46 protein-coding genes and 1 tRNA gene (1 of these 47 cut by a window edge) are annotated in these 57,671 nt (G+C 66.2%); 15 read left to right on the plus strand and 32 right to left on the minus strand.

The features are described from left to right. On the plus strand, window positions 1-1,102 hold a 1,102-nt coding region (locus ACXR2W_RS06360; RefSeq protein WP_489948833.1), incomplete at its 5' end, for an ABC transporter ATP-binding protein. A 143-nt stretch (window positions 1,103-1,245) separates the two neighbouring features. On the opposite strand, the gene ACXR2W_RS06365 is transcribed toward ACXR2W_RS06360, so the two are convergent. The 8 genes from ACXR2W_RS06365 to ACXR2W_RS06400 all read right to left on the minus strand — a co-directional run bounded on the left by ACXR2W_RS06365 (window position 1,246) and on the right by ACXR2W_RS06400 (window position 10,527). Continuing rightward, a complete protein-coding gene (locus ACXR2W_RS06365; protein WP_458813324.1) occupies window positions 1,246-2,025 on the minus strand; it encodes a hypothetical protein in 780 nt (259 codons plus the stop codon). Then, window positions 2,022-3,806 (minus strand): polysaccharide deacetylase family protein, encoded by a 1,785-nt coding sequence (locus ACXR2W_RS06370; protein WP_458813326.1) that lies wholly within the window; start codon window positions 3,804-3,806, stop codon window positions 2,022-2,024. Before ACXR2W_RS06370 ends, ACXR2W_RS06365 begins: the two co-directional genes overlap by 4 nt. 141 nt (window positions 3,807-3,947) lie before the next feature. Continuing rightward, window positions 3,948-5,198, minus strand: a complete 1,251-nt coding sequence (locus tag ACXR2W_RS06375) for a metal-dependent hydrolase family protein (protein WP_458813328.1) — start codon at window positions 5,196-5,198, stop codon at window positions 3,948-3,950. A gap of 112 nt (window positions 5,199-5,310) precedes the next feature. Further along, window positions 5,311-6,462, minus strand: a complete 1,152-nt coding sequence (locus tag ACXR2W_RS06380; protein ID WP_458813330.1) for an acyltransferase family protein — start codon at window positions 6,460-6,462, stop codon at window positions 5,311-5,313. 95 nt (window positions 6,463-6,557) lie between these two features. Further along, a tRNA-Thr gene (locus ACXR2W_RS06385) sits at window positions 6,558-6,630 on the minus strand. A gap of 136 nt (window positions 6,631-6,766) precedes the next feature. Continuing rightward, window positions 6,767-8,392, minus strand: a complete 1,626-nt coding sequence (locus ACXR2W_RS06390; protein ID WP_458813332.1) for an alpha/beta hydrolase — start codon at window positions 8,390-8,392, stop codon at window positions 6,767-6,769. A 35-nt stretch (window positions 8,393-8,427) separates the two neighbouring features. Continuing rightward, on the minus strand, window positions 8,428-9,630 hold the full coding sequence (locus ACXR2W_RS06395) for a DNA polymerase III subunit delta' (RefSeq protein WP_458813334.1): 1,203 nt from the start codon (window positions 9,628-9,630) through the stop codon (window positions 8,428-8,430). Between the two features lie 264 nt (window positions 9,631-9,894). Further along, window positions 9,895-10,527: an IMPACT family protein gene (locus tag ACXR2W_RS06400; protein ID WP_458813336.1), complete on the minus strand. Its 633-nt coding sequence runs from the start codon at window positions 10,525-10,527 to the stop codon at window positions 9,895-9,897. Between the two features lie 60 nt (window positions 10,528-10,587). Here ACXR2W_RS06400 and ACXR2W_RS06405 point away from each other — a divergent pair, with 60 nt between their 5' ends. Both ACXR2W_RS06405 and ACXR2W_RS06410 read left to right on the plus strand, forming a co-directional pair. Beyond that, entirely contained in the window at window positions 10,588-10,962 is a 375-nt protein-coding gene (locus tag ACXR2W_RS06405; RefSeq protein WP_458813338.1) for an RNA-binding S4 domain-containing protein, read from the plus strand. A 72-nt stretch (window positions 10,963-11,034) separates the two neighbouring features. Beyond that, window positions 11,035-11,976: a 3-methyladenine DNA glycosylase gene (locus tag ACXR2W_RS06410; RefSeq protein WP_458813340.1), complete on the plus strand. Its 942-nt coding sequence runs from the start codon at window positions 11,035-11,037 to the stop codon at window positions 11,974-11,976. Between the two features lie 177 nt (window positions 11,977-12,153). Here the strand turns inward: ACXR2W_RS06410 and ACXR2W_RS06415 are convergent, their stop codons facing one another. The 7 genes from ACXR2W_RS06415 to ACXR2W_RS06445 all read right to left on the minus strand — a co-directional run bounded on the left by ACXR2W_RS06415 (window position 12,154) and on the right by ACXR2W_RS06445 (window position 25,768). Further along, complete coding sequence (locus ACXR2W_RS06415; protein WP_458813342.1) at window positions 12,154-18,657, minus strand: DUF5979 domain-containing protein; 6,504 nt, start codon at window positions 18,655-18,657, stop codon at window positions 12,154-12,156. Between the two features lie 180 nt (window positions 18,658-18,837). Then, window positions 18,838-19,134 (minus strand): chorismate mutase, encoded by a 297-nt coding sequence (locus tag ACXR2W_RS06420; protein ID WP_458813344.1) that lies wholly within the window; start codon window positions 19,132-19,134, stop codon window positions 18,838-18,840. Window positions 19,135-19,144: 10 nt separating this feature from the next. Next, complete coding sequence (locus tag ACXR2W_RS06425; RefSeq protein ID WP_458813346.1) at window positions 19,145-20,431, minus strand: adenylosuccinate synthase; 1,287 nt, start codon at window positions 20,429-20,431, stop codon at window positions 19,145-19,147. Window positions 20,432-20,562: 131 nt separating this feature from the next. Further along, window positions 20,563-20,982 (minus strand): DUF3151 domain-containing protein, encoded by a 420-nt coding sequence (locus tag ACXR2W_RS06430; RefSeq protein WP_458813348.1) that lies wholly within the window; start codon window positions 20,980-20,982, stop codon window positions 20,563-20,565. A gap of 88 nt (window positions 20,983-21,070) precedes the next feature. Further along, window positions 21,071-23,971 carry a tetratricopeptide repeat protein gene (locus ACXR2W_RS06435; RefSeq protein WP_458813350.1) on the minus strand — a complete coding sequence of 967 codons (2,901 nt, stop codon included), beginning with the start codon at window positions 23,969-23,971 and terminating at the stop codon, window positions 21,071-21,073. 165 nt (window positions 23,972-24,136) lie between these two features. After that, the gene (locus ACXR2W_RS06440; protein WP_458813352.1) at window positions 24,137-24,625 is read right to left on the minus strand and encodes a YajQ family cyclic di-GMP-binding protein; all 489 of its coding nucleotides are present in this window, start codon (window positions 24,623-24,625) and stop codon (window positions 24,137-24,139) included. Window positions 24,626-24,829: 204 nt separating this feature from the next. After that, the gene (locus ACXR2W_RS06445; RefSeq protein ID WP_458813354.1) at window positions 24,830-25,768 is read right to left on the minus strand and encodes an endonuclease domain-containing protein; all 939 of its coding nucleotides are present in this window, start codon (window positions 25,766-25,768) and stop codon (window positions 24,830-24,832) included. A gap of 614 nt (window positions 25,769-26,382) precedes the next feature. Between ACXR2W_RS06445 and ACXR2W_RS06450 the strand changes: the two genes are divergently transcribed. Further along, window positions 26,383-27,831 (plus strand): dicarboxylate/amino acid:cation symporter, encoded by a 1,449-nt coding sequence (locus ACXR2W_RS06450; RefSeq protein WP_458813484.1) that lies wholly within the window; start codon window positions 26,383-26,385, stop codon window positions 27,829-27,831. Between the two features lie 127 nt (window positions 27,832-27,958). On the opposite strand, the gene ACXR2W_RS06455 is transcribed toward ACXR2W_RS06450, so the two are convergent. The 3 genes from ACXR2W_RS06455 to ACXR2W_RS06465 are packed head-to-tail and all read right to left on the minus strand — an operon-like array spanning window position 27,959 to window position 30,269. Beyond that, entirely contained in the window at window positions 27,959-28,669 is a 711-nt protein-coding gene (locus ACXR2W_RS06455) for a hypothetical protein (RefSeq protein ID WP_458813356.1), read from the minus strand. Further along, a complete protein-coding gene (locus tag ACXR2W_RS06460; RefSeq protein WP_458813358.1) occupies window positions 28,666-29,721 on the minus strand; it encodes an ABC transporter ATP-binding protein in 1,056 nt (351 codons plus the stop codon). The genes ACXR2W_RS06455 and ACXR2W_RS06460 overlap by 4 nt, the downstream gene beginning before the upstream one ends. Next, entirely contained in the window at window positions 29,718-30,269 is a 552-nt protein-coding gene (locus ACXR2W_RS06465; protein ID WP_458813360.1) for a GntR family transcriptional regulator, read from the minus strand. Before ACXR2W_RS06465 ends, ACXR2W_RS06460 begins: the two co-directional genes overlap by 4 nt. Before the next feature lie 258 nt (window positions 30,270-30,527). On the opposite strand from ACXR2W_RS06465, the gene ACXR2W_RS06470 reads away from it, so the two are divergent. Continuing rightward, the gene (locus tag ACXR2W_RS06470) at window positions 30,528-31,019 is read left to right on the plus strand and encodes a YbaK/EbsC family protein (RefSeq protein WP_458813362.1); all 492 of its coding nucleotides are present in this window, start codon (window positions 30,528-30,530) and stop codon (window positions 31,017-31,019) included. Between the two features lie 226 nt (window positions 31,020-31,245). On the opposite strand, the gene ACXR2W_RS06475 is transcribed toward ACXR2W_RS06470, so the two are convergent. The 4 genes from ACXR2W_RS06475 to ACXR2W_RS06490 form a co-directional block, all read right to left on the minus strand. Then, window positions 31,246-31,914, minus strand: a complete 669-nt coding sequence (locus ACXR2W_RS06475; RefSeq protein ID WP_458813364.1) for a response regulator — start codon at window positions 31,912-31,914, stop codon at window positions 31,246-31,248. After that, window positions 31,911-33,152: a sensor histidine kinase gene (locus ACXR2W_RS06480; RefSeq protein ID WP_458813366.1), complete on the minus strand. Its 1,242-nt coding sequence runs from the start codon at window positions 33,150-33,152 to the stop codon at window positions 31,911-31,913. The genes ACXR2W_RS06475 and ACXR2W_RS06480 overlap by 4 nt, the downstream gene beginning before the upstream one ends. Before the next feature lie 43 nt (window positions 33,153-33,195). After that, window positions 33,196-33,975 carry an ABC transporter permease gene (locus ACXR2W_RS06485; protein ID WP_458813486.1) on the minus strand — a complete coding sequence of 260 codons (780 nt, stop codon included), beginning with the start codon at window positions 33,973-33,975 and terminating at the stop codon, window positions 33,196-33,198. Between the two features lie 140 nt (window positions 33,976-34,115). Then, window positions 34,116-35,126: an ABC transporter ATP-binding protein gene (locus ACXR2W_RS06490; RefSeq protein ID WP_458813368.1), complete on the minus strand. Its 1,011-nt coding sequence runs from the start codon at window positions 35,124-35,126 to the stop codon at window positions 34,116-34,118. Between the two features lie 659 nt (window positions 35,127-35,785). Between ACXR2W_RS06490 and ACXR2W_RS06495 the strand changes: the two genes are divergently transcribed. Further along, window positions 35,786-36,832 carry a threonine aldolase family protein gene (locus ACXR2W_RS06495; protein ID WP_458813488.1) on the plus strand — a complete coding sequence of 349 codons (1,047 nt, stop codon included), beginning with the start codon at window positions 35,786-35,788 and terminating at the stop codon, window positions 36,830-36,832. Window positions 36,833-36,892: 60 nt separating this feature from the next. Here ACXR2W_RS06495 and ACXR2W_RS06500 read toward each other — a convergent pair whose 3' ends face one another. Next, complete coding sequence (locus ACXR2W_RS06500) at window positions 36,893-37,381, minus strand: nucleoside deaminase (protein ID WP_458813370.1); 489 nt, start codon at window positions 37,379-37,381, stop codon at window positions 36,893-36,895. Between the two features lie 151 nt (window positions 37,382-37,532). Between ACXR2W_RS06500 and ACXR2W_RS06505 the strand changes: the two genes are divergently transcribed. Next, a complete protein-coding gene (locus ACXR2W_RS06505; protein WP_458813372.1) occupies window positions 37,533-37,742 on the plus strand; it encodes a ribonuclease PH in 210 nt (69 codons plus the stop codon). Further along, window positions 37,739-38,116, plus strand: a complete 378-nt coding sequence (locus tag ACXR2W_RS06510) for a hypothetical protein (protein ID WP_458813374.1) — start codon at window positions 37,739-37,741, stop codon at window positions 38,114-38,116. The genes ACXR2W_RS06505 and ACXR2W_RS06510 overlap by 4 nt, the downstream gene beginning before the upstream one ends. 80 nt (window positions 38,117-38,196) lie before the next feature. Here the strand turns inward: ACXR2W_RS06510 and ACXR2W_RS06515 are convergent, their stop codons facing one another. The 6 genes from ACXR2W_RS06515 to ACXR2W_RS06540 all read right to left on the minus strand — a co-directional run bounded on the left by ACXR2W_RS06515 (window position 38,197) and on the right by ACXR2W_RS06540 (window position 43,251). After that, complete coding sequence (locus ACXR2W_RS06515) at window positions 38,197-38,340, minus strand: antitoxin VbhA family protein (protein WP_458813376.1); 144 nt, start codon at window positions 38,338-38,340, stop codon at window positions 38,197-38,199. Between the two features lie 362 nt (window positions 38,341-38,702). Further along, the gene (locus ACXR2W_RS06520; protein WP_458813377.1) at window positions 38,703-38,999 is read right to left on the minus strand and encodes a helix-turn-helix domain-containing protein; all 297 of its coding nucleotides are present in this window, start codon (window positions 38,997-38,999) and stop codon (window positions 38,703-38,705) included. A 111-nt stretch (window positions 39,000-39,110) separates the two neighbouring features. Continuing rightward, complete coding sequence (locus ACXR2W_RS06525; RefSeq protein WP_458813379.1) at window positions 39,111-39,452, minus strand: YciI family protein; 342 nt, start codon at window positions 39,450-39,452, stop codon at window positions 39,111-39,113. 440 nt (window positions 39,453-39,892) lie between these two features. Next, window positions 39,893-41,188: an alpha/beta hydrolase gene (locus ACXR2W_RS06530; protein WP_458813490.1), complete on the minus strand. Its 1,296-nt coding sequence runs from the start codon at window positions 41,186-41,188 to the stop codon at window positions 39,893-39,895. A gap of 190 nt (window positions 41,189-41,378) precedes the next feature. Then, window positions 41,379-42,578, minus strand: coding sequence for a benzoate/H(+) symporter BenE family transporter (locus tag ACXR2W_RS06535; RefSeq protein WP_458813381.1), 1,200 nt, complete (start codon window positions 42,576-42,578; stop codon window positions 41,379-41,381). Next, window positions 42,571-43,251 (minus strand): TetR/AcrR family transcriptional regulator, encoded by a 681-nt coding sequence (locus ACXR2W_RS06540; RefSeq protein WP_458813383.1) that lies wholly within the window; start codon window positions 43,249-43,251, stop codon window positions 42,571-42,573. Before ACXR2W_RS06540 ends, ACXR2W_RS06535 begins: the two co-directional genes overlap by 8 nt. 142 nt (window positions 43,252-43,393) lie before the next feature. Between ACXR2W_RS06540 and ACXR2W_RS06545 the strand changes: the two genes are divergently transcribed. Then, on the plus strand, window positions 43,394-44,641 hold the full coding sequence (locus ACXR2W_RS06545) for an MFS transporter (RefSeq protein ID WP_458813385.1): 1,248 nt from the start codon (window positions 43,394-43,396) through the stop codon (window positions 44,639-44,641). An 80-nt stretch (window positions 44,642-44,721) separates the two neighbouring features. Next, on the plus strand, window positions 44,722-46,386 hold the full coding sequence (locus tag ACXR2W_RS06550) for an amidohydrolase (RefSeq protein ID WP_458813387.1): 1,665 nt from the start codon (window positions 44,722-44,724) through the stop codon (window positions 46,384-46,386). A gap of 113 nt (window positions 46,387-46,499) precedes the next feature. On the opposite strand, the gene ACXR2W_RS06555 is transcribed toward ACXR2W_RS06550, so the two are convergent. From ACXR2W_RS06555 to ACXR2W_RS06565, 3 genes are all read right to left on the minus strand, one after another. Continuing rightward, entirely contained in the window at window positions 46,500-47,603 is a 1,104-nt protein-coding gene (locus ACXR2W_RS06555) for a type I restriction endonuclease (protein WP_458813389.1), read from the minus strand. Between the two features lie 94 nt (window positions 47,604-47,697). After that, a complete protein-coding gene (locus tag ACXR2W_RS06560; protein ID WP_458813391.1) occupies window positions 47,698-50,607 on the minus strand; it encodes a DEAD/DEAH box helicase in 2,910 nt (969 codons plus the stop codon). Next, window positions 50,604-51,029 (minus strand): (deoxy)nucleoside triphosphate pyrophosphohydrolase, encoded by a 426-nt coding sequence (locus ACXR2W_RS06565; RefSeq protein ID WP_458813393.1) that lies wholly within the window; start codon window positions 51,027-51,029, stop codon window positions 50,604-50,606. The genes ACXR2W_RS06560 and ACXR2W_RS06565 overlap by 4 nt, the downstream gene beginning before the upstream one ends. A 143-nt stretch (window positions 51,030-51,172) precedes the next feature. Between ACXR2W_RS06565 and ACXR2W_RS06570 the strand changes: the two genes are divergently transcribed. The 5 genes from ACXR2W_RS06570 to lplAB form a co-directional block, all read left to right on the plus strand. Further along, complete coding sequence (locus tag ACXR2W_RS06570) at window positions 51,173-53,269, plus strand: hypothetical protein (RefSeq protein WP_458813395.1); 2,097 nt, start codon at window positions 51,173-51,175, stop codon at window positions 53,267-53,269. 68 nt (window positions 53,270-53,337) lie between these two features. Beyond that, complete coding sequence (locus ACXR2W_RS06575; RefSeq protein ID WP_458813397.1) at window positions 53,338-54,252, plus strand: alpha/beta fold hydrolase; 915 nt, start codon at window positions 53,338-53,340, stop codon at window positions 54,250-54,252. 118 nt (window positions 54,253-54,370) lie between these two features. Continuing rightward, the gene (locus ACXR2W_RS06580) at window positions 54,371-54,763 is read left to right on the plus strand and encodes a DUF2510 domain-containing protein (protein WP_458813399.1); all 393 of its coding nucleotides are present in this window, start codon (window positions 54,371-54,373) and stop codon (window positions 54,761-54,763) included. Between the two features lie 402 nt (window positions 54,764-55,165). Beyond that, window positions 55,166-57,094 (plus strand): HNH endonuclease signature motif containing protein, encoded by a 1,929-nt coding sequence (locus ACXR2W_RS06585; RefSeq protein ID WP_458813401.1) that lies wholly within the window; start codon window positions 55,166-55,168, stop codon window positions 57,092-57,094. A 176-nt stretch (window positions 57,095-57,270) separates the two neighbouring features. After that, window positions 57,271-57,671 carry the 5' end (the start) of a lipoate-protein ligase LplAB gene (lplAB, locus tag ACXR2W_RS06590; RefSeq protein WP_458813403.1) on the plus strand. 655 nt of this gene lie beyond the right edge of the window, so 401 of the gene's 1,056 nt are visible here — the first part of the coding sequence; it begins with the start codon at window positions 57,271-57,273; its stop codon lies beyond the right edge, outside the window.

Genomic DNA, 57,671 nt, shown 5'->3' on the forward strand with positions numbered 1-57,671 from the left:
ACGGGGCACGGGCACGGGCACGGGCACGGGCACGGGCACGGGCACGGGCACGGGCACGGGCACGGGCACGGGCACGGGCACTATCCCGGCCCTCGAGTTCACCGACGTGCACTTCACCTATCGTTCTGCGGCCCCCGCCCGCACCGACGCCCGCGACCTCGTACGCAGTGGCGGCCGCGGGTCGCGCCGCGACGCCGAAGCCGCCCCCGCCGAGATTCTCGAGACGCCCGTGCTGCACGGCGTCAGCTTCACCGTGCCGCGTGGCGCCCGCGTCGCCCTCGTGGGCCCCTCGGGCGCGGGCAAGTCGACGATTCTCGCGCTGATCGAGCGGTTCTACGACCCCGAGTCGGGCTCGGTGTCGATCTTCGGCCAAGACCTGCGCACCCTCGACCGGCGCGAGCTGCGCGCCCAGTTCGGCTACGTCGAACAAGACGCCGCGGTGCTCGCCGGCACCCTGCGCGACAACCTCACGCTCGGCGCGCCAGACGCGAGCGATGCCGCCTGCGAACGCGTGCTGCGCGCGGTGAACCTCGGCTCGCTGCTCGATCGCTCCGGATCAGCCAGCTCTAGTGCCACTACTGCGCATTCGGCAGCTATCAGCGGCAACCGTGGCACCAACGGCACCGACGGCAGCGACCACGCCGACGGCAGCGATGGCAGCGGCGGCACCAACGGCACCAACGGCAGTGCAACTGAAACGGCGCGCGCACACACGGCAGGTAATGCCGCGACCGACTGGCTGTCGAAGGCGCTTGACCTGCAGGTCGGCGAGAACGGCGTCATGCTCTCGGGCGGCGAGAAGCAGCGCCTAGCAATCGCCCGAGCGCTGCTCACCGCGCCGCCGTTTCTGTTGCTCGACGAGTCGACCGCGAGCCTCGACGGCGTCAACGAGCGCCTCATGCGCGAGGCCCTCGACTCGGTGGCAACCGGGCGCACGCTCGTCGTTATCGCGCACCGCCTGTCCACCGTCGTCGACTCAGACAAGATCGTGGTGCTCGAAGAGGGCCGCGTCATCGGTGAGGGCACACACGCAGAGCTCGTCGAGTCGACGCCGCTCTACCGCGAGCTCGCACAACACCAATTGCTCGTGGCGCAAGACTAGCCCGTCAGAGCGCTGGCTCACTCCACGGATGCTCGATGAGTGGGTTAAGCCAAAATATGCGCGACAAATTCCGCTTATGACTGACCCAGAAGCGGAATTTGTCGCGCATATTTTATTGTCAAGATGTGGCCGAGCCCAACCACTCAGCCCACGCGCAACGACTCGAGTAGCTCCGACAGTGCCGGCCGGTAGTCGGCGATCTTGTCACTCGCGGCCCCCGGCTGCCCCGTGATGCGCGCGAGCACCCGCACCCGCTGCCCGTCGACCGTGACGACCGCTCGCACCTCACCGGTCGCATCGACGTGCTGCAGCTGCGCGCCCGACGCGAGGGTCTCATTCAGCACGGCAGCGGTGTCGGGCGCGGCGCTATCACTCGCGCCTTCGCCCAGCCACGTGGCCGCAGCACCACCAGCACCACCAGCACCACCGGCACCACCACCACCACCAGCACCACCACCAGGCGCAGCCGCGAGCTCGACGCTCAACCCACGATCGGGGCTCAGCAGTTCAACCCCGGTATCGGCGCCGGTGAGCACACGCCAGTCGCGCACCGCCGGCAGCGGCGGCCACGCCACCAAATTGGTAACGCGCGGCTGCGCGATCCACCCCTCACCCGGCACGACCTGCGCCACGCCACTCACTTCAACCACCGAGTCGCCACTCAAGCGCTCGGCTTGAGCCGCCGCGTAGTGATCCGGAGCCAGCGTGACCAGGTACGCGGCCGCCGCTACCAAGAGCAGCGCGGCACTCGCGGTCACAGCGATGACGCGGCGCGACCGCGGCGACCGCGGCGACCGCGGCGACCGCGGCGAGCGTGCGACACCCGCCGCGGCAGGCGGCTCATCGAGCAGCGAGCCACCGGGTAGTTCTTCACCCAGCGCTTCTTCGCCCAGCGGCGTCTCTGTGTTGGTGTGCCGGATCATCGGGCAGACACCCTTCCTTGCGGCACACTGCCGCCAAACAGTTGAGTCACCGTGACGGGCGTGAACCCGCGGTCTTTCAGCCCCGCGAGCACGTCGTCGGCCGCGTTGACCGAGTCGGCGTGTGTGTCGTGAAACAAGATGATGTCGCCGGGAACGGCCACGTCAACGGTGCGGTTCACGAGTTCGGTTTCGCCGGGGCCCTGCCAGTCGAGCGTGTCGATCGACCACAAGATGGCGGGCAGCCCCACCGCCTCAAGCACGCTGTCGTTGACCGCGCCATAGGGTGGCCGGTACATGGTGACCGGCTGGCCGGTGATCTCGGTGATCGCCTTGCCCGCGCCGACGACCTCGCTGCGGGCAGCGCTCGGGCTAATGCTTGTGAGGTCGGGGTGCGTAGTCGAGTGGCTCGCGAGCTCGTGCCCCTCGCCCGCGGCACGCGCGACCACATCGGCGCTACCCGCCACCACATTGCCCATCATGAAGAACGTCGCGGGCGACTCCTGCGCCTGCAGCGTATCGAGCAGCTCGGCGGTGAACGCCGAGGGGCCGTCGTCGTAGGTCACCGCGACGCAGGCAACCAGGTCACAGTCGACGTTGTGGTCGCCGCTCCACGCGGGCACACCCACGAACGGGGCGTCGCGCTGCGCGAACAGCTCTTGCCCGTCGGGTGTCAGCCAGCCGTCGGGCAGCTCATTGACCGTGAGAGTGAGGGGCGCGGTCGTCGCAGTGACGCCGAGCGCCGCGAGTTCGTCGGCTGCGAGTCCCGCAGGCAACGTGAACTCGAAGCCGGCGCTGCCAGCGCTGCCAGCGTTGTCAGCACCGCCGCCGTCGCCGCCTCCGTCACCAGCGCCGTCATCAGCGCCGTCATCAGCGCCGCCGTCAGCGCCGCCGTCGCCGCCGTCAGCGCCGCCGTCACCAGCGCCAGAGCCCCCGCCGCTCGCGGGCCGCACAGCGCCGAGCGCCCCGCGTGCAAGCTCGAGCTGTTCTTCGCTCGGGGCCGCGAGCGGCGCGGCGCTCAACGCGCCAGCGTCGCGGCGCACCCCTTCGACAGCGAGCTCCCACAGGCCCGCGGCCGCTTCGGGCGCCCATAGTGCCCCAGCGTCGACCGCTTCGCGCGTCTCAACGTTGACGAAGAACAGCTCAGACTCGTCGCCCGTCACCTCGGTTGCTGCACCAGTGACGGTGCGAAACATGACCCCGAGCATCGGGCCAAACGCCGCCGTCAGCTCGCATACGACTGCCGTGCCCGCGCCGCCCACCGGCCCGACTGTCGGATCGGCGAGCAGCTCGGCCGCGGGCCGCTGGGCGGAGCCAGCCACACAACCGCGGTCACCGAGCCCGGCCTGCCCATCAAACACCTCGGGCACAAACCCCGCCGCCCCCGAGCGCCCTACCGCACCATCGATCGCTGCATCGAGCACGCCCCGCACCAGCTCAGTGAACTGGGGAGCCCCTGGCATCTCGACGTACCGCGCCTGCAGCGCCACGGCGTCGTTGCGAATGCGCCCGTCGACGAGGCCTGCTGTGTCGCTCGCGGGTGACACGGCGGCTACGCTCTGGGCATCTGCTTCTTCGGCGCCGCTTTCGGGGGCGGCCGGTTTTGATCCGGATCCTGCGTCATCTCCCACAAGCATCGTGACCGCCGTGGAGCCCGCGGGCCAAGCGGGCGGCACCCATGAGGCGTCGGCGGGAGGGCCAGCGCAGCCGGCCAGCAGCGCCGCGGACAGACCCGCTGCTACGGCCGTAGCGATCCGACCTGCACGACGGCCATCGGTCTTCATGCTGGCTCTCACGATTGCCCCCTGCTCGTTTGTGTGGTTTCGACGCTACCGCGAAAAGCAATCTCAACCTGGCGACGCGGCGGAGCCACAGATCCCACATTGTTAGACCACATGAAACGCCTGCGCGCGATGACTAGAACGCTAGAAGGTGAAGCCACCCCTGTTGACGGCCGGGTGACCATCTTTCATCACCAACAAGATTTTGCTACTGTCAGTGACCAGCGAGATATCTTGCAGCGGGTCACCGTCGATGACCACGATGTCTGCGAGCTTGCCAGCCTCTACCGTGCCGAGGATATCGTCAACCCTGCAGCACTCGGCAGAGGTTTTTGTGCCCGCCACGATCGCTTCCATCGGGGTCATTCCGCCGTACTCGACGAGCAGCGGGAGCTCACCCAGGTTGTCCCCGTGATCGGGCACCAGGCCCGCGTCGGTGCCCACGGCGACCTTAATGCCCGCGGCGATCGAGGCGCGCACCGACTCGTGCGCGATCGCGTGCCATTTCTCGCTCTTCGCCCGCGCCTGCGGGGTCGCGGTGTCTGGGCGGATCGTTTCGAGCAGCGTTGGCACGAGAAACTGACCATTTTGTACCATCTGCTGGCGCAGATCGTCGTCGATCTCGTAACCGTGCTCGACACTGTGCACGCCGCCCTCCACCGCCGCCTTAATGCCCCCGTAACCGATGGCATGCGCTGCGACGGGAATGTTGCCGTAGTTCTTGCCTTCCTCGACAATGGCTGCCACCATTTCTGTGCGCATGCCCACCCACGTGGGGTCGTCGTTCATGGAGGTGACGCCTCCACTCGACGCGATCTTGATCACGTCAACATGGTCGCGCAGCAGCTCCCGTGCAGCCTTACGGGCTTCATCGACCGAATCGACGAGCTTGCCACCGACCACCGAGGTACCGTCGACCCCCGAGCCCATGTGCCAGTCAGCGTGACCGCCCGTCTGGCTGAGCATCTTGTCGGCGACGAGCAGGCGCGAACCCTTGATGAGCCCGTACTGCGCCGCCAGCCGCACCCCCGTGTCAGTGCCCATCAGATCACGCACAGTCGTCACTCCGGCCGCCAGCGTCTTCTCGAGCCGCGCGGCGATTTCGAAATAGCGAAACGAGGGCGGCACGATCGCTTCTTGCATGAGGGCTTGGCTACCACCGCTGGGACCGGGAAGTGACAGATGCACGTGCACATCAAAGAAGCCCGGCGTGATCGTGTTGCCGCAAAGATCTACCTTGACCGGGTTCTTAGAAGCGTCAACCTCGGGGGCGTCGGTCGCGGACCCCGCCCAAACGATTTTGGCAGCTTCGATGATCACCACGGCATCGGCGATCACGTCGCGCCCGGTCCCATCAATCAGCTGGGCATTGTGCAAAACTATGGTTGACGTCATTGGTATCCCCCCCTGTAGCACCGAAGCTGGCTCATCGGCGAGCGGCAGCTGAAGCGTCTTACGGCAACGCTACTCGGAGTCTACAGGTGACGTATTGCGCGGTGCACTAAATCTACTTGCGCGACTTCTCGCCGGGATCACGGGTGAAGAGCCAATCGATCCGGGGCTCGATGAGAGGGCGCGTGGCGCGCGAGACGAGCGTCGTCGAAAGCAGCACAGTGAGCGCGACCCCGAGGACGATGAGCAGTGTGATGCCCCCGAGACCGAGGCCGTAGATGGCGTCGATCGCGCCGGTCTTGCGCAGCGTCCAGACGATGGGCGCGTGCAGCAGATAAACGTAGAGCGTGCGGGTGCCCCACACCGTGATGATCGAGTGGCCGCGCGGTACGACGATGAGCACCGCGAGCGTCATTCCCGCCGCGAGCACCAGCAGCATCGCCGTGATCGAGAAGCCCGAGAGTGTGCCGAGCAGCTCCGTGGGCGCCCGCCACTCGTCGATAGGCGCCTCAGAGAGCAGCTGTGCGTCGCTGTCGCGCCAGGTGAGCCAGGTGTCGATGCGCCAAATCTCGCGCAGGTTTGGAATGAACGCGATCGCCAGGCCAACCGCGGCGAGCAGCCCCCAGCCCGCTCCGCGCAGTGCCAGCGAGGGGCGGGCAAACCAGTCACCCGTGAACCAGCCGCGCGTGCGCGCGAGCCACCCGAGCATAAAGAACGGCAAGAACGAAAGCGTGCGAGACGCCGAGAATTCGGTGCCAGCGGCGGGCAGCAGCCCGCTCAGCAGCGCGACCACGACCGAGAAGATGAACGGGTGACGCATCTTTGCGAGGTACGGCAGCAAGATGCGCATTGTGGCGAGGCTCACCAAAAACCAGAGGGTCCATGCGGGTGAGATCAAGAACCTGGGCCCGGGCTCCTCGCCCTCGACCGTAAAATGGATGATCGCCCAAATGCCCTCCCACATGAGCCACACCGCGATGAGCTGAACCGTCGACTTGATCGCTTTGGGTGAGACCTCGGCGTGCGCGAAGTACCCCGACAGCAGAATCATGGCGGGCATGTGAAACAGGTAAATGTAGGCGTAGAGCCCAAAGGTGAGCGCAGAGTCGGTGCGCACCGTCGAGATCACGTGCCCCACAACCACGAGCGCGATGATCAAGAAGCGTGCGTTGTCCCAGAGCGCGATGCGCTTGCGCGTGGGCCGCGGGGCGGGCGGGCCCTGCTGGCGCTGCTGGCCTTGCGGGCCCTGCTGGGGTGTGGGTGACACGCTCAAAGTGAACCTCCGTGGCTCGAATGCATCAAGGATACTTGCCGCGAGACGAGAGAAGCCCTCGCAGCATATGCTGTGAGGGCTTCTGGCTGAGCCGCCTGCCGGAATCGAACCGGCGACCTATTCATTACGAGTGAATCGCTCTACCGACTGAGCTAAGGCGGCCTGGCGCGCAATCTCTCGCACACCAGGGAACACTTTAGCACGCGGTGAGCGCTACTCGTGACACGGGTCGCGGCCCTCGCGTGTCACGAGCGCTTGAGGTGCTCGCGGCACCCGCGAGTCGCGGGCGCCGCGAGCACTATTTACTGCAGGTCACAGCTGCACTGGGAGCCTCCCCCGTGAGCAGGTACGTGTTGATCACCTCGTCGACGCAGTTACTCTCGCCGTAGGCCGTGTGGCCCTCGCCCTCATAGGTGAGCAGCACGCCGCTCTCGAGCTGGTCGGCAAGCGACTCGGCCCAGCGGTACGGCGTGGCGGGGTCACCCGTGGTGCCAACCACGAGAATCGGGTCTGCACCCGCTGCAGTCACACCATTTCGTTCGCCCTTACCGTCGACCGGCCAGACGGCGCACGAGATGTCACCGAAGCCCTGAAATCGGCCGATTGTCGGCGCGATCTCGGCGAGATCCTTGGCTTCTGCACGCATGCGCGGCACGTTGATCTCGCGCTCGGGGTAATCGAGGCAGTTGATTGCAGAGAACGCTTCGGTCGAGTTCGACAGATACTTACCGTTCTCGCGCTCATAGTAGAAGTCGGCGAGCTGCAGTGCGACGTCTGCATCGTCTTGATGCACCGTCAACAGCAGCTGATCGAGGTAGCCCCAGTTGCTCTGCGCGTAGAGCGGGGTGATGATCGCCGTGAGCAGCGTATTGGCGGTCACGAGCCTGCCGTCGCTGCCGGTGAGGGGCGAGCTGTCGACTTTGTCGAGCAGCCCCGAGATCTGGGCCATTGACTCGTCAACGCTGCCGCTCAGCGGGCAGTCACTGCGAGTGAGACAGTCGGTGACATACGCACGCAGCGCGAGCTCAAATCCGAGGGTCTGTTCACGTACCACCTCACGCATGGTCGTTTTGGGATCCATCGCGCCGTCGAGCACGAGCCTGCCCACCGTCTCGGGGTAAGCGTCGGCGTAGCGGGCACCGATGTACGTGCCGTAAGAGAACCCGAGATAGTTGAGCTTGTCGTCACCCGCAATGGCGCGCAGCATGTCGAGGTCTTGCACCGTGTCGCTCGTGGCGACATGGCCAAGTAGCTCACCCGTCTGCTCGGCGCACGCATCACCAAAGGCGCGCGACTCGGTCTCGGCAAGTTCTAGCCACTCGTCGCTGCCACGCTCAAGGCCTGCGTCGGCGGCCTCACCGGCACCCTCACCAAACAGGTATTCGTCCATGCCTGCTGCGTCGAGGCAGGCGATGGGAGACGAGGCTCCCACACCCCGCGGATCCCAACCGATCACGTCGTAGTCGCGCTGAATCTCGCTGGGCACCGAGTAATCGAGGCTGTCGGTGACATAGCTTGCGCCCGAGGCGCCCGGGCCGCCCGGGTTGACGAACAGTGTGCCCTGCGGGTTCTTGCCTGTCGCCTCGTGCTTCACGAGCCGCAGCGTAATCAGGTCACCGCCCGGGTCAGCCCAGTCGAGCGGGGCGTACACATCGGCGCACTGCATACCCGCGGCACAATCGCGCCAGTTGGGTTGCTGCGCCCCGAAGCCCTCGACCGTGCCCTCAGGTTTTTCGGGCAGATCGACCGGATCGGCGCCGCCAGGTGTCGCGCCCCCCTGCGCCGCCGCCCCTGTCACCTCGGCCAGTAGCCCGGCGAGGGAGCTGCACCCCGTCAGCGCAAGCGCCAGCGTTGCCGTCAGCGCGACGGCCCCCGCGGCCGCACGAGCGCGCCAGCGCTCGGCGCCGCTCTTGATCCGGATCATTGTTGCCCTTCCCTGTTTGACACCCTGCTGGCCGATCACCGTTCGCTGCCCGCGCCCACGGCTGTCGCGAAGAGCGCTTCGAGCACGAGCCCCGGCGTAATCTGGCGGCCGAGACGCTCGCGCGCTGACTCAACCGCGTCGACGGCGCGCAGCGCGCCCTTCGCGCGCCAGCGTTCGGCTAGCTCGGTGATTTGCCGCGCATACTCTGCGTTCACAAGCGCGGGACTCGCAGCGCGCACAGCACCCGCAGCGCCCTCACCCACAGCGCCAGCACCCGAGGCACCCTCGTGCATCAGCGCGGTCACAACAACGTCGCGGTACAGCGACAGCACATCGGTCAAGATGCGGTCGACGCCGTCGCGCACGCCGCGCTTGGCACGCTGTTTCTGGTCTTCTTCGAGCGCGCGTATTTGCGAGCGCATCTGCGGCGGAATCGCAGCGCCCTGCGCTAGCCCGAGGCTGCGCATCGCGTCTTCACGCTCAGCGGTCTCCCGTCGCTCGGTCGTGGCCGCTGCGTCTGCTTCGGCCACCTTCATGAGCGACCCAGCCACAGCCATCGCATCTCCCAGCGTTTGCACCGAAAGCGCCCCACGAATGACCCGTTCACGTCGCTCGAGCGCGTTGGGATCACGCGCGAGGCTGCGCGCCATGCCGATGTGGCTCTGCGCGAGCCTCGCCGCCCGCTCAGCATCGGCGAGGTCGATACCGTCGCGCGCATGCAAAAGGGCGGCCACGTCAGTCACCGCGGGCGTCACGAGCCGCAGCGATCGCGTGCGCGATCTGATCGTGGGCAGCAGGTCGGCCTCACTCGGTGCGCACAATACCCACACCGTGCGCTCGGGCGGCTCTTCGAGCGCCTTCAGTAACACGTTCGAGGTGTGCTCGGTCATGCGGTCGGCGTCTTCGATGACAAACACGCGATACCGCCCCTCGCTCGGGGCGTAGTACGAGCTCGCTACGACCTCGCGGGCCGCATCGATCTTAATCACCGTGGTCTGCGTCGTGAGCACCCCCAAGTCTGGGTGCGTGCGCGCGAGCACCTGCGCGTACACGCGCTCACGATCAGCCTCGCTACGCGCGATGAGCGCCGCGGCAAAACGGTACGCAATGTTCGACCGGCCCGACCCCGGAGGCCCCGTGATCAGCCAGGCGTGCGCGGGAGTGGCACCCTCAGCGGCCGCCCGCTCAAGGGTCTGCGCAGCGGCCTGTTGACCGGCGATATCTGACCAGAAGTCCATGCCGTTTAGCGTAGCGTGTGCCTCTGACACGGGCCCGCGGGCTGCGAGCGCCACCGGCCCGTCATCGCCATCGCCACCGGCCCGTCATCGCCACTGCCACCGCCACCGCCACCGATCTCGCGTAAACCATCAAGAACTCACAAAATTTGATGGTCTACGCGAGATTGATGTAGTTGTCGTTGCGCGCGACCGCCCAAGCACCCCAGCGCCCAGCACCCAGCACCCCAGCGCCAAGCGCCCCAGCACCCCAGCGCCCACCTCGCCTTACAGGTCGACGTAGCGCGGTTCGCCCGTTTCAAACAGGGCCACACCGGCGCTCAGCTCTTGCGCGGCGGCCGTGAGCTGCTCGATGTAAGGCTCGGCCACCCAAAAGTCTTGCGCCACCCGATCTGTGTAGGCCGCCTCGCCGACGACGAATCCGCGGCGGCGCGCCTCTGCCTCAATCTGAGCGGCGACGTCGTACGCCGAGGTGACCGTTACTGGAAACCGCAGCCCGCGCCGCACCCGCGGGGCTACCAGTACCGCCTCAGCGACCGCTGCACGGTAGGTGCGTGTGAGCCCGCCCGCGCCAAGCAGCACCCCGCCAAAGTACCGAGTCACCACAGCGACCACATCGCTGAGCCCCGCCGACACGAGCGCGTCGAGCATGGGTGCGCCCGCCGTGCCGCTCGGCTCGCCGTCGTCGCTCGACCGCTGCACGCGGCCGTCTGGTCCGAGCACAAACGCGGTGCAGTGGTGCCTCGCGCGCGGTTCTTCTGCTTTCACTTCGGCGATAATGTCACGCGCCGCGCGCTCGTCACTCACCTGCTCGAGCCGGGTGATAAACCGCGACCGCGACACCTCAATCTCGATGTCGGTGCGCCCTGCCACCGTTTCGTACTCCGTGGGATGTGCCATCTGCCCATTGTCTCAGCTGCGGGTGCACCACCTCAGCTGCGGGCGCGCTACGATCGGGGCATGAGTAGCGTGCGCGTCGACAGTTGGGTGTGGGGTGTGCGGCTGGCCAAGACCCGCAGCCAGGCGACAGCCGCCTGCAGGGCCGGCCACGTGCGCATCAACGACCAGACAGCGAAGGCCGCGCAACCCGTCAAACTCGGCGACGTCGTGAAAGTGCGCTTACACGGGTTCGACAAGATCTACCGTGTCACCGGCCTGCCCACGAAGCGCGGCAGCGCCCCCGAAGCTGCGAAGCACTACGAAGACCTCACCCCGCCACCGCTGCCCCGCGAGGAGCGGCCAGCCGCCATCGTGCGCGACCGTGGCGCTGGTCGCCCCACGAAGCGGGAGCGCCGCGACATCGACCGCCTGCGCGGCCGCGACGCCGAGGTCTAGCGGGCTGCTGGCCTCGGGAGGCGCATCCACACCACCAGCAACCGTCAGGCCGTGATCGCCTAGGCTGGTTGAGTGAATCCGTACCCCGCCCAGCTCGGCGAGCCCGAGTGGCGCACACTCGAGGCCGCCCACGCCGCGCGCGCCGACGCGCTCACCGAAGCGCACCGCGCTCGCAAGCTGCGCGGCGAGACGCACCCCATCGAGGACTTTCTCTGGACCTACTATTCGGTCAAACCTCGCGAGCTGCGGCGCTGGCATGCCGGGGCTGGCGTGCTGCTCGAGAACGCTGCTCCGGATCGCGCCTCATGGAAGCACTACCGCGCGACCGGCGGCCCGCTCGCGACCGCCCACGAAACGACGGATCGTGAACCCCAGCACGCCGAGGTCGACGCTGCCGGGTACCTGGAGCGCCGCGCTCAGACCGTTAGTTACGTTGAAAAGCTATTGACGGCCACGCTCGCGCACGCGCCGCGCTACGGCTGCTTCGGTCTGCACGAGTGGGCGATGGTGTACCGCATGACGCCCGAACAGCTGCGGCATTCTGCCCTGCCGCTGCGCATTGGCCACGAGGCGACCAACGCCGTCGTCGAATCGCACACGATCGGCTGCACCCATTTCGACGCGTTTCGTTTCTTCACGCCCGCTGCCGCGCCGCTCAACACGATCGAGGTGAGCCGTGAGGCTCAGCACGAGACTGAACAGTCGGGCTGCCTGCACGCGGGCATGGACGTCTACAAGTGGGCCTTAAAGCTCGGCCCCATCGTGCCGGGCGAACTACTGCTCGACGCCTTCGTGCTCGCCCGCGACATACGCGAGCTCGACATGCGCGCCTCCCCCTACGATGTGACCGGATATTTCGGCGCCACCGGTGACCCGCTCACCCCCGTGCCCATCGAAACCCCCGACGGCAAGCGCGAGTACGCGCGCCAGCAGCGCGGGTTTGCGGCGCGCGGCGACGCGATCCGGAACAGACTGCTTGACGCGATCGCGAGGACTAGAACCGTCCGCCCGTAACGCACCGGTCACCACACGGCATCGAAATGACGAATCGGCCCGATAAATGCGCTTTTTCGATACCGTCTCGTCATTTCGATGCCGACTGTAATGCTGCTGCGCAACCGGGGCGACAGGAAAAGGGGGCGCCTCCTTTCGGGTGCGCCCCCTCATCTCGTGGGTGCTACGTGCCTGTTGCTAGTTTGCCCGCTTGCGCCTGCGGGTCAGCATGAGCGCGCCCGCGCCCAGCCCAAGCAGCACGACGGCGGCGGCGATCATGCCGGTGATGTCGCCACCCGTGACGCCCAGCCCGCCAGCACCCTGACCCGTCGTGCCCTCACCGTTGTTACCCGTGCCCTGGTCGGCGGGCTTCTTGCCCAAGAACCCGTTCGAAACGAGCACGTGCTGCGCAGAAGCACCGACTGTGACGCCGGTGACGGTCGCGCCTGCCTCGTCGGTCGCGCCGCCGTTGCCCGTGGACGACGTGCCAGCCACCGTGATTTCGACGGAGTTCGCGCCGCCCGTGGCGACCTCTGTCAGGTCACAGACCGCGCCCTGCGGCAGGTCGCTCAGCGCGTACTGCTCACCGGTCTTGAGTGAGAACTTGCGCTCGATGGGCTGCTTGGCGCCCTGGGCGACGCACGAGAGCTCGAAATCGAAACTCTTGGCAAGCGTCTTCTCGTCGAGATCATACTCGTTATCGCTGCGCACACTCTTCTCGACGATCAGCCCACCCTGACCATAGGTGTTGGTGAGCGCCACGAGGGTCGCCTCACCTTGCGCGCGCGGTTCACGAATCTCGATCTGCGCGGTCTGCCCGTCGACCGACGGGTTGACGCCGTCGCTCACCTGGAAGGTGCGCGCGATTTCGCCGTGGTCGCCGAGCTCACCCGACTCGCTGATTTCACAGTTCGTGCCGATCGGCAGGCCGTCGACGCGCACCGGGGTGCCATCGGCGGGCAGCGTCAGGGTAGCTTCGTCGCCGAGGTCAAGCGCGACCCGCTCGGGGTCCGCGAGGCCACTCGGCACGGTGCACGCGAGCTCAACGTCGAATGCCTCGGGAGTGTCAGTCACACCGTTTGCTGCCACGGTTTTCGAGACTTCGAGCGCCCCCGTCTTCACTGTGACGCCCGCGGGCTGCGGGGCTTTCACCAGGTTGATGGGGGTGCCCGCGGTGTCCCACGCAAACACACCGTGCTGGTTCCAAGCGAACTGCGGCTGCTCGAACTGGGCGAGCGTAGGCTGCAGACCGCCAGCGGCCTGACCCGCGACACGGTTGACCGTGTCGTAGTTCATGTTGACCCACTTGCCGGGCGCGAGGGGCGTCGCGGTCATATCAACCATGACGCGGAAGCCCGCAACGTCTGCTGCGTCGCCCGTGAAGCTCTCGAGCGGAGTCCAGTCGGCATTTGCCGGGTTAATCGTGGTGTCTTCACAGAACGGATCGTCCGCCGTCCACAACGACGGGCCCGAGCCGTCACCGATGCACGCCTGCGCGTTCGTGGTGACGTCGATAGCGGTCTCGGCGCCCGCGGGCAGCTCATCGAACTCGAGCGAGTCGAGATCGATGACGGGGCGGAACGTGCTGTTGCGCGGTGCCGGCCCCTGCACGAGCAGCATGTCGCCCGGGGTGGGCAGCAGATCAACGATAGTCATGCGGTTAAGGTTCGTAGTGCCCGCGTTGACCTGCTGGAGGCGCCAGTTGTCGGTGGCGCCGACCGTGGTGTAGTCAGCGCACTCGGTGCGCGTGTAGTCGTCGGGAGCGCCGGGAGTCACGCAGTCTGCTGCTTCAGGCTTCTTGGTGCTCATCGACCCAGTGACGAGGTTCTCGCTCAGGGTGTCGATGTACTCACCGTTGACGAACTTCTGAGCGCCCACGAGAGTGCCCGTGCGCGGGGTCACGAAGTTGGCGTTCGCGCAGTCAGTCGTTCCCAGAGTAGGCGCGTGTGCCGACTGCTGGCCGTTGTTGCTCGGCTGCGTGCAGCTTGCGAGCTCAACGCCCGTTTCGACGACCACTGAGTTCCATGCCTGCTGCGAGGCGGTGAGACCGGGCTGCAGTGTGATGCCCAGCTCGATCGTGATCGTCTCGCCCGGATCCATGCGGGTGCCCTCGGGCCAGGTGAACTGCAGCGAGCGGCTGTCTGCTGACAGCTCCACCTCGATCTGTTCGGGGTCGATCGTCGCCCCCGTGCCGCCCGTCTGCGAGAAGGTCGGCTGCGCGCCGTTCCAGTCAAGCGTCGCCGGCAGGTGGTCGGTGACCGTCTCGAGCGGCAGGTAGCCCGTGCCGTTGTTCGTGAAGATCAGCTGCCACGGCATGCTGGTGAGCGGCTCGACCTGGTGCGTCGTCGAGTCGAGCGGAGCGCGCTTTTGCACGGTGAGCTTGTGCGTGCCCTCGTTGAAATCGAGCTCGGCGGGTGCGTTAGCTGAGACGGTCATGCCCGGGCTGCCGTTGGCCGTCGTCTTCGCGACGTTCTCGACGCTCACGCCCTTCTTCCAGTCGATCGACTCTGGGTTGCGCAGCTTCACTTCGATGGGCAGCTCGGCGCTGCCCCAGCTCGAGGTCCACGAGGTGGCACCAAGCGGAAAGTACTTACCGTCGACCCGGTCGAATGTGATGCGTACACCCGCGACATCACCGAGCTCGCCGGTGAACGCGCTCTGCGCGACCCACGCTCCGTCGACGTAATAGTCGTAGCGGTACTGATCGCTGTTGGTCGGTTTCGAAGCCGGCTCAGGCAGCGAGACGAGCTCGAAGGTGCTCCAGAACGCAGGCGTAGTGTCTTCGATCGTGAGCTCCGACAGCGGCACCTTTGATGCGCCGGGTGTGGCCTTGATCGCCACGTCGACCGGGGTCTCTGCCTCGGCTTCGATGAGCGTCGTCGCACCGCCGCGCACTGCGATCTGCTTTTCGAGCAGCACGTCGATGCTCGCGTCGGTGAGCAGCACCTCGGCGTCGTCGTTGTTTGCGGGCATATCGGTCGGGTCGATCACACTGTCTTGACCAACGGCCTGGGCCGAGTTGAAGACGGGAATCGCGGCGCCAGATTCACCGCCGGTGATCGGGGTGCCCGGCGTTGTGGCCGTCTCGCCCGCGCGGTGCGTCGCGCGCATCTGCACGTCGAGCCGCACGGTGAGCTGGTCGCCCGCGACGATCGCGTTGCCGTTGGCCTCTGGATCGGTGCTCTGGTAGGTCACCGAGACACCAATCGCGTCGGCAAACTCGGCGGCGGGCACGAGACCCGCCTCGACATCGGCGATCGAGTAGCTCACGGTGCTCTCTGCACCCTCGTTGTACAGCCACAGCTCGACCGTGCTCGCGCTCTTGTCGATGTAGCTCGGCAAGGCTGCGAAGGTCAGCCCGGTGAGGTTGAATTCGTCGAAGGTGTTGCCGTCGTTGCTTGCCGCTTCGGCGTCAAAATCGCGGCCCGCGAACGGGCTCACGCCCATGTCGCTGTTACCCACGCTGCTGCTCGCGACATCGGTGACCCGGATCTTGCCGAGCTTCATGATGCCGTTGGCGTTGTTGGGGGTCAAGAGGTCGTTACCCGACGCGTTCGTCGCGGTGAGTGTGAACCAGGTGGCCGGGTAGAACGCCGGGTCGACGTCACCGTACTTGGGTACGACGAGCGATACCGTTACGTCTTCGTCAAGGCCACCGACGGTCTTCACGAGGCCCACGTTGGGGGTGCCGTCGATCAGGCTGATCTCGTCTGAATCAGCCCCCACCGTATAGCCGCTCGATGTATAGCCCCTGAATTCAAAGGAGTTGAGCACGCATCCCTGCTTGAGCGCAGGGGTGCCCGTCGTACAGTTGAACGCCTCGTCCGACGTCACCCAGTCACCGCTGCGGGCTTTGTCGCGCAGCTGCCAAGTGAGCTCGTAGCTGCGGTCGGCGCCAGACGCAGAAATACCACTTCCGGCTGCCGGCACACCGATATCGCCCGCATCGATCGCGGTCTGACGTGCAGTGTCATTGGGGGCGTAGCTGATGCGCATACCGAGCGTGGACTGCTGCTCGGCCGCGGTGAGGGTAACCCCAACGAAGCCGGTGGCGTTCATCCAGTTGCCGTCTGCCGGGGCATTGGTCGCGGCGACCCACGACAAACCGTCATAGAGCTCGACGTTGGAGACGATGTCCCACGCGAGCTGCGGGTCGTCAGCGAGCGTTATCGGCTTCACGCCCGTCAGGTTGAAGGCGTCAAAGACGGAGCTATCTACCGACGCGGTCGGCGACAACGGGTCAGTGAAGAGGACCTTCGTGTAGCCGGTCTTTGACACGTGCCAGGTATGCACGGTCGAAGTCTCGGCGTCAGACTGCGTGACAAGGTGGGAATCAGTCCACTTCTTCGTCGCGTAAATTCCGTGACCTGGGCCATCCCACTCGGGGGCCCGCAAGTTTACGTTTTCGGTGGCAGATGCATCGTCCGTCACCGGGCGCGTGTCGAGGATTCCCTCGGCTTCGGCCGTCACCGTGTTTTCGTACGGGGTCGGATCAAACGGCGCGGTGTCGTTGGGCGTCGTCGTGCCGCCGCTGCGCAGCTCAGTGCGCGCTTTGAACTTGAGGTTCGGCTTCACGAGCGTCGTCTCACCAAAGCCAGCCGCATTGGTGTAATTGAAGCGAATACCGGTCGTACCTGTCGCGCCTGGCACCGGGATATCGCCCGAGGTCTGCGTCGCCGTGAGCGTGGAGACCGGTTCCCATGCGCCGGTGCCCGAATCGAAGCGCTCAATCTTGAGCGTGCCGCCGGTGGGCACCTCGATCGGCGCCAGCACATGAGTCACATTATGGGCGTCCCAGAACGTGTCGTCTCCGTTCGTGCCATCGCCCGTGAGCTCGTCGGTCACGACGATCTCGGTCGGCTTGGTCTTATCGCCCGTCGCGGTGGCGGTGGTCGGCAGCTGCACGATCACATCGTCGCCCGGCAGCACAATGCTGGGGCTGATCTTCTTTTCGGTGACCACCTCGATCTTCGGCGAGACGACCTTGAGGTCTGCAGAGTCGCTGTCGGTGGCAGGCTCCGTGATGCCGGCGCGTGTACCCATCACATCGATCACGTTCGTGAACGGGCCCGCCTCAGCGGCGTTCGTCGCGAGGTTCTCGCTGGTATTGATCTTGTACTTGACTTGGCTCACCGCGCCGGGCACGATCGCACCTGTGAAATTGATCCAGAACCCCACCACGTCTTCGTTCGTGTGCCCCGCTGGGGGAGCCGCCGGAAGCGCTGCCCCCGGGGTGTTAAGCGGCACGCCCTGGGTCCTACCGTCCGCGTACTTCCAGGTGAGCGTCGCGCGCTTCGCGCCCTCAGGCCACACATCCGTAAACGCCGGGTCGAAGCCCGCGAACTGCAAGGCGTCAGAGAAGTATTCCGCGTCGGCACCTACGCCCGGCTCTGCAATGGTCAACATATTGAGCGTCGCGCTCTGCGGCGAGTCCTGGTTCTTCGCAGTCAAGAGCACCTCGACGGTGTTGCCTGCGACCGTGGTGAGCGGGTCGACCTCGGTGCCGGTCTTGTCGATGAACGTCTTGCCCGCCTCAACGGCGATGGTGAGCGGGGTTACGGCAAACGGGGCGTCAGCCTGTTTCGTGACGGGCGCTTCCCCCGGCACGGTGACGGTAGCCGAGACCTTGTTGCTTGCGTCGTAGCCCTTCGAAAGGTCGACCGTTCCGAGCCGGTCTTCTTCACGCTGCGTCACATCAAACGGTTGGGTCGCGACCGCGCCGGGCTCAATGTCGCCCGTGTATCCGAGGCGCACACCCGCGATATCTGCGTTGTCGATCGACGAGGCGTAGGTGGTCCAGTTCCACGTTCCGCCGACGAACGCGTAGACCTCCACGCTTACCGCGGTGGCGCCAGTGGGCCAGTTCGCCTGCGTGTTTGGGTCGGTAGTAAAGCCCGCGAAGTCGACGTAGCGAAAGGGGTTCTCGGCGTCGAGGGCGGTGGCGCCGTCTGCGGCGCCGGGGTGATCCTGCAGCACGAGCGAGGCGGCCTCAACGTTGGACGCCTGCGTGGCACCGATCGTGATCGTCGACGCTGCGCCGGGCTCAAAGCCCTGGCTCGCGGGGTCCCATGCCTTTGCGGGGGTCACGTCGACCGTGAGAGGCACATCAACCGAGATTACCGCGGTGTCGTTCTTTGAGATCACGCCGTTTGTCGTCCCACCGAGACCGCTAATCTCGGCGGTGTTGACGAGATCCTTACTATTGCCATCCCAGCGCGGGGAAAGCGTATCGGGCACCGTGATGACGTATTCGAGCCAGCCCTGCGCCCCGGTGGGGAGACCGGTGAGCCCGTCATCGGTGGGGGCCTTGATATCGACCGTGATGCTGCGGTCAGCATCATCCGTGCCAATCGTGCCCGCGTCGGAGGGCGAGACGCCCGGCACGTTTACTGATACGGCCGAGTTGTGCCCGGCGAGGCCAACGTTTACACCGCTAATCGCCCAGCCCGCAAACTCTGCAGGCAGCGTGTCAACGAGCTTCACGGCACCGTTGTCAGCTGCCGCGCCGTCGACGTCGTAGTTCTCTGCACTGAACTCAACGCGGTACGTGACGCTCTGACCGGGAGTGAGCTCGCGGTGCGCGTCTTTCCCGTCAACCTTCTTGACGATCTGCAGCGCACCGTTCGGCGCGGCCGTGGCGGGCACGATGCCTGCACCGCTCGCGACCGCGGTCGAGCCCAGCAGCAGCGCGGTTACGCCCACCGCCAGCCATCGCCTGATCGTTTGCACACGTGAGTTGCGAGGTTGACGCACTATTGAGCTCCCCTTAAAGCTGGACGGCATACACATGTAAAGCTATCAGCAAGCTGTGTCCTGAATGACCAAAGGCCGCCGCCCCAACGGGACGACGGCCTCTACGCAAGCAGCAAGCGCGAGCGGCTACTACCGCTCGGCAGCAATATCGGTGTGGTGCTGAATCACCTCGGCGACCACAAAGTTGAACCACTTCTCTGCGAACTCGGGGTCGAGGTGCGCAGCCTCAGCGAGGCTGCGCAGGCGCGCGATCTGTCGCGCTTCTCGATCCGGATCAGAAGCGGGCATCTCGTGCTCAGCCTTCAAGATGCCGACTTCTTGGGTGCAGCGAAACCGCTCAGCGAGCATGTGAATGAGCGCGGCGTCGATGTTATCGATGCTCGCGCGAATGCGCTCGAGCCGCTGCTGCGGCGAAAGCTCGCTCACGACCGGGCCTCTAGTCGAGCAGGTCGTGCAACACCACGACCTGTTCGCGCTCGGGGCCCACACCGACGGCCGAGATGCGCGATCCGCTCATCTTCTCGAGCGCGACGATGTAATCCTGGGCGTTCTTCGGCAGGTCTTCGAACTTGCGCGCGCCCGTGATGTCTTCGCTCCAGCCAGGAAACTCTTCGTAGATCGGCACCGCGTGGTGGTAGTCGCTCTGGTTGACGGGCATCTCGTCGTGGCGCACACCGTTCACGTCGTAGGCGACGCAGACGGGAATCGTCTCGAGGCCCGAGAGCACGTCGAGCTTGGTGAGCACGAAGTCGGTGACCCCGTTGATGCGGGCCGAGAAGCGCGCCATGGGGGCGTCGTACCAGCCGCAGCGGCGGGGGCGGCCCGTCGTCGTGCCAAATTCGAAGCCCTGCTTGCGCAGGTAGTCGCCCGAGGCGTCGAACAGCTCGGTGGGGAAGGGACCCGCGCCCACGCGCGTCGTGTACGCCTTGATCACCGAGATCACGCGAGTGAGGGCGTGCGGGGGCAGGCCCGATCCCGTGCTCGCGCCGCCAGCGGTCGCGTTCGACGACGTCACGAACGGGTAGGTGCCGTGGTCGATGTCGAGCATCGTCGCCTGGCCCGCCTCGAAGAGGATCGTCTTGTCGTCTTCCATCGCGTTGTGTAGCAGCAGCCCGGTGTCGCACACCATCGGCTCGAGCATTTCGCGGTAGCTGAGCAGGTCTTCGACGACCTCGTCGGCCGAGATGGCGCGGCGGTTGTAGATCTTGACGAGCACCTGGTTCTTAAACTCGAGGGCCGCCTCAACCTTCTGACGCAGGATCCCCTCGTCGAAGATGTCTTGAATGCGAATGCCCACGCGGTTGATCTTGTCGGCGTAGGCGGGGCCAATGCCGCGGCCTGTCGTGCCGATCTGGCGCTTACCGAGGAACCGCTCGGTGACCTTATCGAGCGTGCGGTGGTACGCCGTGATGACGTGCGCGTTGGCGCTCACCTTGAGGCGCGACACGTCGACACCGCGACCGCCCAGCGCTTCGAGCTCGCCCTTCAGCACCTCGAGGTCGACGACCACGCCGTTCGAGATCACGGGCGTCACCCCCGGCGTCAGAATGCCCGATGGCAGCAGGTGCAGCGCGTACTTTTCTTCACCGACAACCACGGTGTGGCCGGCGTTGTTGCCGCCGTTGAACTTGACGACGTAGTCGACGCGGCTACCGAGCAGGTCGGTTGCGCGTCCCTTACCCTCGTCGCCCCACTGGGCACCGGTGATGAGAACTGCGGGCATTTCAGCCCCTTCCTTTGCAAGCACGTACCGCACCAGTCTACCGACGATCAGATCGGCGCGGGCCGAGACTCGGCCCGGGCCGATTGATCCGGCGCTATTTCGTGCCGGATCAGTGCGTGCTCAGCGCCGCGCTACAGCGCCTGTTCGGTCTCGATCGCTTGAATCGCCCGCGGGTCAGCGCCGTCGAGAAACTCGGTGAGACGTTCGATCTCACCCGATTCGCCGATCGCGATGGCACCGCGGCGCAGCGCATAGAGGGCGCGCAGCACGCCGCGGTTGGGCTCGTGCGACCAGGGTACGGGGCCCGCGCCACGCCATCCGGCACGACGCAGGGCGTCAAGACCGCGGTGGTAGCCGACGCGCGCGAAGGCGTACGCCTCAATGTCGCGGCCGTGCTTGTTCGCCTCGTCGGCGAGAGCCGCCCACGCCAGCGGAGACTCGGGGTGGTCGCGCACGACCTGCTCGAGCTCAGTGCCCGCGGCGAGCGCGGCTGCAGCGGGGTCGATGCCGAGCAGGGTGGGCTCGGGGGCCAGAAGGTTTTCGCCGATCATGCCGCCAGTCTACGAGGGGTTCTGGGCTGTGAGCCGAGGCTTGCCGAGCTTGCGCCCAACGGGCGAGCTGGGGCGAGCACGGCAGGCCCTACGGTGCGCCGCGCTCCCAGTACCTGGCCGCCGCCGCGATCTGCGCGATGTCGGCCGCCCGCGCACCGAGCCTGCGCGCCATGTCGCGCTCAAGCGCACGCAGCACTACGGCGGCGGCACGCGCGTCGCCCGAGCGGCCGAGCGCCTCGGCCAACTGCGCGCGGCCACGCAGCACACTGGGGTGGCCGGGCGGCAGCGTGCGCTGCATGAGCGCGAGTGTCTCGCGAAACTCGCGCACCGCGTCGTTCGCCCTACCCGCTTCGAGCAGCGCCAGCCCTAGGTTCATGCGGGTATCGAGCGTGTCGGGATTTGTCTCACCGAGCGCCTCGGCACGCTCGCGGGCAAGCTGCGCGAACTGGCCTGCGGCCTGCTCGGCGTCGCCGCCGTCAAGCAGCATCACCGCGAGATTGTTACGGGTGGTGAACACCTGCGGGTCGCTGGCGCCGAGCGCGAGTTCTTGGTCTTCGAGCAGCATGCGGGTTTGCTCGGCGGCGGCGTGCGGCTGGCCGCTCTGGCTCAGAAACGCGGCGAGCGCACCTCTTACGAGGAACGTATTGGCGTTCGTCTCGCCGTACGCCTCCATGAACGCGGGGAGCAGCGCACGCAGCTCGGCGACGGCGGCGTCGTACTGCCCCGAAAGCCCGAGCGCCTCGGCCAGCCCGGTGCGGGCGTCGAGGGTCTCGGTCGCGCCCGCGCCCACCACCGTGGTGAGGTCGGCGATGACGGTGCGAAACTGGCCAATTGCCTCGTCGGTGACGCCAGCGTCGCGCAGTTCAATCGCGAGATCTCGGCGCACGGTGAGCGTGGCAAGATGGCGGGTGCCCGCATGCCGTTCCATTTCGGTGAGCAGGTCGCGCAGGGCATGTATAGCTTCGCTCTGCTGCCCGAGCTCGCCAAGCCACCCCGCGATGACGAGCCGCATCGCCCACTCGGGTGCGACTCTGGGCTGGTCGTCGAGGGTTCGTGGGGCGTGCTGCTGGACCTGCTGCTGTTGCAGCTCTCGCTGATTGCGCAGATACTCGGCCGGGTGGTCCTTGCCTAGTACACGTTGAAGTTCGGTGACGGCTTGCCGCGCACGATCGACGGCTTCGTCATAGTTGAAGCGCGCAGCAGCGTCGCAGGCGATGCGCCACAGCGCCGCCGGGTGTAAGCGGCCGAGCGGCGCAGGCGGCGCGGGTTTCGCAGGCGGCCCCGGCACCAACGTCTCGGCGAAGGCGACGTTCCAGCGGGCGATCAGGCTGGCCTCGTCTGTGTCTGGCAGCGTGTACTCATCGTGGGTGTCGTCGATCCACCGCGCGATGCGGGCGCGTGTGACGGAGCGCAGCACCGCGCGGTGCAAGCCCAGGCTGCGCAGCTCGAAGACGGCAGCGGCGTAGACGGTTTGTGCGAGTAGCCCGTCTTTAAAGCACTGCACCCCTTCTTCTAAGCGGCACCAACCATTCGGCGCCACGGAGCTCGCCCAAGCGTCGCGCAGCTGCGCAGGCGTAAACACGTGCCCCAAGAACTCGTCACACACGTCGGTCAACACGTCTACGGCGAAGGGCGCCACCCCCGCGGCGCGACGCGGATGCGCAAACACCGCGCACGCAAGCACCGCCCGCACGGCCGCCGGTAGTTCGCTCCACCGCTCGCGCAGCACGTCGGCACCGCGCTCGGGAAGCAGCACGCCTCCTTCGCGGTCACCCGCGGCCGCCGTTTCAGACGCCTCGAGCTCCGAGTGATCGGCGAGCCCTAAATGATCGGCGAGCACAATCACGCCGTCGTGCGCGGCAATGTGCCTGCGCACCGCGGCAGACGTCAACCAGAGTTCGAGGTGCAGCGGGCCACCCAGCCGCGCCACGACGCGCATCGCGGTCGCATCATCGGTGCCCGGGGCGTGCTCACGCAACAGGGCGATCAGGTCGGGGGCAGGCAACTGCGCGACGTCGATCACTTGCACGCCAGCGCCGGAATGCGCTAGCCACTCGATGAACGCGGGGTGCCGTGCAGACTCTGACGTTACGGTGCCGATGATGAGCACGGGCCGATCCGGATCAGAGATGCCCACCTCGTCGACCAGCGCCGCGAGCTCCTCGCCCATGAGCTGCATGTCTTCGATGATGATCACGCCGGGCAACTGTGGGTGGGCGAGGGAGCGCAGCGTGCGGCCGAGCGCGATGCCCTGCTCGGCCAGCGACTCGGGCAGTTGCTCGCCGCCAGCGCCGGCCTCGTGCTCACCCCACGCCGCGAACACGGCCGCGTAAGGCGCCGCAGCGCTGGGCGCAGCAGTGGGCTCAGCAGCGGACGCAGCAGCGAGCTCAGCAGCGGGCTCACCGGGCTTGGCCTTGGCAGCGATCTCACCCACCGCTTGGTTTCGGGCGAGCGCGAGTGGCGCCCCGTGCGCTTCCCACTGCGGGTGCGCGGCGCTTACGGCGCTGCGTGATGCCCCCGAGCTGAGGCTTTCACAGTCGAACACCCACCAGCCAAACTGGGGCACTGCACCGATGGTGCGCTCAAACTCGGCAGGGTATGGCGCCACTTCCTTGCGCGTCGTGATTGGGTCTGGTGACTGCCCCGTGGGCGAGGGCGAGCCAGCAGCGTGCTCACCGGGCTCAGCAAGCGCAGCAGGCACAGCGGGGGGCTCAGCAAGCGCAGCAGGCACACCGGGGGGCTCAGCACCTGCAAGCTCGGGCCAGTACTGCTGCGATGATGATGATGCCGCTGATGATGACGCTGACGCCGGCGCCGCCATCCGCAGCCGCGCATACACCTCTCTGATGATGCGAGTCTTACCCTCGCCCGCCCCGGCACGCAGCAGCACGACGCGAGGCGCCCCGCGGTCACCGCGCTGCAGTGCGCGCAGCCGTGACAACAGCTCTTCGACGATGCGCCTGTGCTCGCCCAACAACATGCCTGCCATGCGCTCACACTATCGCCGCCGGCGCTCTGCTCACCAGGGGCGACTGCCCGAGCTCGCCTGACACACGTGCGGCGTCGGGTGACGCACAGACGCACAGACTCGTGCACACTCCCGCAGACTCGCACAGACGCACACGATCACCCGGTGCGCCTGTGCTCAGGTGGTTTAGCGGTAGTTCACAAACTGCAGCGCTGTGTCGATGTCGGCACCTTTGAGCAGCGCCATCGTCGTCTGCAGATCGTCGCGGCTCTTCGAGCTGACGCGCAGCTCGTCGCCCTGGATCTGGCTCTTGACGCCTTTGGGACCCTCATCACGAATCAGCTTGTTCAGCTTCTTCGCGGTGGCCTGGTCGATGCCCTCCTTGAGGCTCGACTCAATGCGGGTCTCCTTGCCGCTCGGGTAGGGCTCGCCCGTGTCGAGCACCTTGAGTGACATGCCGCGCTTGATGAACTTCGACTGCAGCACGTCGAGCACTGCGAGCGCGCGTTCCTCGGTGTTCGCCTTGATCATGATCTTTTCGCCCGACAGCGAAACGTCGGCCCCCACGTCCTTGAAGTCGTAGCGCTGCTCGACCTCCTTGCGGGCCTGGTTAACCGCGTTTTCGACCTCCATAGAGTCGACTTTGCTCACAACATCAAATGAAGAATCAGCCATGTGCTCAAGCGTAGACGAAACGGGCTGAGCGCGCCTGGCTATCGCTGCAGGCTATCGCTGCACCCCCGGGCGGCCCCCGCCCATTGATCCGGAGCAGACACGGTGACCAACCTCACCCTGTGGCAAAAATATGCGCGACAAGTTCCGCTTAAGCGGCCCCCATAGACGGAAGAAGTCGCGCATATTTTCAAGTGTGGGGCGGGGCTAGCGGGCGAGCGCACGCGCCTCCGTAATCGCCTCAGATATGCGCCGCAGCGTCTCCACGGGGTCACGCATGTCGATCGAGGTGAACGTGAGCACGCGCCAGCCAGCGGCGCGCATACGCTCACGGCGAGCAGTGTCGAACTTGGCCTGCGCCGCGCCGTTCTCGAAGTGATACGCGCCGTCGTATTCGATCGCGATGCGCCACTGTGGATACCCAAGATCGGCGTGCAGGGTTCGCTCTGGCGTTAGCACCGGGCAGTTCGTCACCGGCTCAGGCAGCCCGGCACGCATCACGAGCAGCCGCAACTCAGTCTCGGGCGGCGACGCCACCCCCGGCCGAATCTGCGGCAGCGCTTCGCGCATGCGAGCGGCTCCCGGGCATCCCTTGAACCGAGCCACCGCTCCAGTAAGCTCCTCGAATGTGCACGATGGCGACGGGTCTTTGCGCACTGTCGAGATGAGATGGTCGCCGGCAATGATCAGGTCATCGAGGCCCACCACCGCCGCAAGGAGCGCCCAAGCATCGGCGGGGTGCGGGAGCCAATCGGGTGCACTCGGCAGCCCACTCAAAACGCCCGGCTGCACCTGGTGCCCCATGACTTCACGCATCTCAGGTGGCCTCCTGGGCCGCACCGCCCCCACTTCGAACCGGATCAGTGCGCTCGGGTTCACCGGTTCCCACGGCAGCGGAATCTTGAGGAGCCGGGCTGCCGTGCGACGGGAAAGAAACTGGCCTTCTGTGAGAAGCAGTTGCAGCCCGGTCACGCGCGCTTCCCACGTGGTCCCGTCGGTGCCCGGCCTCGCTCTCGTGCCGCGTATGGGCACAACCATGTCTGAGCCGTAGCGGCGCCAACGCTTCACGCCGGCCGCGCTGAGGTCGCTCACGCGCACCACGGGTGCGGTGAGGCCGGGGGCCTGAATCGGAGCAAGTCGCCTCATGTGGCCGAGGCTAGGCGGGTTTCGCTCTTATGAATGGGTTATCCACAGCCAACCCGACACCTGGTCAACTTTGACTACTTTTGTGTGCCTGTGGACGAAGATAGTTCACGCAGCGGCCGAGCAGCGGCGGGTGGGCGCCGCACACGGGTCGCGTGGAGCCGTGCCCGCGCCGCGTCGTGAAAATATGCGCGACAAGTTCCGCTTAAGTGGCCCCCATAGACGGAAGAAGTCGCGCATATTTTCAAGGGGCGGGGTCGCAGCCCCGCGCCTGCAACATAAAGTCATGTTTTATGATGCGTGCCATAACTGGAACGAATATGTGCGTATACTCGTCTCGGCCCGATTTACCAGATCGAGCCGCTCGAGCCCGGCACTACCGGGCCCGACCACCCGGCTCACTGACCCAGGCCAGCTCGCACACCAAAAGGAACCCACCAGTGCCACTCGACTCCCCCGCGGCAACCCCGGCCACACCGGTAACCCCGGCGACACCAGCAACACCAACAACACCGACCAGGCCCACCCAGAAGCGTCGCCTCCCCAAGTGGACCACGTCGTTCGGCTGGCAGATCCTCGCGGGCCTCGTGCTCGGCCTGGTGCTCGGCGGCATCGCCATGACGCTCGGCCCCGACGCAGAAGACAACAAGAACGGCCTACACGCAACGCTCAGCGTCATCGGATCGAGCTACGTGTCGCTGCTCAAGGCAGCGGTGGTGCCACTCGTGTTCACGGCGATCGTGTCGAGCATCGTGGGTCTGCGCAAGGTGACGAACGCGGCCCGCCTCGCCGGCCAGACCCTCTTGTGGTTTGCGATCACCGCGCTCATCGCGGTCACGGTGGGCATCGCGCTCGGCCTCGTGCTGCGCCCCGGCGCCGCCGCTTCACAGTCAGAGCTCACACCCGGCGACCCCTACGCGGTCGGCACCTGGTGGAACTTTCTCATCGGCCTCGTCCCCCAAAACTTCCTCGGTCTCGGCGTGGGCGGCAGCGTCAACGCCGACACCGGAGCCCTCAGCGCCAACGCCAGCTTCAACGTGCTGCAGGTCATCGTGATCTCGGTCGCCGTCGGCATCGCCGCCCTCAAGATCGGCGAGAAGGCCGAACCGTTTATCAAGCTCACTGAGTCAGCGCTCGCGATCATCCAGAAGATCCTGTGGTGGATCATTCGCATCGCCCCGCTTGGCACGCTCGGCCTGATCGGCAACGCGGTCGCCGAGTACGGCTGGGACAAGATGGGCTCGCTCACCTGGTTTGTGGGCACCCTCTACCTGGGCCTCGCGATCGTACTCTTCGTCGTCTACCCCACACTCGTCAAGGCGCATGGCCTCTCGATCAAGCAGTATTTCTCGGGGGTCTGGCCGGCGGTGCAGCTCGGCTTTGTGAGCCGCTCGTCGATCGGCACGATGCCGCTGACCGAGCGCGTCACCGAGCGCAACCTCGGTGTGCCGCGCGGCTACGCCTCGTTTGCCGTGCCGCTCGGTGCGACCACCAAGATGGACGGTTGCGCCGCCCTCTACCCCGCGATCTCTGCGATCTTCATCGCCCAGTTCTTTGGCATCGAGCTCACGATCGTGCAGTACCTGCTCATCGCGCTCGTCTCGGTCGTCGGCTCGGCTGCGACCGCTGGCACCACCGGCGCGACCGTGATGCTCACGCTCACCCTCTCCACGCTCGGCCTGCCCCTTGAGGGCGTCGGCCTGCTGCTCGCGGTCGATCCGATCGTCGACATGGGCCGCACCGCGATCAACGTCGCGGGCCAGGCGCTCGTGCCCACGATCGTCGCCAAGCGCGAGGGAATTCTCGACGAGCAGCTCTACAACGCGCCCCGCAAGGGCCTCGCGTTCGACAACACCGATGTCGAACACACCACTGTCGAGAGCACCGCTGTCGAGAGCACCACTGTTGGTCACACCGCGGCTGGGCGCCCCGCCGTCGATCCCGCTCAGGCCGCAGCTGCCGCCTCCGCACCGGCTGCGGCCGCTGTTTCGGCCACGACCGCGGCAGGCACCCTAGCGCCGGATCCGGATCAAGCAACCGTGCGCGAACCCGAGCCCGCCGCGTAACCAGTCAGCGCTCCTCTGACCCGTCCCGGCCCGAGCCGCAGCGCACCAAAATATGCGCGACTAGTTCTGCTTTAGCCGCAGCCATAAGCGGAACTAGTCGCGCATATTTCTTTCGAGCAGGGCGCCCCTACCTGACCGAGGCGCGGCGCATCGCGAACCAGGTGGCGATGAGCGAGACCGCCATGATGATCACGGCGGCGAGCGCGAGGCCCGCGCCGGTGATCGATGCCACGACCTCGCCGAGCACCGGGGCCAGGATCAGCAGGGTGAGCGCGGCCGCCAGCCCCAGGGCGAGGCCGACGATCGCGGGCCCCTTCGGGCCAAACCGCACCCAGATCGCGCCGAACACGCCGCCGATCGTGAGGCAGCCGAGCACGCCGAGAAAGCCGGTCGCGAGCAGAATCCACGGGTTACCGGCACCCATCGCGTAGGTGTCGAGCACGTAGGTGTTCGAGAACCAGTGCCCGGTCGCGAGCTCGAGGCCCAGCAGCGCGAGCAGCAAGACCGCGACGTAGGCCGCCTGCAGCGCGTTGGCCAGAAACGTGCCGAGAATGAAGTTGCGGCGGGTGGTGCCGAGGGCGAGCGCGAACGGGTACGTCGTCGAGACGGCCTGCACGCCGTAGTAGATCAAGAATCCGGGCATCGACCACACGATCGCCGAGTTATATCGCGCACCCTCGACGTAGTCGGGGCTGAGGGTGCTGACGCCCGCCCGCTGAATCGCGAGTGCGATCACAATCGACACGACCATGACGATCGCAAGAATCACGAGCGGCGTGACGGCGAACGTAGCCTGCTTGATGAGGTGCAGGCGGGTCACCTTGAGTGTGCGGTTCATGCTGCGCTCCGTTCTGTGCGGCCGCGGCGCGTGCCGGGCTGGTCTACTGCGGGTGACGTGCCGCCCGGGGTGCTCGGGTCGTTCGGGTCGTTTGGGTCGTTCGGGTCGCTTGTTCCGGATCCGCCCGTGCCGGTTGCCCCAGCGCCGCCCGCGGCTGCCCCGTCTCCCGCCGCTACTTCGTTGTCGACGAAACCGTAGGCGGCGACGAGGTCTTGCAGTGAGACCGCGCCGAGCTCTAGGCCCTGCTCGGCCGCTACGGCTCGGTCATCGGCGGCGAGGTGGCCCTCAACGACCGCGGTGGCGAGGCCGCCGATGCTGCGGTGCGAGAGCTCCCGTTTGCCCGCGGTGAAAGCGGTGACCGCGGCGGCGCGGCCTGCGACCTGGAAGGCACTCGCACGCAGGTCGTCGACGTCTTCGTGCTTTACGACCCGGCCCTGGTCGAGCACGATGACGCGTTCGAGCAGTCGATCCATCTCGTCGATCAGGTGCGTCGACAAGATGATGGTGCGGGGGTGCTCGCTGTAGTCGCGCAGCAGCTCGTCGTAGAAGATGGCGCGGGCGGTGGCGTCGAGCCCCAGGTAGGGCTCATCGAAGAAGGTGATGGGGGCCCGGGCTGCGAGACCGATCACAATACCGAGGGCTGAGAGCTGGCCGCGCGAGAACTTCTTCACCTGGGTTTTGGCGGGAATGCGAAACAGCTCGACGAGCCTGTCGGCGAGTGCCTGTGACCACTCAGGGTAGGCGATGCGGGCCGCCTTTAGCGCGTGCCTCAGCTTGTAGTCGTCGGGGTAGCGCTGGTTGTCACGAATGAAGCACATCCGCTCGCAGACGGCTGCGTTTTCAAAGGGTTCATGGCCGCCCACGAGCACCGTGCCGGCGGTGGGCTGATCCTGCGCGGTGACGAGTGCCATGAGCGTGGTCTTGCCCGCACCATTGCGGCCGAGCAGCCCGGTGATCACGTTTTCGTGAATGCCGAGGGTGACGTCGTCGAGAGCGGTCGCGCCGCGGTAGCGGCGGGTGAGCCCGCGCGTTTCGATGGCGATGGTAGTCATTGTGCCGCCTCCTGTGCGGTGGGGTCTTGCGATGGAGTATCGGTGGGCGTGGCAGCCGGCGTGGCAGCCGCGGCGGGTTCAGCGGCGCCGGTGGCAGTACCGACAGCGTTGGTAGTGTCGGCAGAGTTAGTGGTGTCGGGATCAGCCGTGCTGCCTGGGCGCAGTGGGACTATCCCGTGATCCCCCGCCTGCCAGGCCGTCGCGGTTTCGACCAGCCGCAGCACGTCAGCCCGCCCCAGGCCGAGGTTGCGCGCCTCGACGACGAGAGGTTCGACGTAGCGCTCGGCAAAGTCGTGCTGGCGGGCTGCCGCGATGAGCGCTTTGGCGCCAGCGGCCACAAACATGCCGATGCCGCGGCGCTTGTACAGCACGCCTGCGTCGACGAGACGATTGAGCGCCTTGCCCGCCGTCGCGGGGTTGATGCGCAAAAACGCTGCGAGTTCATTGGTGGAGGGCACCTGCGACTCCTCAGCGTAGACGCCGCGCAACACGTCGTCTTCGATCTGCTCGGCCAGCTGCACAAAGATGGGGCGCGCGTCGTCGAACATGTGCCACGTCCCTTCGGAGTTCGCGGGGGCGGCTGGTCGGTTCTTGCGTGGCCACCACCCCATTGGTTAGTTACTTCACTAATGAACTTAGGAGGCTGTGGGGCTCGTGTCAACCCCGGGGCCCCAAAATATGCGCGACAAGTTCTGCTTAAGCCGCAGCCTTAGACGGAACTTGTCGCGCATATTTCAAGGGTTGGGGTTGGGCGGCGGGGCAGCCACCGCGCGCTACCCTGGAACGCAGCCTACGAAAGGAACGACATGGGAGTCACACGGGTACGCGCACACCTCACCGAGCAGGGTTGGTCGGGCGAGATTTTAGAGTTCGCCGAGTCGAGCGCCACCGTCGAGCTCGCCGCCGAAAAGGTGGGCACCACCCCCGGTCGCATCGCCAAAACGCTGGGCTTCTACGACCCCGATGCGCCCGAGCGGGCCGTGCTCATCGTGGCGGCGGGTGACGTCAAGGTCAACGGTGGCATGTTCAAACGCCAGTTTGGCGGCAAGCCACGCATGCTCAAGGGCGAAGACGTCGCCCCACTCACCGGATACCCCGTCGGCGGCGTCTGCCCCTTCGCCAACCCCGCAGGCGCCCGCGTCTACCTCGACGAGTCGCTGCGCCGGTTCGACACGGTCTACCCCGCCGCCGGCACCGCCACCTCGGCCGTCGAGATCGACATCAAGGCGCTCCAGTCACTCAGCAGCGCCGTCACCTGGGTCGACGTCACCACCGGCTGGCGCGAAGAGTCCGCCTAGATCCGGCCCCACATCCGCTGCACCAAAGATCGATGCCTCCGGCGAATAGGTGTGTTGCAGCCTGGCAAAGGGGGCGTGCGGCCAAAAGTGGGTGTTATCGGCCCTGATAACACCCACTTTTGGCCGCACGATGTCTTGGCGCACGCAGCGCTCAGCACACGCACCGCTCAGCGCTCAGCACACGCACCGCTCAGCGGTCAGCACACGCAGAGACCGCCTAGCGTGCTCAGTCACCGCGCGGGTCGGGCAGCAGCCGGAGTTCGAGCGCGCGCATCACGGCGCGAGTGCGATCCTGCACACCCAGCTTCTCGAACACGTGCAGCAAGTGCGTCTTCACGGTTGACTCGCCAATCACGAGCCGCCGCGCGATCGCCGGGTTGCTGAGCCCCTCGGCCACGAGCCCCAAGATCTGGGTCTCGCGCGGTGTCAGGCTGGGGGCGGTGTCCGCTCCGGCTCCCAGCCCCCACCCACCCGCGCCCGTAGCTCGGGCCACCAGTTGTGCGGCGACCCGGGGCGCAAGCACCGTCTGCCCCGCCGCTACCGCGCGCACGCCCGCCGCCAACTCTTCGGCGGGGCCCGCCTTCACCAGGTATCCGCTCGCGCCCGCCTCGATGGCCGCGAGAATCTGGTCGTCATCTTCGTACGTGGTGAACACGAGCACGCGCGGCGGCCGCGCCTGCCCCTCGGTGATGCGTCGAGTCGCTTCAACGCCGCCCATGCCGGGCATGCGCAGGTCCATCAGCACCACGTCGGGCCGCGCCACCGCCGCGAGCTCGAGCGCCTCCTCCCCTGAGGCTGCCTCTCCCACGACTTCAAAATCGGGTTCGGTTTCGAGCAACCCCGACACCCCCGCGCGCACCACGGGGTGGTCGTCGACCACCATGATCCGGATCATGCCGCGCCTTCTCCGCGTCGCAGCAGCACTTCGAGCCGCGCGCCGCCGCGGTCTCCCGGGCCAAACGACACCTCACCGCCGGCCTCGCGCACGCGCTGGGCGAGGCCGCTGAGCCCGAAACCTGCGGGGGCGAGGGCGGCCTGCGCCGGGCCTACGCCGTTATCGGTGATGAGCAAGCGGGTGTCTCCGTTCGGTGAGTGGGTGAGCGTGACCTCGACGCGGGTGGCGCGGGCGTGTTTGCGGGCGTTCGCGAGCCCCTCCTGGGTGGCGCGCAGCAGCACGACCTGCAGCTCGCGGCTGAGCATCGCCGAGCCGGCGAGCGTGCACACGATGTCGAGCCCCGTGTCGGCGGCCATGCGCAGGGCAACCCGCTCGATGGCGGCTTCGAGCCCGCCGTCGCCGAGCGGCTGCGTGGTCGCTACGATGGCGCGCGCCTCAATCACGGCCTCCCGGGCGGCCAACTCGACCCGCTCGAGGCGATCGCGGGTGCGGTCGGTGTCACCCGAGTCGAGCGCGCGGGTGGCCTGCTCGCTGAGCATGACGAGGCCTGCGAGGGTCTGCGTGAGCGTGTCGTGCAGCTCGCGCGACAGCCGTTCGCGCTCCTGTGCCGCGCCCGCCTCAGTCGACAGCCGGGCCACGTCGCGCTGTGATGCGCGCAGCTCTGCCGCGATGGCCCGGTAGCGCTCTGACTGGTCGAAGATGCGCGAGATCCAGGTGCCAAGAATCACCGCAAATCCAAACGAGAGGCCTGCAATCACGAGTGCAGTCCACACGGGATACTCAATGCCCGCCCGCGCATATGCGACGCTCGAGCCCGCGCCAATGGCGGCGGCGAGCGCCGCGCTCCAGGCGACGGCCGTGCGGTACCGGGGCACGATCACCCAGGCCATGGGGTGGGCGAGCGCCTGCAGCGTGGCGTAGCTCGGTTCGACGAGCGTGGCGACCCCGAGCGTTACGACGAGCAGCACGAGAAAGACGCGGCTGCGGGTGGGGGTGTGAGTGGCGTCTGCGTCGCGCATTCCGCGCAGCAGCGCCGCGCGGCCCAGCACCACGTAGAGCAGCGCGAAGACGGCGAGCACGCCGAGGTTGAGGGCGAGGCGACCGCCTGCGCCGCTGCCCGCGTCTGCCCAGTCGATGGCGCCCGCGCCGCCCGGCACGCACAACAGCAGCGTGAGCGCGGTGACACCCACGTCCCACCATCGCAGTGGTGTGCGCGAGAGCGGCGCGGCAGAGGTCATGGGTTTACTCTCTCACGGCGGTGCCGCGCAAGACCGTCGCCGCTCACGACCGGCGCACCCACCTGAACGTGATGAGGCTCAGCACGAGCCCCGCGACGAGCCAGCCCGCGAGGTTCAGCGCGACGAGCCCCAGGTCCCAGCCACCCGACTGTTCAGCCGCGGCGAAGTGCTCGGGCAGAAACACGCTGCGCATGCCCTGCGCGAGCCACTTCAGCGGAAACAGTGAGGCCACGTCTTGCAGCCATACTGGCAGCATCGAGAATTGCAGGTAGACGCCCGACACAAACTGCAGCAGCAGCACGATGGGTAGCACGACGGCGGTGGCGCTACGCGAGGTGCGCGGCAGCGCCGACAGCGCGACCCCCAGCAGGGTCATCGTGGCGATGCCGAGCACAAACAGCCACGCAAACCGCAGCCACAGCGCCGGGTCGCTTGGCAGCTCGACCCCCAGCGCAAACACGGCGAACGCGAACAGCAGGGCGACCTGCGCGATCGAGGTGGCGAGAATCATGCCCGCCTTACCCAGAAAGTACGAGACCGGCGACATCGACGTGCCTCCCAGCCTCCGCAGCCACCCTTCGCTGCGTTCGCGCGCGATATCGATCGCGAGGTTCTGCACCCCCGACAGCAGCAGCGCGGCGGCCACCATGCCCGGCAGGTAGTACCCCGCCATCGTGACGCCGCCGGTGCCGTCGGGCTTCGCGCCGATCTCGCCCGCCGATTCAAACGCGACGCCAAAAATGCCCAGCATCAAGATCGGAAACAAGAAGGTGAAGAACACCGTGTCCGTCGTACGAAAGTAGGCGCGCAGCTCCATGCGCATCGCGGCGGCCCCGGCCCGCCAGATGCCCACGGGTTTAGGGGCGACGGCGGTGTGCGATCCGGATCGAGCCCAGCCGTGTGCACCCACCGCCGTGGGCGAGGTGGGCCTTGACTTGGGTGGCGCAGCAGCGGAGTGCGTGTTCATCGTGTGGCCTCAGCCTTCTTCTTGCTGGTGTGCGGTGCAGTGGTGCGCGTGGCCACGACGGTCGCGGCGGAGGTTGCGGACTCTTGGGGTGCGTCGTGCACGATGCGGTCCTCGGCGATCAGGCCAAGGTAGATGTCTTCGAGTGAGGGCCTACGCACTGCGAGTTCGGTGGGTTCGACGTTCTCGCCGCTCTCGCCGTTCTCGCGGAGCGCGCTGAGCTGGCGCACGAGCGCGGCGGGTGCCTCGGTGCGCTCCTCCCGCAGCTCCCCCTTGGCGTCTCGCCAGCGCACGATCGGCACACGGGCTTCGGCCCCGCCGAGGAGCGCCGGGGGTGCTTCGGCCACTATCTGGCCGCCGGTGAGCACGCCGACGCGGTCTGCGAGCTGCGCGGCCTCGTCGAGGTAATGCGTGGTGAGCAAGATCGAGACGCCCTCGGCGCTGAGCCCCTGCAGCATGCTCCAGAACTGGCGGCGAGCCTCGGGGTCGAATCCGGTCGTCGGCTCGTCGAGAAACAGCAGTTCGGGGTTGCCGACGATGCCGAGGGCAACGTCGAGGCGGCGCTGCTGGCCGCCCGAGAGCTTGTTGGCGCGCTTGCCCGCCTGGGCGGTGAGCCCGACGAGATCGAGCACCTCGTCGGTGGGGCGCGGGCGAGGCGAAAGCGCCGCAAAGTGGTTTACGAGTTCGCGGGGCGTGTAGGGGCCGAGGTCGCCCGTGGTCTGCGCAACGATGCCGATGCGTGAGCGCCAGCCGCGCGGCGCGTTCAGCGGTTGCTCGCCGAGCACCTGCACGGTGCCCGCGTCGGGGCGACGTAGCCCTTCGAGCGTCTCGATCGCTGTGCTCTTGCCCGCGCCGTTGGGGCCGAGCAGGGCGTACGTTTCGCCGCGCGCGATGTCGAGATCGAGCCCCGCGAGCACCTGCTGCGCGCCGTAGCGTTTCGTGAGCCCGCGCACGCTCACGGCGAGGCTGGCGGGGTCAGGTGGCCCCACGACTTCTTCTTGAATGCTCATGCTCTAATCTTTTCGTTCGCCGCGCGGGCGCGGTAGGGGTCTGGCGGCTGATCTTCGTATCCACCGGTCGGTGGATGGCTTCGCGCGGCAGCGCCCGCGGCAGCGCCCGCGGCAGCGCCCACGGCAGGTTATACACAGTTATCCACAACCGTGAGGAAAGCTGTGGGCAACTTTGTGAAGGGCGCGCCCGGGCAGCTTTGCGAAGCACCCAACTTCGTTGATTTCATGCGGCAAAACGAGGGCCAATAATTCCCACAAGTGTTGAATCACACGCGTGTAATTATCCACAGGCGCCTCGATTCACCGCCCCAAACGCCGCTCTTTTGCCCCGTTCGGGTCGATGTGTAGCCGACTTTTACACACACCCAGCAACCGGCAAAGTTATCCCCATCCCCATTTCGAGAACTACACGGATGTAATTACTCACAGCTGGGGATAAATGTGTGGGTAAGTTGTGAAAAGTGAGTTAGCACACCGGGCGCGGCGGGCATTTCACAGGCACCAGCGCGCCAATTCGAGATTTTCCACGGATTGTGGACGAATCCACAACACTTACTAACAGGTGGATAACTCCTGTGGATAACTTCGGGGATAGACCCGTGGATAGATCCACAGCCCTGTGCACAACCGGCTGCCCGTAGGCTTATCCTGTGACTTCGATGAACTCCAGCAGCGCAGCTTCCACTTCATTCGCCTCAGACAACTGGGCGGGCGTGCACCCAGAGGTGCTCGACGCCCTTGCCCGCGCGGGCACAGGTCACGAGCCCGCCTACGGCGGCGACTCCCAGACCGCTCACTTTCACGCGCTCGCCAAACAGATCTTCGGTACCCAGGCCGAGGCGTTCCCCGTGCTCAATGGCACGGGCGCGAACGTGCTCGCACTGCAGGCGGTGCTGCCGCGCTGGGGTGCCGTGATCTGTGCCCGCTCTTCACACATCAACTGCGACGAAACGGGCGCCCCCGAGAAGACGGGCGGGCTGAAGCTGCTCACGGTCGACGCCCCCGGCGGCAAGCTCACCCCCGATCTCGTTGCGCACGAAGCGTGGGGCTGGGGTAACGAGCACCGGGCCGAGCCCCTCGCTGTCTCGATCTCGCAGGTCACCGAGCTGGGTACCTGCTACACGCCCGCCGAGATTCGGGCGCTCGCCGATCAAGCGCACGAGCACGGCATGCTGTTGCACGTCGACGGCTCGAGGCTCGCCAACGCGGCCGCGCACCTGGGCACAACGCTCGCCGAGCTCACCACCGATGCGGGCGCCGACATCGTGAGCCTCGGTGGCACGAAGAACGGCCTGATGGGAGCCGAGGCGGTCGTCGTGCTGCGGCCCGGCAGCGCGCCCGGCATGCCCTACCTGCGCAAGCTGAATCTGCAGCTCGCGTCGAAGATGCGCTTCACCTCGGCCCAGCTGAACGCGCTCTACGACGGCGATCTGTGGCTGCGCTCGGCGCGCCACGCGAACGCGATGGCCGCCCGGCTCGCGGCCAGCATTGAGCTGCTGGCGCGCACTGATTCCGCGATCCGGATCGCGCATCCAGTTGAGTCGAACGCCGTTTTTGTGCGCTTGCCACAGGAGCGCGCGGCGCGCGCGCAGGCGCAGTACCGGTTTGGCCAGTGGCCCACCGAGCCGGGCCTGTACCGCTTGATGTGCGCGTTCGACACGACCGAGGCCGACGTCGACGGCCTGCTCGCCGCGCTCGCCGGCTAGGGCAGTTAGGACTAGCAGCTGGCGGCTCGGTTGGCCGTCGAGTTCGGGGCGCGCATCACGTTAGCTCGCGAGATCGTCAACATCGACGCCGATGTCCTCGGCCCAAACCTCGGGGCGCTCGCTGAGCATGCGCTGCATGAGGGCGATGCAGGTCTCGTCGTCGGCGATGACGAGTTCGACGCGGTGGCTTGCGAGCCATCCCTCAGACACCTGAAAGCTTCGGTTCTCGCCGATCACAATGCGCGGAATGTCATAGAGCACGGCCGCTCCCGCGCACATGGTGCAGGGGGACAGTGTCGTATAGAGCGTGCATTCGCGATACACACTCGCAGGGAGGCGCCCCGCGTTTTCAAGGCAATCGGTCTCGCCGTGCCGAATCGCGCTCCCCATCTGTACGCGCTGATTACGCCCCACCGCGAGCACTCTGTCGCCGTGTTTGCTGTGGTGCACCAACGCGGCACCGATGGGCACGCCGCCCTCGTTCCAGCCGAGTTCGGCCTCCTCGACGGCGAGGCCCAGATACTTTGCGTCATTGCTGCTGAGCTGCATACGAGGATCGTACCCCAGGGGCTTGCGCTCCCAGACTTCACCGCACGTATACTCCCCGCTACAGGCAAGAATTCAATCGCCCAGATCAAGTCTTGAATAGAAAACAAGAGCACACTAGACACAGTTGTCTAGTGAGGAGTAGAGGTGTAGCATGAAACGCACTGCTGTTCTCAAGAAGCTGCGTAACGAGGCCAAGAAGTCAGGGGTTTCCTACGCTGAAACTGAGCTCACCAATCACACGGGCATCAAGATCGGCAACACCAAGTCAACGTTGGGTCGCCACAACGAGATTGATGATCTCACTGCGCGTAAGTTCTTCGATCAGTTTGCAGCCGAGTTTGGAAAGGGGTGGTGGCGGTGAGTCACTTCACAGTTCACGCGGAACGTTCGGGCAAATGGTGGGTGCTTCAAGCCGACGAAGCGCCGGGCGCGATCACACAGGTTCGACGGCTCAGCGAGGCCGACGAGATTATCGAAGCGATCTCATTTGTGACCGAGTTGCCCGAGCACGAAATCACGATATCTGTCGTACCGGTGCTCCCTGTCGCAGTAGAAGCGCAGCTGAGTGAGGCTTCACGGCTGCGCGAGATCGCAAAGCAGTCGCAGTCGGCCGCGGCTGCGGCCGCGCGAGCGGCGGCCCGGCAGCTGCATGAAGAGTTCCACATGAGTGTGCGCGAGATCGGCGAGGTGCTGGGAGTGTCTTATCAGCGCGCGCACCAGCTCACTCGGGCCTAGTCTGCACAGCGCTGCCCAAGCGCTGAAACACCCGCTCCAACCGGACTCACTACCTTCATGCTCGCAAGGCCGCAAATTGGTCAAGACATCCCGTAACGCTCACGCACTCGTTGGCCCAGCTGATCGATATCGATCTCGCCACGAACGTAGGCATCTTGGTCGAGACGGGTCTCGTCTGTGCTCCGTGACCCCTCAAGCTCAGATGACCGCCGGGCGTCTACCACTGCACGCAACCGTCGCTGTTCAGCGCTAAGTTTCGACGTACCCAATCATGCCTCCCGTCTCCATCAATTTTACCGCGATGAGATCGCAGGAGCTCTGCGGCGGTGCAGGGTGTCGTCCAGAGCAGCTCGGGCTGCTTGAGGCGACCAGTGTGAAGCAATCTGCTCGCGCACGATGAAGGGTGTAGCCGGGCAGGTTAGACGACTCAGCGAGAGCGGCAAGATCGTCGAGGCGATCTCGGCGTGATGTTGGAAGCCTCCTATTCAGCGCACCAGTTCATGAAGGCATAGTCCGCGCATCACGAACGGGAGCCAGGGCTGAGTAGACACCCGCGCCCGCGCTGCGGCCCTGTTCTGAATCGGTGCTAGCTTCGCCGCTTGTCAGCCCGTTGGAGGGCCAGCGCCCGGCCGGAGTCCGTGTTGAAGGGGTCGGCACCCGACACAAAGTGGTCGGCGAACCCGAGTGCCGTGATCACCGACATGAGCGAGTCCAATTTGGGTGACCCCGTTCCCTGCTCGATGGCGCGCAGGGTTTCACGCGTTACGTGGGCGCGACGAGCCAGCTCTGAAGCACTCATGCCCTGTAACTTGCGCCAGGCCTGCACGTTTTCACCCAGCGTCACGAGCCGCCGCTGGCGAGCAGGCGAAGTTCGACCCACCACGTTGCACCTTCATCGTAGATGGCATCTATAGCTAGCAGTTTAACCTGCTATTGGCGCATATAGATAGCATCTCTCACCTTGCAGTGCGACCCTTTCGCGTTCACGGCCAGGCTAGGGCCGCTGCGCGCCCGCCAAACATTCGCGCACTTCCACATTGACGCCCAGTTCGCTTGCGATACGGCCCGCCAGCTCGTGGGCACGATCGAGCGTGCCCACGCGCACCGCCCACACCCGCGTTACCCCTGTGACTCCGCCCGACCAAGCCGAACCGTCGGGGCCGACGACGCGCGACCGGTCGCCCGGCCCCAGCACCTCACTCCACTCGAGCTCAGACGTCGCCGAGAGCTCATCATCGAGCTTCGCCGCGAACGCGATGTCGCCTTCAATGCGTGCGGCGTCGCGCGCCGCGTCTTCCTCGGGCGGGGCACCCTGAACCAGTAGCAAGTAGCGCATCACGCACTCCATTCTTTAAACGTCTCGGCACGACGTCGGCGGCGCGCCCTCGACGCCTCCATCGTGGCACGAACGCCGGCGCAGGTCGAGAGCGCGGAGCATTGCGGAGCACGAGTGTGCTGGATTCTGCGATCGGCTTCGCCGCCGCAGAATGACGGGGTGGGCCGCCGCCGCAGAATTACGGGTGTGGCAGCGGGCGCAGAATGACGGGTGTGGCAGCGGGCGCAGAATGACGGGGTGGGAGTGACGGGGGACGACGAGGCGGCATCGAAATGACGAACCTGCCCGATAAATACGTCATTTCGATACCGACTCGTCATTTCGATACCGACTCGTCATTTCAATGCCGACTCGTCATTTCGATACTGTCTCGTCGCATCGATACCGAACGTCACGCACGGGCCTGCGGGGAGACCGCCTGAGAGAAGGCTACCGACGCGCTATTGGCCGACCGCTTCGCGCGCGCCAGCCACTAGCCGGTCGATCGTCTGCTGCGCACTGGCTGTCGCCTCGGGCGACTCGGTCGGACGGTTGAGGTAGCCGTGCACGGTGCCAGCCTGCGTGTATTCGACCACGCGCACCCCGGCGACCGCGAGTTGCTCGGCGAACTGCTCGCCCGACGCCCGCAGGTCGTCGAACTCGGCGTTCACAATCACGGTCGGCGGCAGTAGCCCCAGCCGCTCGGGCCCGATTTCTCCCACAACCAGCGGCGATACTCCATCAACACCACCACCCACGCCAGCACCAACGCCACCAACGCCACCAACTCCACCAACGCCACCAACGCCACCAACACCAACACCAACGCCAACACCATCACCCGGCTCCTCGCCCAAATGGGTGGCGTACATCGCGGCGATGCGATCCGGAGCAAATCGCAGCCCCTCAGCGAGCCCCGCCGTTGACTCGGCCAGCGCGGCATCGGGGCGCTGCACGCGGTGCAGCGTGGGGTACTCGAGCAGCAGGGCGACCGCGGGCGCCCCATCACCCGCGCGCGCAGCCTCGGCCCGGTCGAGCGCGGCGAGAGCGGCGAGGTGCGCTCCCGCGCTCGCGCCGCCGATCACGAGCGGGGCCCACTCGGTGCGCTCGACCCAGCGGGCGACCGCGGCGACGTCGTTCGCGGGCGCCGGAGCCTTCACCGTGTCGCTCGCGAGCACGTAATCGACCGAGTAGACGCGCATGCCCGCGGCCGCGAACTGCCGCGCGGCCCAGTCGGCCTCGGGCATATCGAGGCCGCCGCGCACGAACGATCCGCCGTGGGCCCAGACGAGCGTCGCCCACGGTTCTGCCGCTTCCCCGGGCGTCGCGGGGGCTGGGTCGTAGCGCCGCACCGCGATCTCGGCCGAGCCTGCGCGGTTGATCCCGCCGCCGGCACGCTGCTCGCTGGCGGCGCTGCTGCGGCTGCCGGGGCTGCTCGCGCTGTGCTCACTCGCCTGGGCCGCTCTTGCGGCGGTGGGCGAGCTGCCGTTCGCTCCGGATCGCGGCTTGCCGCCGCCAGCTCGCGCCGCGGGCCCCGGCACGGCGAGGTCGGTCACGGTGACGTCGGTCACGGTTGTGCCATCGGTGTCGGGGCTTTGGTGCCCGGCCCCAGCCCCGACCCCAGCCCCGGCCCCGGCAGACGCAGCCGCCGCCGCAGCGCCGCTCGCCCGAGCGTCGCCGCGCCACAGCACCGCGACGAGGCAGGCGGCGAGCGCCGCGCACGCCAGAATCACGCCAATGAGAGCTCCGCGTCGCATAGTCACACCCCGAGTGTATGCGGACACAGGCGCCCACGAGGGCCTGCCCTCGCGCGCGTGGGGCCACGAGTGGTGGTTATGAGGGCTCATAACCACCACCTGCGGCCCCGAGAGGGGCAAAACATGACCGCGATCGTGTGGCTGACCGAGTTATAGAGGGGCCGACTGCAGAAACTCTGCGGCAGCAGCCCTATTGCCGCGACCTCTTCTTGACCGCAGAGCGCGGCGCGAGCAACGCGGCCAGCACAATGCCGGCCACGAGTGCCCAGAACGCCGAGCTGAGGCCGCCAGCGCTCACTCCCGATGCTGCGACCGCGAGTGTGACCGCGGCCGGCAATCGCAGCCCCGGGTCTGCCATTGCGCTCGTGCACGCCGCAGCGAAGGTCGCAAACAGTGCGATGCCCGCGACCGTCTGCACGATCGCTGCGGGGGCAGCGAGCACGGCGGTCGCGAGGCCCGCGCTCAACGCTCCCAGCACGAGATAGCTCACACCCGCGGCGACACCGGCCACCCACCGTCGCTCTTTGGGCCCGGCCTCGGGGCCGGCGGCGAGCGCGGCACTGATCGCGGCAAGGTTGACCGCGTGCCCACCAAACGGGGCGCTCACGATCGAGGCGATGCCGGTGACCGTGAGGGCGGGCCGCCAGGGCACGGTGTATCCGAGGCCCGACATGACGGCGACACCGGGAATGTTCTGTGACGCCATCGTCACGATGTACAGCGGCAACGCCACACCGGTGAGCGCCTGCAGTGTCACCGTGGGGGTGGTCCACTCGATGTGCGGAATGAGCGTGCTGGCCGCGGGCACCGCCCCCGCGACGTTGAGGCTCACCGCGATCGCCACCATCCCGACCGCGAGCGCCACCGGCACCGCCCACTTGGGGCTCACCCGCGTCATCACGAGCCAGGTCACCACGATGGGCGCGACGGGCAGCGGGTTTGTTACGAGGGCCGTCACCGGGGCGATACACAACGGCAGCAGGATCCCCGCGAGCATCGCCTGCGCGAGGGGCACCGGGATCCGCTGCACGAGCCGGGCAAGGCCCGGCCACAACCCGGTGATGGTGAGCAGCACGCCGCAGGCGATGAACGCGCCGATCGCGGCAGGCCAGCCCCCGGTCACGAGGCCCGTCGTCATGAGCAGCGCGGCGCCGGGGGTCGACCAGGCTGAGGTGATGGGCATGCGGTAACGCCAAGACAGCAGGATGCTCGCGGCGCCCATCGTGACGGTGACGGCGAGCAGCCCCGACGCGGCCTGCGAGGGGGTAGCGCCGACCGATTGCAGCCCGCTGAGCACCACCGCGAAGGCGGCTGTGAAGGCCACCAGGCTGCACACGATCCCCGCGGCTACGGGCGTCCAGAGCGGGGCACGTACGCGCACGTCAGCCACGCGGCTCCCGCGACCCACGCGCTCCACGCGCCCCGCTCGCTCCACGCGCTCCCTCAGGCCCGCTCCCTGCGCCCGCCCGCACGCCGGCGAGCAACAGGTCGAGCCCCCGGTCGAACACGCGCCGGTTGCGCACGCGACCCACAGGGTGGGCGGGCAGCAGCTCGGCAAGTTTGCCGCCCGTCTCGCCCGGCCGCAGGATCTCGTCGGGCGAGAGCGCGTCGAGCGCGGCACCAAACGTGAACGCGTCAATCACTTCGATGGTCGTGAGAATCTCGTCATCGGGCACCCCGGCCTCACCGAGCGCATCGGTGAGCACCGAGTAAAACCGCAGCACATCGGGCTCGTCGATCACCACGGTGAGCATGAGCTGCAGCACCCGCGGGTGATCGGCGTACATGCGCCAGGTGAGTTCGACCTCGCTCCGGATCCGCGCCTCCCAGTCACCTTCTGCCGCCCCGGCGGGCGCGGCAGGGATGTACTCGGGCACGAGCACCTGCCGCATGGCTTGGATCACGCCGTCGCGCCCGGCCACGTGATGGTATAGCGACGAGACGCTCACCCCGAGTCGTTTCGCGAGGGGCACGAGCTGCAGGTCGTTGCCCGCTTCGACGTAGTCAATCGCGGCGCGGCCGATGATCTCGGGGCTGAGCTTGGTGGTGCGGGGGCGTGCCACTGATCCTCCTTGACTGGGCGTCTACTTGACAGATCTTCCCACAGGGGGCACGATAAACACGATTAACCGAAAGTGTTTCGGTTAATCGTGGCTGCAAGTTGTGGGTGCATTTTGGATACTGCGACTCGCAAGCTCGCGCAGCATGACGGACACCACCCCAAGCGCCACCCCACCCACCGCCGACGACGCCGGAATCGAGACTCCCATGACTGACCCCCGCTTACGCCTCACTGCCAGAAACGGTAGCGCCACCTTCATCGTGGCGCTCGCGAGCCTCATGATGGCAAACCTCGCGCCCCACATTCTGACTGCGCTTAGCGGGCTCGGCTTCGACCCAATCGCGGGCGGCAACGTGCTCACGTGGGCGCTGCTCGCCTCGGCCGTTGTGGGGCTCGCAAGCTCACGTCTCGCCTCAGGCGCGCGCCGCCGCCCACTCGCGGCCGCGGGCCTCGTCGTCGCCGTCGTGGCGTTTGGTGCGGGCGCGGCCATCGCCACCCCGGCGGTCGCGGCGGTCGCGCTGATCGCGGGCGGAGCGGGTGTTGGCACCGCCATCTCCACCTCGGGCGCGGCCATCGCCGCCCTGCGCAACCCCAATCGGGTCGCGGCGGCGAGCGGGCTCACCAACCGCGTGCTCATCACGATCGTGCTCGCGATCATTCCGCTCGTGGGCATCACGCAGTTGAGCGTGTTCACCACACTGGCACTCATCTCGCTCGCGGGCCTCGCGCTCGTCGCCTGGCTGCCGAACTCCCCCGAGCACGCCGCCCCCGTCGACGTGACGAGCACCCTCAAGATCGCGGCCCCGCGCCGCATCACCATTGCGGGCATCGGCGTGCTCGTCGTGTTTGCGCTGTGGGGTACGAGCGAAGACGCGATCTGGACGATGGCTCCCGTGCTCGGCGACGCCGTCGGCTTAGGCGAGAAACCCCTCGGTTTCACGCTCAGCCTCGCGGCTGCCGGCGGAATCCTCGGCATGCTGCTCGTCACCGTCGCGGGTGACCGCATCGGCCGCGCCCTGCCGCTCGCGATCGCGCTCGCCCTCGGCGGCGGCGTGAAGATCGCGATCGGTCTCACCGCCGATCCCGTCGTGCTCGCGGCCCTGATCATCGCGGTCAATGCAATCTATGCGTTCGCGTTCTCGCTGTTCATCGCGACCGCCGCGGGTCTCGACGCGCGCGGCCGCTGGTCGGGCCCCCTGCTGGGCGCCTACCTCGTCGGCTCTAGCTTCGCGCCGCTCATCGGCAGCGTGTTCATCGCGTGGCTCGGCGTGCCCCTGTTCACGCTGCTCATGGGCCTCGTGAGCTTCGCCGCCATCGCCCCCACCGTCGCGATCGCACGGGTCTCGGTCGGGGCAGAGCGCGCCCTGGCGCGCTACCCGCAGATGGCGTAAGCGGCAGATCCGGATCTTTCATCGCGGCCGCAAACCGGCCCGATAGCCTCAAACCACACCCTTGAAGAAAGCGAGCCCTCATGAGCCTCGAGAACGCAGCAGCAACGGCGACGATTTACACGAACGCGACCGTGTTTACCGGCGAGGCGGCGCACGCGCCACGCGAGTGCGTGGCCGTGCAGGGCGGGCTTGTGCTCGCCGCGGGCGACCTGGCGTCGGTGCGCAGCGTGGCAGGTCCCCGGGCGACCGAGGTCGACCTGGGCGGCGCGCTCGTGACGCCGGGCATCATCGAGGGGCACGCGCACATGATGATGCTGGGCGAGGCGCTGTCGAAGGTGCAGCTGCGCGATGCTGGCACGCTTGCCGAAGTGCAGCGCCGGCTCGCCGAGCGGCGCGCTGCCCAGCCCGATGGGCAGATCGTGACCGGCACGAGCTGGATGTTCGACCTGTTTGCCGAGGGCGAGCAGCCGACCGCGGCCGTGATTGATGAGGTCGTGTCAGACGTGCCCGTGCTGCTTGACGCGAACGACCTGCACTCGGCGTGGGTGAACACGGCCGCGCTTGAGGCGATGGGGATTACGCGCGAGACTCCCGACCCGGTGGGCGGCGAGATCGTGCGCGACGAGCACGGTGACGCGACCGGGTTCTTGATCGAGACCGCGGCCGTGAAGTACGCGTGGGGCTACCTCGAGCAGGTCGCGACCGACGCAGACCGCGACCGGTTCTTGGCGGCCGCGTTCGACGCCTACCTCGAAACCGGGGTGACGGGCGCGACCGAGATGGCCTTTGGGCCCGCAGACCTCGCCGCCTACCGCCGCATTCTTGACCGCGACGGGCGCCTGCCGTTTCCCGTGAACGCGCACTGGCTGCTCACCGCGACGGGCTCACTCGAGCAAGACCTAGCGCAGATCGAAGAGGTCGTGCGGGTACGCGACGAGGTTGCCGCCGATTTTGGTGATGAGTGGCTGCGCATCGTAGGCGTGAAGTTTATTCTCGACGGCGTGATCGACGCCTGCACCGCGTCAATGCGCGACCCGTTTGTGAACGGCGCACTGCCCCGGCCGATCTGGGAGCGTTCGTTTGCTCTGCCCGTGGCTGTTGCAGCCGATGCGGCGGGGCTGCAGCTCGCGCTGCACGCGATCGGCGACGAGGCAAGCACAATCGCGCTCGACATGGTGGAGGAGTGTATGCGCGTGAACGGCGTGGGTGGCGCGTTTGCGGCGCGCCGGCCACGCGTCGAGCACCTCGAGTACGTCGCCGACGACACGATCGCGCGTATGGCCGCGCTGGGCGTTACGGCGTCGATGCAGCCGGTGCACTGCGACCCCGCCGTGCTCGACAACTGGAAGGCGGTGCTTGGTGCACCGCGGGCGTCTGAGGGTTTCCCGTGGCACAAGATGCGCGCGGCGGGCATTCCGATCGCGCTGGGCACCGACGCGCCGACCGCCCCGCACTTCGCCCCCGACAACCTGTTCATCGCGCTGACCGGGCGCTCTGCACTGGACACGTCACGGGCGGCGTATGCGCCCTCACGAGTCTTCACGCCGGCCGAAGCACTTGCGGCGTTCACGTCTGGGGCAGCCTACGCCTCGCGCGTCGAAACCTCGGTGGGCCGCCTGGCCCCGGGCTACCGCGCAAACCTCGTGGTGTGGGGCGCGCACGCGCTTTCTGCACCCCCCGCCGCATTGCTGGGCTCACGATCGGTACTGACGCTGGTTGACGGGAACGTGGCGTTCGAGGGGTAGTGGTTGGTGGTGCGTTGCTTGCCGGGTGCGCACAACGCTCAGGCTGCTGGGTGGCCCTGCCACCCAGCAGATACGCCGCTCACCACAGCACCCGGTCAGTGGGTTTAGCGAAGTCACTCGTAGTAGTGAACCGAAGCCCTGAGGTGCTCTGCGAAGTTGTAGATGTCTTCGGGGCGGTCGATTGGGTGGCGCGTCTCCACTTTGTCTTCATCGAATAGCCCGATGTATTTCTGCCCGGCGTTAAACCAGAGACGTGCAAGAGGTTTTCTGTTGTTATCGTCAAGCAGAATACCGAAGTAGCTCTTGGTGTCTCGCTGCGCGATCCGTGCTGGAGACACCTCACTGCACACGATCGCCCGAACAATCTGAAATCCTTCGAGCTCTTCGAGTGTCGTCTCGATCCCGTCCTTAACATCTGCGGTCACGGCAGACGCTTCTGCTACGTGCTCACTGGCTTCGGGCGAAGTCACGGAGCCGTTATCTGGGACCGATGTTTGCCCACCCAAAGCTGCTTTCAAACGGTCGTTGACCCGATCATTCAAGAACTGACGTGTGGCCTTGGTTACAAGACCGGAGAACTGGTCTCGTACCTTTTGCGTAAATGATCCCTCATACACCCGGGTCGTCAAGAACTTAACCCACTCGGCATCCGGTTCTGCGAACTGGGCAGCCAACACCCGCTTCAGGCCACCAACATACTTCAGCTCTTCCGCTGCACTGATCACTGAGTCAAGGTCGAACTCGTCCTTGCTGAGCTTGCGCAATTCAGGAACTGACACTGGATCTAGGTCAGATACCTGCACCATGAGAAATGGCTTCTCATCCATCTTGTTTGGCGCATCGAGGTCTGTATAGAAGTGATAGTCATCACCATTCGTCAAAATGGCAATACGTGCGTTCGTGGCCGAAAAATAGCGAAACAGCTGCGACGCATGTTTGATGTTGAGCGGTGCACCCACATGCTTGCACTCGATTAGGATCTGCACATCGCTGTCCTTGACGATCGCGTAGTCGACTTTCTCGCCCTTTTTGGTGCCCACGTCTGCAGTGAATTCCGGTACGACCTCGTTTGGGTTGAACACGTCGTACCCCAAGATCAAGGAAATGAAAGGCATCACGAACGCGTTCTTCGTAGCTTCTTCCGTCTCAATCGACGCGCGCTGCTGCTCAATCTTTGCGCCGAGGCTCGACAAACGTTCTGCAATCTCAACCGACACACAAACTCCTATGTTTGAACTGGCTAAAGCCATTCGAGTCTATATGTGTTGTGGCGGCGAGGAGCGTCTGCGCGCGTGCGCGGGGTCAGTTGGCCTAGATTATTGCCGGCTCGCTGCCCGTGATCAAGTAGTCGTAGAGGCTCTCGTTAATCGGCGCTTCAAGGTGCAAGTTCATTGTCACTACATCAAGTTGCGTGCCGTTCTTGCCTGGCATCGTCTCTTGCACAGGGTCCCGTGACTCAGCCTGCCCGAGGTAGTAGAAATCGAGCCCCTCGGCGTCGTCCTTTTTCACGAAGAGGTGCAGCGGCACCTCACGGTTCACGATGGCTTTTACCTCAGCGCTCTGTAGTGTGCGTCGCGATCGCGTAAACCACCGCAGTGTTGAGTGGTCGAGTAGCTCATCCTCATACTGCGTACTCTCTGAGACATCGTCGTCCTTGTGGTAGGTCACGAATACGGGACAGGAGCTCGACTCTCGGTCTACTTTGTAGCCATAGATCGTGCTGTACTCGTTCGCCCGCCAGTTCAGCATGCGGCACACGTCTTTACGTGAGTACATGCGCCCAACTTGCAGCACAGCGGTCCAGTTGTGTCGGTGCCGCGCGAGATACAAGCCAGTTTCAATCGCATCGTCGACCTGCGCCCGCAAGAACGCAGACCCCGCCCGAAGCGCCGCGACCTGAGGCGCCAAGGTGTAGGAGTCGGGTGTGACTGAGACGACCGGTGCATCGCCGTAGCTCGCCCGCTCAGCCTCGGTGAAGAACTCGAGCGAAACTATGCGGTCGACAGACGCGATTGTGTCTTCTGCGATTGTGCATCCTGCGGCGGCGAGCCTGGCGGCGTACTCGGTGCGGGGCAAACGTCCATCGGCGATCAGCCATTTGAGCAACAGCAGTTCGTGTGGGCGTTTGCCGTTCAGCAACTCACCAGTCACAAAGTTGAGCAGCGCGGCCTGATCCGGAGCAGGAGACTCAGACACCGCCCGCATCTTGACCAGAAAGTTCCAGTAGTTCTTGTTCTTTTTCGCAAGCGTTACCGGGTCGACCGTGTCGAAGCGGGCAAAGTCATATAGCGCGGGCGGGTGCCCGAGGCGCTGTTGCAAGTCGAGGAACGCTCCCTTGAGGTTCTTCATGCTGTCGAGCTTGATCGCTTCGAGCGAGCGCAAGACCCTGTCGCGCGAGATGCGGTCGAAGTTGATGCTCGAGATACCCGAGATCACCCCGGCCGTATCGGCATCAACAAGTTTGCGTCGCACGACGTCTTTGTTGAGCGAGCTATCACCCGTGAGCGCAATGGGAATCAAATAGTTGTTGGTGTAGTTGCCGATGAAGTCGATCACCCGCACGTGATCTTTACCGGATGCCTTGCGCAGCCCGCGCCCGAGCTGCTGCGTAAATATGATGCTCGACTGTGTCTGCCGCAGCATCACAATCTGGTTGAGGGTCGGAATATCGATGCCCTCGTTGAATACGTCGACCGTGAGAATGTAGTCGAGTTCGCCTCGCTCAAGCCGGCGGGTCGCGGCCTCTCTAAACTCGACGGAATCCTTCCCCGTGAGTGCGATCGTGCGCAGTCGGGCACCATGCACCGACCGCTCGTTCAGCAACCGCGACAGTTCATGCGCTTCTTCGCGCCGACTACAAAACACCAGCCCGCGCACCCCTGCGGCGTGGCCGTAGCGTTCGAGCGCCCGCAAAATATGTGCCACCCGCTCGTGTGTGACGAGCGCGCTCAGCGTCGTCACGTCGCCAACCGTTTGCCCGGCGTTGTCGATGTAGTCGGTCACGCCGTAGTAATGAAAGGGCGCGAGCATGTCTGCTTCGAGCGCCTTCTGCAGCCGAATCTCGTACGGCACATTGTAGTCAAACAGTTCAAAGATGTTGAACCCGTCAGTGCGCTCGGGAGTCGCCGTGACTCCGAGCAAGAACTTGGGCCGCAGCCGGTCAAACACACGCTGGTAGCTGTTGGCGCCCGCGCGGTGAACCTCATCAACGAGCACGTAGTCGAACGCTTCGGCGTCAATCTGCTCGAGTACGTCGGGCCGCGACAGCGTCTGCACCGTCGCAAACACGTACTTGCGGTCGAGCTCACGCGCACCGCCCACGAGCTTGCCAAACTCGCTCGCGGGCGCACCGAGCACCCGCTGATACGCCGCAATCGCGGCGTCAAGAATCTGCTCCCGATGCACGACAAACAGCATCTTGTTTGGGTTCGCGGCTCGTACATCGAGCGTCGACAGAATTGTCTTACCCGTGCCCGTTGCCGAGACGACAACCGCGCGCTGCTCGCCCGCCTCGCGCACGGCCGCAATCGCTTCAAGCGCTTCGAGCTGCATCGAGTTCGGCGCAATCACGGTGGGCAGGGTCTGTGATTCGTGATCCGGATCAACGCCAGCACCGTACGTGACCACGCGCGCGGGCTGCGCGACATAGTTCTTGCGATAGGTCTCGACCCAGTGTGTGGTGAGCGGCACGGAGGCAGCGATCTGCCGCTGCGTGGCGACCCGGAGCTGCGTGACGAGGTCGCCCTCGGGCATTGCCGAGAACTGGAGGTTCCACTCCTGGTTTTTGACGAGCGCGTTGGCTGTCAGGTTCGAGCTGCCAATGATCGCGGTGGTATGCGCACCCTGCTCGAAGACATAGCCCTTGGCGTGGAAGCCTGCGTCGCCCTCATACACATGCGTGGTGACGCCCTCGAGCGCGAGCAGTTCTGCGAAGACCTCTGGCGAGTTGAAACCCAGGTAGGTCGATGTGATGATCGTGCCTGCACCATCGAACTCAACGAGAGCCTGCTTGAGCATCGCCAACGCGTTAGCCGTGATGAACGCTACCGAGAATGTGAAACTTCGCGAGCGGCGTAGCTCGCGCTTGATCGCGCGCAGCATGGTCTGTTCAGCCTCGTTCGCGACGAGCTGCGGGTTAAGCAGTTGCGGTGCGGCGATCGATGCGTCGAGAAACCCGAAGCCCGTGTCGGCTTCGAGATGGCCGCGCATCAACTGCGTCATGACGCGAGCAGCTCCACGAGTCGCTCTACTGCGGGAATATCTGCAGGAGCCCACTCGAGCGTGGGTAGCTCAGCGACGGGCACCCACCGGATTTCGGCGTGCTCGGTAGCGATCGGCGCGCTGCCCTCGACGGTGCAGATAAACGTTGCGAGGCTCACGACCCCGAAGTCGTACTCGTAGTCAGTTGTATTGACGTACTCGCCAATCTCAGCCTGGCAGTGCAGCTCTTCTTCGAGTTCACGGCGCAGAGCGTCACGCGGCGCTTCTCCCGGTTCGATCTTGCCGCCGGGAAACTCCCATAGGCCGGCGAGCGACATGCCCTCGCCGCGCTTTGCCGCGAGGATCTCGGTGCCATTGTAGATCGCGGCTGCCACAACTTCGATGCGCTTCTTGGGCTTCGTCTGCGCTGCGTGAGTAGTCATCTGCTCCAGCCTAGCCGGCCTCGAGCTTTGTTTCAGTTGAGCACTGCCCTTCTACTGTTCATATACTGGCTGGCATTCGCCTCGCCACCCAACACCCACTCTCACTTGCGACGGGCCTAACTGCACCCTGTACAGTTACAACCATGCCAATGCTGCCTCGCGTTCTCTTGTCTGCTTCTGCTTGCGCGGCGGTGCTCGCCTCAGCGCTCGTGGCCACGCCGGCGATCGCGGCGCCGCACACGGTCTCGACGCTCGCTGAGCTACAAACGGCCGTCTCGCTCTGCGAGACAAACCCTGTCGAGGTCACGCTCGCGGCAGACATCTACGAACCGACCACCACGCTGGTGACGCACTGCAACGCGCACATCGACCTCGCCGAGCGGCGTCTCGACGTCGCAAACATTGTCATTGGAACGAGCACCGAGCTCACGCTGTCTGGCACCGACTCGGGAACGAGCACAGGCACCGTTGAAACACACGTCACTCAGGGCTATGCCCCCGGAATCAGCACGGCCGGGGCGACGCTCACCGTATTGAGCGGCACGGTGATTGCCCGTGGTGCCCCCAACGCCGCGGGCATCGGTGGCGGGCTCATGGTCGGACCCAGTGCGGTCGACGCCGGCACCCTCAACGTGTACGGCGGCAGGGTCGAAGCATATGCGGCAGCAAACAGCGGTTACACCGCCGCGATCGGCGGCGGCTACGTCGAAGGCAGCGGCGGTGTGCTCAACATCTTCGGCGGCGACGTCTACGCCCAGAACGACTCTGCCTACGGCGTCGCGGTGGGTGGCGGCGGTGCAGGCGCAAGCGGCAACGGCGGCAGCGGCGCGGCCATCACCGTTCACTCGGGCGGCACTCTCACTGCAGTGGCAAACGGATTCCTCTCAACCGCGATCGGCGGCGGCATGGGCGGCTTCGACGCGACAAACGCGGGCGGCAGCGGCGGTTCGCTCACCATCAACGAAGGCGGGCTCGTCGTGGCGAGCTCCCCCGGTACTCCGTTCGGCGGCGGCCAACCAGGGGGCTTGCCCGCTTCCAACTTCACCGGCGCATTCGGCTCACTGACCGTCGACGGCACGCTGTCGCTACCTCAAGGCACACTTCAGGTCATCGATGACCCCAGCACGACCACCGCAGAGGTCACAGTGGGCGCCGCTGGCATCATTCGCGGCACCGACACCGCACCAACCGAGGGCGCGGCGATCAAAGCCCCCGGCGCGGGCGTGCTGCCCTCGGCCCCCGGCACGATCGCCAACAATGGCACCATCATGCTGCAGCCAGACGCTTCGCTCGTAACCGGCAACAACCGTCTACTCACGTTCAACGCGCCCGAAGCCAGCATCCCGGCGCAGCATGTCTTCGCGCCCAGCCTCACCGCCGCGGGCCTCACCCTGCCCGCGGCTCCCGCGGGCACGCTGTGGAACACCCAAGATGACGGGCTCGGCTCGTGGTTCGACGCCACGAGCTCGACTGCCGGATCGGGCACCACCGACCTTTACGCGGTCGCGCCCGCCACCCTCACTGTGTCTGCAGCCCCAGACGATTTGGTCGCCACCGCAGGTGTTCCGTTCACCTACCCGGTGACGGTACTCAGCCCGGGCGGCGGCGCACTCGACCCGCAGCCCGCTCTCACCGCCACCGCCGTCGACTGCGGCGACCCCAGCATCGTCGACACGAGCACTGTGCCGGGGCAGAGCGTGTTTGAGACGGCGGGCACCTGCTCGCTCACCGTGGGCGCGGTCGTGCAGGGCGCGCAGCTCACCAGCACGTTCGAGGTTCGTGTGGTGGCCGCGGCCGCCCAGGCCCTCACACTCACGCCGTCGGCTGCCACCGTGCAGCAGGGCGACACCGTCAAATTCACCGTCGTCGGTGTCGACGCGTACGGCAACACCGCCGACACAAGCGCTGCGGTTCTCACCTCGTCGGTCGCGAGCGATGTTGTCTCGGGGCTCACCGTCACCTTCCCTTCTGCTAGCCCCCACACGATCACCGCAACCGTCGGGGCGGCGTCAGCCCAGGCCGTCATCGAGGTCACCCCTGCCCAGGTGCCAGGCCCTACCCCTGATCCGGATCAGAAACCTGCGCAGAAACCCGCCCAGACACCGCAGCCCACCGCGGAGCAGGAGTTAGCGAGCACCGGCGCCCGCAACATGGGTGTCGCAGCCGCGGGCAGCCTGCTATTGGCAGCTGCCGGGGCGGTGGGGGCGGTCACGCTCACGCGTCGACGCACACGTCACTAGCTCGCGTGGGCGGCACCGCATCAGCAAAAGCTCTGGCGCCGCCCACCCGAACAGGCCAGAATGGGCCCATGACCCCCGCGAACGACGAGACCCCACAGGCGAAGCAGCCAGCTCCCCGGCACGCCTACACCGAGTTCAGCTTCACCGACGCTCACGGCGTCGAGATCTTCGCGTACGAGTGGCAGCCAGCAAATGGCGACGAGCCTATCGCGGCGGTGCAGATCTCGCACGGCATCGGCGAGCACGCGAAACGGTACGACGCGTTCGCGCAGTACCTCACAAAGGCGGGGTTTGTCGTGTACGCCGACGACCACCGCGGGCACGGCCAGACCGGGTTCACGCAGTACGACGGAGACATGTCGAAGCTCGGCAAGCTCGGCCCTGGCGGGCTCGCTGCGACCGAAAACGAGGTGCTCCAGCTCACTGCGATCATTCGCGAGCGCCACCCCGACCTGCCCGTGGTGATGTTTGCGCACTCGTGGGGGTCGCTCATGGCGCAGCGCATTCTCAACGCGCACCCCTTAGCCTGGGACGCCCTGGTGCTCTCGGGCTCTGCCCTGCGCACCTTTCGACACATGGAGAGCGGCGACCTCAATGCGCGCTGGGCGGGTGAGGGCGCGACGGGCTTCGAGTGGCTCAGCCGCGACGAAGCCGAGGTCGCCAAGTTCGTGGCCGACCCGTTTTGTTTTGGCGCCGATATTCTCAAGCTCTTCGGCGTCGCCGATGGCCTGCGGTTGTATGGCCGCCCGGTCGCGGGCCTCAGCGCGGGCGTGCCGATTCTCATCGTCTCGGGCGCCGAAGACCCGCTCTCGCGCGGCGACGGCCTCACCCAGCTGGCCGAGGCGTACCGGCGCCGCGGCGTGCAAGACGTAACCCTCAAGCTGTACCCCGGCGCGCGCCACGAAACCCTCAACGAAACGAACCGCGACGAGGTGTTTGTCGACCTCTCAACCTGGATCCTCGAGCGCACCTCGACGGCGTAGCGCGCCCGCCTCTTTAGCCCGTAAGCTGCTTGCGTCGCAGATTCTCGATCCGGATCATGCCCGTGCCGCCAGCCACGTTCGTTTGGCACTCTCATAGTGCCGCGTCCAGAATGGCCTTATGACTACGACGACACCTGAGGGCTGGTACGACGACGGTTCTGGCACGCAGCGCTGGTGGGACGGGCAGAAATGGACCGACAAGGTGCAGACGCCACCACCTTTTCAGCCAAGCATCAGTGGCGTGGTTTCACACATTGAGGCCGCGGCAGCCTCGGGTGGACAGCCGCGGCCCGCGCAAACCGGCATGAGCGACGTCGTATTGCAGGTGGTTCTCAAAGAGAAGATGTGGGGCTCGGGGTCTGGCAACCTCACCGAACTCGAAGGCGCGATCAACGCACAGGCCGCCCTGGGATACAGGCTACACACGATCACGACCGCTTCTTCGGGCACCAAGGGCCTCGGCGGAGGCGACCGAATCCAAGCAACTCTGGTGTTCGAGAAACTGGTGTAGTAACGCACGCCGCTTTGGTCGGCGGGCTGCTTGCGGCGCAGTTGCTCGATCCGGATCATGCTTACTCGACCCCGAGCACCTCGCGGACTCGCTTGGACCAGGCGAACGTCGCGAATGGCAGCCGACGAAGGGCGTCGTGGGCGAGCGCAAACTTGCCTTGCGGGCTGCTCCATAACTCTCCCATTGCAACCATGTTTGAAAAATGTAACTTGGTGACGAAGTAAGAATTATCGAACATTGCGCTCTGGGTTCGGTGCGGTGATGCGATCGCCGCTTGCACCCCGCCACCCGGGCCCGCCACCTACGATTCGTTACCATTTCGTGACATTCATGTTGTACCGCGTGAACCTGACCAGGGGTTTTTCTTGCGCCAATGTCGGTGGCTGCGTGGACTATAGAGACATGGAACTTTTCACCTCACTCGCACAGCAGCAGGCGGAGCTACGCCGGCTGCTTGGTGAGGTGCCCGAGACCGCGGTGCTGCCCGACACCATCGCTGCCCTCTCTGACACAGACGTGATGGCGGTGCTCGACGCGGCAGCCAGGCTCGCGCAGACCGCAGACCGGGTGCGCGTCGCCGCGTCGGGTGTCGTCGCGCAGCGCTCCACGCGCGAGGCCGGCCACTCGGGGCTCGCGCAGTCACGCGGTCACCGCAGCCCCGTGTCCCTGGTGCAACAGATCACCGGGGCCTCGCGCGCTCAGGCCGCACGCGAGGTGCGCGTCGGTGAGTCACTGTTTGAAGATGGGCCGGTGGATGCTGGCCTCGATACTTCCGAGCTGGGTGTTGACGCTGGTTCTGACGCGGGTTCGGGCGCTGGTTCTGGCGCGGGTTCGGGCGCTGGTTCTGGCGCTGACGCTTCAGGAGTTATCACCCCACCGCCTCTCCCCTGGCACGCACCTCTTCGCGCCGCTCTTCTAGAGGGTGCGCTCACGACTGAGCAGCATGATGCGATCCGCAGGGGGCTCGGCGAGCCACCGGTCAGCACCGGCGAGCACGAAGGCTCGCCCAGCGCCCGCGTTGAAAACACCGGCACTGAAGACGCCGACGTAGACGCGGCCGCAGAGGCAGAAGCAGCGGCAGAGGCAGAGGCAGAGGCAGCAATCACACAAGCCGCCAACCTTGCCGCGGTCGAAGCATGGCGGCTCGCGGCCGAGCAACTCAGCCTTGAAGCCACCCGCCGCACCGTTGAAGAACTTGCCGGGGCCGCCCGCACCGTGCGCGACCTGCTCGACCCCGACGGGGCCCAGCAGCGGTTCATGACCCGCTACGAAGGCCGCTCGTTTCGCATGTGGGTCGACGCGCACGGGGTGCACCACGGGTCGTTCACCTTCGATGACGAATCAGCCGCGTGGGTACGCTCCATGATTAACGCCGCAATGCGACCCCGGCGAGGCGGGCCCCGCTTTGTCAGCGACGAAGACAAAGAAACCGCACGAGAACTGCGTGACGACCCCCGCAGTAACAACCAGCTCACCCACGATCTCTTAATCGACGTCATGCACGCGGGCACCCTCGCCACCGTCTCACAGGTGTTCGGGGTGAAACAAGCGGGCGTGCGAGTCGTACGCGTCGTCGACGCGCCAGACCCCGAGACCGGGGCGGCCGGGCCTGGCCGGGCGTTCTTTGAAGACGAGAACGCCGCCGTGCCCGTCGATGTCGCGAACCGCATGGTGTGCAACACTGGTGTCGTGCCGGTGATTGTCGACCGCTCGGGCAACCCCCTAAACCTGGGCCGCACCAAACGGTCATACTCTTCAGAGCAGCGCATCGCCCTGTCGCTACGTGACGGCGGCTGCATCTGGACCGGCTGCGACCGGCCCGCCTCATACTGCGAGGCACACCACATCGACGAATGGGACCGTGATGGCGGCCGCACCGATATTGACCGTGGCGCCTTGCTCTGCCGTTTTCACCACATGCAACTCCACGCCGGCGGGTGGCGCATCACTCGCGACGGCAAGGGCCCGTTCAGGCTCCACTCACGAGACGGCGACGTGACCGACCTAGCACCCAGAGCGGCCCGGCAACTTGCTTGGGCACAGCTCACAGTCGTGCCCTCAACCACAACCACGGCCACAGACACAAGCACAGACACAGGCACAGGCACAGGCACAGGCACAGGCACAGGCACAGGCACAGGCACAGGCACAGGCACAGGCACAGGCGCAGGCACGCCCTCGACCGCCCCGTCAGCCACACCCTCAGTGGCGTTTCTGCCGGGCAAGAGCAGGCCACCGGCACCCGTGCCACCCGACAAGTGGCAATCCCTGCCGCACGCCGCGCGCACCCCTGCATCACCGAAGCTGACCCGCGTCAGACGGCAAAACTGAGCTCGAGGGGACAGCTGTGCCCATGCCGGGCCTCTTGCCTGCGCCTGCCTAACCTCACCCGACTAACATCAGGCGGATCCTCGCCCGCAGAAAACCCCCGCCGGCACATGAACCACACTTACCAACATGCCCGCTCATGCGTAGCGCCAAATGGGCCCGGGGCGTAACCTATGGCTATGAGTACACACGGGGAGTTCAAGGTACCCGGCGGCAAGCTCGTTGTCGTCGACTTCGAGGTGGCGCACGGCCGCATCAAAGACTTTCGCCTCTCTGGCGACTTCTTCCTCGAACCCGACGATGCACTCGAGTGCATCAACGGGGCCGTCGAAGGCATGGATCCGGGCGGCACCATCGAGGACTTCGCCGTCGCGATTCAAAAAGCGCTTCCCAAAGAAGTGCACCTGCTCGGCTTCACCCCCGGGTCGGTGGGCGTCGCGATTCGTCGCGCCATGACGGGCGCCGCCCACTGGCGCGACTACGACTGGCAGATTCTGCACGAGCCAGCCGTCACCCCCGTCATGAACGCCGCCCTCGACGAGGTGCTCACGATCGCCGTCGGCGAAGGGCTACGCGGCCC

The organism is Leucobacter faecis, assembly GCF_054456695.2.

Coding starts and splice junctions, on each gene's coding strand:
- ACXR2W_RS06365 (WP_458813324.1), bottom strand. CDS start 2,025: ATGATCCGGCACACCAACACAGAGACGCCGCTGGGCGAAGAAGCGCTG.
- ACXR2W_RS06370 (WP_458813326.1), bottom strand. CDS start 3,806: ATGAAGACCGATGGCCGTCGTGCAGGTCGGATCGCTACGGCCGTAGCA.
- ACXR2W_RS06375 (WP_458813328.1), bottom strand. CDS start 5,198: ATGACGTCAACCATAGTTTTGCACAATGCCCAGCTGATTGATGGGACC.
- ACXR2W_RS06390 (WP_458813332.1), bottom strand. CDS start 8,392: ATGATCCGGATCAAGAGCGGCGCCGAGCGCTGGCGCGCTCGTGCGGCC.
- ACXR2W_RS06395 (WP_458813334.1), bottom strand. CDS start 9,630: ATGGACTTCTGGTCAGATATCGCCGGTCAACAGGCCGCTGCGCAGACC.
- ACXR2W_RS06400 (WP_458813336.1), bottom strand. CDS start 10,527: ATGGCACATCCCACGGAGTACGAAACGGTGGCAGGGCGCACCGACATC.
- ACXR2W_RS06405 (WP_458813338.1), top strand. CDS start 10,588: ATGAGTAGCGTGCGCGTCGACAGTTGGGTGTGGGGTGTGCGGCTGGCC.
- ACXR2W_RS06425 (WP_458813346.1), bottom strand. CDS start 20,431: ATGCCCGCAGTTCTCATCACCGGTGCCCAGTGGGGCGACGAGGGTAAG.
- ACXR2W_RS06430 (WP_458813348.1), bottom strand. CDS start 20,982: ATGATCGGCGAAAACCTTCTGGCCCCCGAGCCCACCCTGCTCGGCATC.
- ACXR2W_RS06435 (WP_458813350.1), bottom strand. CDS start 23,971: ATGGCAGGCATGTTGTTGGGCGAGCACAGGCGCATCGTCGAAGAGCTG.
- ACXR2W_RS06440 (WP_458813352.1), bottom strand. CDS start 24,625: ATGGCTGATTCTTCATTTGATGTTGTGAGCAAAGTCGACTCTATGGAG.
- ACXR2W_RS06445 (WP_458813354.1), bottom strand. CDS start 25,768: ATGAGGCGACTTGCTCCGATTCAGGCCCCCGGCCTCACCGCACCCGTG.
- ACXR2W_RS06450 (WP_458813484.1), top strand. CDS start 26,383: ATGACGCTCGGCCCCGACGCAGAAGACAACAAGAACGGCCTACACGCA.
- ACXR2W_RS06455 (WP_458813356.1), bottom strand. CDS start 28,669: ATGAACCGCACACTCAAGGTGACCCGCCTGCACCTCATCAAGCAGGCT.
- ACXR2W_RS06460 (WP_458813358.1), bottom strand. CDS start 29,721: ATGACTACCATCGCCATCGAAACGCGCGGGCTCACCCGCCGCTACCGC.
- ACXR2W_RS06465 (WP_458813360.1), bottom strand. CDS start 30,269: ATGTTCGACGACGCGCGCCCCATCTTTGTGCAGCTGGCCGAGCAGATC.
- ACXR2W_RS06470 (WP_458813362.1), top strand. CDS start 30,528: ATGGGAGTCACACGGGTACGCGCACACCTCACCGAGCAGGGTTGGTCG.
- ACXR2W_RS06475 (WP_458813364.1), bottom strand. CDS start 31,914: ATGATCCGGATCATGGTGGTCGACGACCACCCCGTGGTGCGCGCGGGG.
- ACXR2W_RS06480 (WP_458813366.1), bottom strand. CDS start 33,152: ATGACCTCTGCCGCGCCGCTCTCGCGCACACCACTGCGATGGTGGGAC.
- ACXR2W_RS06485 (WP_458813486.1), bottom strand. CDS start 33,975: ATGCGCATGGAGCTGCGCGCCTACTTTCGTACGACGGACACGGTGTTC.
- ACXR2W_RS06490 (WP_458813368.1), bottom strand. CDS start 35,126: ATGAGCATTCAAGAAGAAGTCGTGGGGCCACCTGACCCCGCCAGCCTC.
- ACXR2W_RS06495 (WP_458813488.1), top strand. CDS start 35,786: ATGAACTCCAGCAGCGCAGCTTCCACTTCATTCGCCTCAGACAACTGG.
- ACXR2W_RS06500 (WP_458813370.1), bottom strand. CDS start 37,381: ATGCAGCTCAGCAGCAATGACGCAAAGTATCTGGGCCTCGCCGTCGAG.
- ACXR2W_RS06505 (WP_458813372.1), top strand. CDS start 37,533: ATGAAACGCACTGCTGTTCTCAAGAAGCTGCGTAACGAGGCCAAGAAG.
- ACXR2W_RS06525 (WP_458813379.1), bottom strand. CDS start 39,452: ATGCGCTACTTGCTACTGGTTCAGGGTGCCCCGCCCGAGGAAGACGCG.
- ACXR2W_RS06530 (WP_458813490.1), bottom strand. CDS start 41,188: ATGCGACGCGGAGCTCTCATTGGCGTGATTCTGGCGTGCGCGGCGCTC.
- ACXR2W_RS06545 (WP_458813385.1), top strand. CDS start 43,394: ATGACGGACACCACCCCAAGCGCCACCCCACCCACCGCCGACGACGCC.
- ACXR2W_RS06550 (WP_458813387.1), top strand. CDS start 44,722: ATGAGCCTCGAGAACGCAGCAGCAACGGCGACGATTTACACGAACGCG.
- ACXR2W_RS06560 (WP_458813391.1), bottom strand. CDS start 50,607: ATGACGCAGTTGATGCGCGGCCATCTCGAAGCCGACACGGGCTTCGGG.
- ACXR2W_RS06565 (WP_458813393.1), bottom strand. CDS start 51,029: ATGACTACTCACGCAGCGCAGACGAAGCCCAAGAAGCGCATCGAAGTT.
- ACXR2W_RS06570 (WP_458813395.1), top strand. CDS start 51,173: ATGCCAATGCTGCCTCGCGTTCTCTTGTCTGCTTCTGCTTGCGCGGCG.
- ACXR2W_RS06575 (WP_458813397.1), top strand. CDS start 53,338: ATGACCCCCGCGAACGACGAGACCCCACAGGCGAAGCAGCCAGCTCCC.
- ACXR2W_RS06580 (WP_458813399.1), top strand. CDS start 54,371: ATGACTACGACGACACCTGAGGGCTGGTACGACGACGGTTCTGGCACG.
- ACXR2W_RS06585 (WP_458813401.1), top strand. CDS start 55,166: ATGGAACTTTTCACCTCACTCGCACAGCAGCAGGCGGAGCTACGCCGG.